The organism is Novosphingobium sp. ERN07 (assembly GCF_012641335.1).
Classification (GTDB): Bacteria; Pseudomonadota; Alphaproteobacteria; order Sphingomonadales; family Sphingomonadaceae; genus Novosphingobium.
The window spans coordinates 1-57,671 of the sequence record NZ_JABAID010000005.1 but is presented as its reverse complement, the minus strand read 5'-3'; the positions used below and the strand labels follow the sequence as shown (position 1 = coordinate 57,671).

At 62.0% G+C, this 57,671-nt stretch carries 45 protein-coding genes and 1 pseudogene (1 of these 46 running past the window's edge); 20 read left to right on the top strand and 26 right to left on the bottom strand.

What is annotated here, in order from left to right:
* Together HGI47_RS09005 and HGI47_RS09000 are read right to left on the bottom strand one after the other, a co-directional pair.
* Positions 1–890: the 5' portion of an MFS transporter gene (locus HGI47_RS09005; protein WP_168852414.1), read on the bottom strand. It extends 787 nt beyond the left edge of the window; the window shows 890 of its 1,677 coding nt (coding positions 1–890); it begins with the start codon at positions 888–890; its stop codon lies beyond the left edge, outside the window.
* Positions 891–908: 18 nt separating this feature from the next.
* Positions 909–2,294 carry a DcaP family trimeric outer membrane transporter gene (locus HGI47_RS09000; RefSeq protein ID WP_240950102.1) on the bottom strand — a complete coding sequence of 462 codons (1,386 nt, stop codon included), beginning with the start codon at positions 2,292–2,294 and terminating at the stop codon, positions 909–911.
* A 288-nt stretch (positions 2,295–2,582) separates the two neighbouring features.
* On the opposite strand from HGI47_RS09000, the gene HGI47_RS08995 reads away from it, so the two are divergent.
* Positions 2,583–3,206, top strand: coding sequence for a response regulator transcription factor (locus HGI47_RS08995; protein ID WP_168852412.1), 624 nt, complete (start codon positions 2,583–2,585; stop codon positions 3,204–3,206).
* Here the strand turns inward: HGI47_RS08995 and HGI47_RS08990 are convergent.
* On the bottom strand, positions 3,183–6,602 hold the full coding sequence (locus HGI47_RS08990) for a PAS domain-containing hybrid sensor histidine kinase/response regulator (protein ID WP_240950101.1): 3,420 nt from the start codon (positions 6,600–6,602) through the stop codon (positions 3,183–3,185). The two genes, HGI47_RS08995 and HGI47_RS08990, sit on opposite strands and share 24 nt — an antisense overlap.
* Positions 6,603–6,691: 89 nt before the next feature.
* Here HGI47_RS08990 and HGI47_RS08985 point away from each other — a divergent pair, with 89 nt between their 5' ends.
* Positions 6,692–7,207, top strand: coding sequence for a hypothetical protein (locus HGI47_RS08985; protein ID WP_168852411.1), 516 nt, complete (start codon positions 6,692–6,694; stop codon positions 7,205–7,207).
* A gap of 6 nt (positions 7,208–7,213) precedes the next feature.
* On the opposite strand, the gene HGI47_RS08980 is transcribed toward HGI47_RS08985, so the two are convergent.
* The 3 genes from HGI47_RS08980 to HGI47_RS08970 are packed head-to-tail and all read right to left on the bottom strand — an operon-like array spanning position 7,214 to position 11,463.
* The gene (locus tag HGI47_RS08980) at positions 7,214–9,388 is read right to left on the bottom strand and encodes a CHASE2 domain-containing protein (protein ID WP_168852410.1); all 2,175 of its coding nucleotides are present in this window, start codon (positions 9,386–9,388) and stop codon (positions 7,214–7,216) included.
* A gap of 3 nt (positions 9,389–9,391) precedes the next feature.
* Positions 9,392–10,780, bottom strand: coding sequence for a FecR domain-containing protein (locus tag HGI47_RS08975; RefSeq protein ID WP_168852409.1), 1,389 nt, complete (start codon positions 10,778–10,780; stop codon positions 9,392–9,394).
* Complete coding sequence (locus HGI47_RS08970) at positions 10,780–11,463, bottom strand: response regulator transcription factor (RefSeq protein WP_168852408.1); 684 nt, start codon at positions 11,461–11,463, stop codon at positions 10,780–10,782. The genes HGI47_RS08975 and HGI47_RS08970 overlap by 1 nt, the downstream gene beginning before the upstream one ends.
* Positions 11,464–11,610: 147 nt before the next feature.
* Here HGI47_RS08970 and HGI47_RS08965 point away from each other — a divergent pair, with 147 nt between their 5' ends.
* Positions 11,611–11,760 carry a hypothetical protein gene (locus HGI47_RS08965; protein WP_168852407.1) on the top strand — a complete coding sequence of 50 codons (150 nt, stop codon included), beginning with the start codon at positions 11,611–11,613 and terminating at the stop codon, positions 11,758–11,760.
* Between the two features lie 195 nt (positions 11,761–11,955).
* Positions 11,956–12,366 (top strand): hypothetical protein, encoded by a 411-nt coding sequence (locus tag HGI47_RS08960; RefSeq protein WP_168852406.1) that lies wholly within the window; start codon positions 11,956–11,958, stop codon positions 12,364–12,366.
* Here HGI47_RS08960 and HGI47_RS08955 read toward each other — a convergent pair.
* The 9 genes from HGI47_RS08955 to HGI47_RS08915 are packed head-to-tail and all read right to left on the bottom strand — an operon-like array spanning position 12,268 to position 23,318.
* Complete coding sequence (locus HGI47_RS08955) at positions 12,268–13,299, bottom strand: YncE family protein (protein WP_240950100.1); 1,032 nt, start codon at positions 13,297–13,299, stop codon at positions 12,268–12,270. The two genes, HGI47_RS08960 and HGI47_RS08955, sit on opposite strands and share 99 nt — an antisense overlap.
* 24 nt (positions 13,300–13,323) lie before the next feature.
* Entirely contained in the window at positions 13,324–15,093 is a 1,770-nt protein-coding gene (gene atzF, locus HGI47_RS08950) for an allophanate hydrolase (RefSeq protein ID WP_168852405.1), read from the bottom strand.
* Positions 15,090–18,686, bottom strand: a complete 3,597-nt coding sequence (gene uca / locus HGI47_RS08945; protein WP_168852404.1) for an urea carboxylase — start codon at positions 18,684–18,686, stop codon at positions 15,090–15,092. Before uca ends, atzF begins: the two co-directional genes overlap by 4 nt.
* Positions 18,683–19,315, bottom strand: coding sequence for an urea amidolyase associated protein UAAP2 (locus tag HGI47_RS08940; protein ID WP_168852403.1), 633 nt, complete (start codon positions 19,313–19,315; stop codon positions 18,683–18,685). The genes uca and HGI47_RS08940 overlap by 4 nt, the downstream gene beginning before the upstream one ends.
* Positions 19,316–19,330: 15 nt before the next feature.
* A complete protein-coding gene (locus HGI47_RS08935; protein ID WP_168852402.1) occupies positions 19,331–20,155 on the bottom strand; it encodes an urea amidolyase associated protein UAAP1 in 825 nt (274 codons plus the stop codon).
* Positions 20,152–20,631 (bottom strand): CopG family ribbon-helix-helix protein, encoded by a 480-nt coding sequence (locus tag HGI47_RS08930; protein WP_240950099.1) that lies wholly within the window; start codon positions 20,629–20,631, stop codon positions 20,152–20,154. The genes HGI47_RS08935 and HGI47_RS08930 overlap by 4 nt, the downstream gene beginning before the upstream one ends.
* Complete coding sequence (locus HGI47_RS08925; protein WP_168852401.1) at positions 20,628–21,383, bottom strand: ATP-binding cassette domain-containing protein; 756 nt, start codon at positions 21,381–21,383, stop codon at positions 20,628–20,630. The genes HGI47_RS08930 and HGI47_RS08925 overlap by 4 nt, the downstream gene beginning before the upstream one ends.
* Positions 21,380–22,195, bottom strand: coding sequence for an ABC transporter permease (locus HGI47_RS08920; protein WP_168852400.1), 816 nt, complete (start codon positions 22,193–22,195; stop codon positions 21,380–21,382). The genes HGI47_RS08925 and HGI47_RS08920 overlap by 4 nt, the downstream gene beginning before the upstream one ends.
* A 40-nt stretch (positions 22,196–22,235) precedes the next feature.
* Positions 22,236–23,318 (bottom strand): putative urea ABC transporter substrate-binding protein, encoded by a 1,083-nt coding sequence (locus HGI47_RS08915; RefSeq protein WP_168852399.1) that lies wholly within the window; start codon positions 23,316–23,318, stop codon positions 22,236–22,238.
* A 233-nt stretch (positions 23,319–23,551) separates the two neighbouring features.
* Between HGI47_RS08915 and HGI47_RS08910 the strand changes: the two genes are divergently transcribed.
* Complete coding sequence (locus HGI47_RS08910) at positions 23,552–24,433, top strand: sterol desaturase family protein (protein ID WP_168852398.1); 882 nt, start codon at positions 23,552–23,554, stop codon at positions 24,431–24,433.
* Between the two features lie 10 nt (positions 24,434–24,443).
* Here HGI47_RS08910 and HGI47_RS08905 read toward each other — a convergent pair whose 3' ends face one another.
* Positions 24,444–25,709 (bottom strand): DUF3422 family protein, encoded by a 1,266-nt coding sequence (locus HGI47_RS08905; protein ID WP_168852397.1) that lies wholly within the window; start codon positions 25,707–25,709, stop codon positions 24,444–24,446.
* 235 nt (positions 25,710–25,944) lie between these two features.
* Between HGI47_RS08905 and HGI47_RS08900 the strand changes: the two genes are divergently transcribed.
* Both HGI47_RS08900 and HGI47_RS08895 read left to right on the top strand, forming a co-directional pair.
* A complete protein-coding gene (locus HGI47_RS08900; protein ID WP_206066088.1) occupies positions 25,945–27,141 on the top strand; it encodes a molybdopterin-dependent oxidoreductase in 1,197 nt (398 codons plus the stop codon).
* Entirely contained in the window at positions 27,141–27,443 is a 303-nt protein-coding gene (locus HGI47_RS08895) for a cytochrome C (RefSeq protein WP_168852395.1), read from the top strand. The genes HGI47_RS08900 and HGI47_RS08895 overlap by 1 nt, the downstream gene beginning before the upstream one ends.
* On the opposite strand, the gene HGI47_RS08890 is transcribed toward HGI47_RS08895, so the two are convergent.
* On the bottom strand, positions 27,440–28,519 hold the full coding sequence (locus HGI47_RS08890; RefSeq protein ID WP_370521670.1) for a YeiH family protein: 1,080 nt from the start codon (positions 28,517–28,519) through the stop codon (positions 27,440–27,442). The two genes, HGI47_RS08895 and HGI47_RS08890, sit on opposite strands and share 4 nt — an antisense overlap.
* A 128-nt stretch (positions 28,520–28,647) precedes the next feature.
* On the opposite strand from HGI47_RS08890, the gene HGI47_RS08885 reads away from it, so the two are divergent.
* From HGI47_RS08885 to HGI47_RS08875, 3 genes are all read left to right on the top strand, one after another.
* Positions 28,648–29,886 (top strand): MFS transporter, encoded by a 1,239-nt coding sequence (locus tag HGI47_RS08885; RefSeq protein ID WP_168852394.1) that lies wholly within the window; start codon positions 28,648–28,650, stop codon positions 29,884–29,886.
* A gap of 108 nt (positions 29,887–29,994) precedes the next feature.
* Positions 29,995–30,513, top strand: coding sequence for a hypothetical protein (locus tag HGI47_RS08880; protein WP_168852393.1), 519 nt, complete (start codon positions 29,995–29,997; stop codon positions 30,511–30,513).
* Between the two features lie 10 nt (positions 30,514–30,523).
* Positions 30,524–30,757 carry a hypothetical protein gene (locus tag HGI47_RS08875; protein ID WP_168852392.1) on the top strand — a complete coding sequence of 78 codons (234 nt, stop codon included), beginning with the start codon at positions 30,524–30,526 and terminating at the stop codon, positions 30,755–30,757.
* A gap of 102 nt (positions 30,758–30,859) precedes the next feature.
* Here HGI47_RS08875 and HGI47_RS08870 read toward each other — a convergent pair whose 3' ends face one another.
* Positions 30,860–33,193: a TonB-dependent receptor gene (locus HGI47_RS08870; protein ID WP_370521669.1), complete on the bottom strand. Its 2,334-nt coding sequence runs from the start codon at positions 33,191–33,193 to the stop codon at positions 30,860–30,862.
* 161 nt (positions 33,194–33,354) lie between these two features.
* On the opposite strand from HGI47_RS08870, the gene HGI47_RS08865 reads away from it, so the two are divergent.
* The 6 genes from HGI47_RS08865 to HGI47_RS08840 all read left to right on the top strand — a co-directional run bounded on the left by HGI47_RS08865 (position 33,355) and on the right by HGI47_RS08840 (position 41,471).
* Positions 33,355–35,379, top strand: coding sequence for an alpha-glucosidase (locus tag HGI47_RS08865; protein ID WP_168852390.1), 2,025 nt, complete (start codon positions 33,355–33,357; stop codon positions 35,377–35,379).
* Complete coding sequence (locus tag HGI47_RS08860) at positions 35,376–36,389, top strand: LacI family DNA-binding transcriptional regulator (RefSeq protein ID WP_168852389.1); 1,014 nt, start codon at positions 35,376–35,378, stop codon at positions 36,387–36,389. The genes HGI47_RS08865 and HGI47_RS08860 overlap by 4 nt, the downstream gene beginning before the upstream one ends.
* Entirely contained in the window at positions 36,386–37,300 is a 915-nt protein-coding gene (locus HGI47_RS08855; RefSeq protein ID WP_168852388.1) for an aldo/keto reductase family oxidoreductase, read from the top strand. The genes HGI47_RS08860 and HGI47_RS08855 overlap by 4 nt, the downstream gene beginning before the upstream one ends.
* A gap of 106 nt (positions 37,301–37,406) precedes the next feature.
* On the top strand, positions 37,407–38,495 hold the full coding sequence (locus HGI47_RS08850) for an LLM class flavin-dependent oxidoreductase (protein WP_168852387.1): 1,089 nt from the start codon (positions 37,407–37,409) through the stop codon (positions 38,493–38,495).
* A gap of 13 nt (positions 38,496–38,508) precedes the next feature.
* Positions 38,509–40,005, top strand: a complete 1,497-nt coding sequence (gene glpD / locus HGI47_RS08845; protein WP_206066087.1) for a glycerol-3-phosphate dehydrogenase — start codon at positions 38,509–38,511, stop codon at positions 40,003–40,005.
* Positions 40,002–41,471 (top strand): glycerol kinase, encoded by a 1,470-nt coding sequence (locus tag HGI47_RS08840; RefSeq protein WP_168852386.1) that lies wholly within the window; start codon positions 40,002–40,004, stop codon positions 41,469–41,471. Before glpD ends, HGI47_RS08840 begins: the two co-directional genes overlap by 4 nt.
* Positions 41,472–41,519: 48 nt before the next feature.
* Here HGI47_RS08840 and HGI47_RS08835 read toward each other — a convergent pair whose 3' ends face one another.
* From HGI47_RS08835 to HGI47_RS08810, 6 genes are all read right to left on the bottom strand, one after another.
* Positions 41,520–44,330 carry a TonB-dependent siderophore receptor gene (locus tag HGI47_RS08835; RefSeq protein WP_168852385.1) on the bottom strand — a complete coding sequence of 937 codons (2,811 nt, stop codon included), beginning with the start codon at positions 44,328–44,330 and terminating at the stop codon, positions 41,520–41,522.
* A 196-nt stretch (positions 44,331–44,526) separates the two neighbouring features.
* On the bottom strand, positions 44,527–46,515 hold the full coding sequence (locus HGI47_RS08830; RefSeq protein ID WP_168852384.1) for an alpha/beta hydrolase domain-containing protein: 1,989 nt from the start codon (positions 46,513–46,515) through the stop codon (positions 44,527–44,529).
* Positions 46,512–46,826: a hypothetical protein gene (locus tag HGI47_RS08825; protein ID WP_168852383.1), complete on the bottom strand. Its 315-nt coding sequence runs from the start codon at positions 46,824–46,826 to the stop codon at positions 46,512–46,514. Before HGI47_RS08825 ends, HGI47_RS08830 begins: the two co-directional genes overlap by 4 nt.
* A 1-nt stretch (position 46,827) precedes the next feature.
* Complete coding sequence (locus tag HGI47_RS08820; RefSeq protein ID WP_168852382.1) at positions 46,828–48,171, bottom strand: acyclic terpene utilization AtuA family protein; 1,344 nt, start codon at positions 48,169–48,171, stop codon at positions 46,828–46,830.
* Positions 48,168–49,478, bottom strand: a complete 1,311-nt coding sequence (locus HGI47_RS08815; protein WP_206066086.1) for a CitMHS family transporter — start codon at positions 49,476–49,478, stop codon at positions 48,168–48,170. Before HGI47_RS08815 ends, HGI47_RS08820 begins: the two co-directional genes overlap by 4 nt.
* An 89-nt stretch (positions 49,479–49,567) precedes the next feature.
* Complete coding sequence (locus HGI47_RS08810) at positions 49,568–50,476, bottom strand: LysR family transcriptional regulator (RefSeq protein WP_168852381.1); 909 nt, start codon at positions 50,474–50,476, stop codon at positions 49,568–49,570.
* 456 nt (positions 50,477–50,932) lie between these two features.
* Between HGI47_RS08810 and HGI47_RS08805 the strand changes: the two genes are divergently transcribed.
* Complete coding sequence (locus tag HGI47_RS08805; RefSeq protein WP_370521667.1) at positions 50,933–51,133, top strand: ATP-binding protein; 201 nt, start codon at positions 50,933–50,935, stop codon at positions 51,131–51,133.
* 187 nt (positions 51,134–51,320) lie between these two features.
* Here the strand turns inward: HGI47_RS08805 and HGI47_RS08800 are convergent, their stop codons facing one another.
* Positions 51,321–54,065: a TonB-dependent siderophore receptor gene (locus HGI47_RS08800; RefSeq protein ID WP_168852379.1), complete on the bottom strand. Its 2,745-nt coding sequence runs from the start codon at positions 54,063–54,065 to the stop codon at positions 51,321–51,323.
* A 188-nt stretch (positions 54,066–54,253) separates the two neighbouring features.
* Here HGI47_RS08800 and HGI47_RS08795 point away from each other — a divergent pair, with 188 nt between their 5' ends.
* The 3 genes and pseudogenes from HGI47_RS08795 to HGI47_RS22660 form a co-directional block, all read left to right on the top strand.
* Complete coding sequence (locus HGI47_RS08795; protein WP_168852378.1) at positions 54,254–56,188, top strand: isoaspartyl peptidase/L-asparaginase; 1,935 nt, start codon at positions 54,254–54,256, stop codon at positions 56,186–56,188.
* A 20-nt stretch (positions 56,189–56,208) separates the two neighbouring features.
* Positions 56,209–56,652 (top strand): Lrp/AsnC family transcriptional regulator, encoded by a 444-nt coding sequence (locus HGI47_RS08790; protein ID WP_168852377.1) that lies wholly within the window; start codon positions 56,209–56,211, stop codon positions 56,650–56,652.
* A 319-nt stretch (positions 56,653–56,971) separates the two neighbouring features.
* Positions 56,972–57,235: pseudogene (locus HGI47_RS22660) on the top strand (transposase); the annotation flags it as partial.
* Positions 57,236–57,378: 143 nt separating this feature from the next.
* Here HGI47_RS22660 and HGI47_RS22655 read toward each other — a convergent pair.
* On the bottom strand, positions 57,379–57,671 hold a 293-nt coding region (locus HGI47_RS22655), incomplete at its 5' end, for a hypothetical protein (RefSeq protein WP_240950121.1).

Here is a 57,671-nt window from a genome sequence, read left to right as displayed (position 1 = left end):
AGCGCGATGATGATCAAGGTGTTGGCGGTAAGGCCATCGACCTTGAGCATCTTTTCAAGAAAATACATCGCGTAGAGCTGGCCGGTGTACCAGACGACGGCCTGACCCGCGATGGCGCCGAAGAAGGCTATCAGCACGATCTTGAGGTTCTTCCATTCGCCAAAGGCTTCGGCCAGCGGGCGCTTGGACGACGTGCCTTCGTCTTTCATCTTCTGGAAGACGGGCGATTCATGCAGCTTCAGGCGCAGCCACAGGCCGATGCACAGGAACACACCCGAAAGCAGATAGGGAATGCGCCAGCCCCACTGCTTGAACGCTTCTTCGCCAACGCCGGTAACGGGCGAGCGCACGAGGATCACGATCAGCAGTGCCATCGCAAGGCCCGCCGTGGCGGTGATCTGGATCCAGCTCGTGTAAAGTCCGCGCTTGTCGTTGGGTGCGTGTTCGGCAACGTAGGTTGCCGCGCCGCCATATTCGCCGCCAAGGGCAAGGCCCTGGAACATCCGCAGCACCACCAGCATGATCGGCGCGGCCACGCCAACGCTTTCATAGGTGGGCAGGCAGCCGACGAGGAACGTGGACAGGCCCATCACCAGCAGGGTGACGATGAACGAGTAACGCCGCCCGACGATATCACCGATGGCCCCAAACACCAGCGCACCGAACGGGCGCACGATGAAGCCTGCCGCAAAGACCAGCAGCGCCATGATGAACGACGTGGTGGGGTTCAGCCCGGTGAGGAACTGCGCCGCGATAATCGCGGTGAGCAGGCCATAGAGGTAGAAATCGTACCACTCGAACACCGTACCAAGTGACGATGCGGTGATGATCAGCTTTTCGTTGTGCGTTGCCTTGTGGTGTTTGGGCACGGCATCATCCAGAGTTGCCATCGGTCCTCTCCCTTGTTCTTAGAACGTATATTTCGCCGCCATTTCGACGCGATCCATCTTGCCGACCAGTCCGCTTGCAACTTCGCGCACGGCATGGCGGTACTCTATCCCGAAATCGAGATTGCGGACCGGAGACCAGAACAGGTTTCCGGCAACGCTCCACGCTTCGACATTCGCCAGACCGGGCGTGGGCAGCGTATCGGGATAATCGGCGTGCTGATAGCCTGCCATGAAAGTGGAGCGCAGCTTGTCCGTCCAGCCCAGCTTGACCGAGGCCCAGCCTGCGATGTTGTCCACCAGATTGAGTCGATCGGCCACCGCGCGGTCATAGATGGCATCGGGCGCATAGCCCACCGTGAGGTAGCGACCGATGCCGCGACCGGCGGAGGCGACGAAGCGGAAATCGTGGCGCAGGTTTGGCCCGAACAGGATCTTGCCGCCCACCGTGCCGCCAAAGCCCAGCGCACTGTCGCCCGCACCGCCGCTATGGACCGATACGCTGCGCACGAGGCCTGCGACGTGCAGCTCCTTCGTCTTGTCCTTGAACGCCAACTTGGCGATCAGGTCGGGCATCCGGTCCTGATCGTTGTCGACCATCGCGGCGGAGGTGGAGGTGAGCGTTTCAGTCTGCGGGTTTTCGGCGGCGAGATAGAGGTCCAGGCCGCCGCCCAGGGGCTGGCGATATTGCACCATCATCTGGCGCACGAAGATAGACCCGTCCATCGGGCCGACGAAATCGGTGGTTTCCGGCAGGTGCGCGGCGTTCTGGAAGGTGGTCCATTCCTGCCCGATCAGCAGGTTGCCATAGCTGATGAAGCCGCGCCGGAAGGTGGGGGTATAGGCATTGGTAGCGCGCTGTGCGCCAAGCGGTGCGGCGGCAAGCGCGAAGTCGAACTCGACATGGCCTTTCAGTTCCTTGCCAGCAACCGGCGTGCTGGTGGAGAAGAATAGGCGCGTCTGCCGGGCGTGGCCGATCACATCGGTGCTGGCTGCGCCGCCGACCGGGATTTGCTGCGGCAGGAAGAATTCCTTGCCCAGCGAACCGCCCGCCACTTCGCCATTGCCGAAGCGGGTGACGCTGCCGACGACCTTGACGAAGCCGCCCATCTTGTAGGTCGTGCCGCCGACCTTGAAACCATCGGGCTGGGGCTTTGCCTCGATCGCTGCGAGTTTGGCCGTGGCGGCATCGGCCTTTGCTTCGGCTGCGCGGGCGACTTCGATGGCCTGCGCGGTGTCAGCCGTGCTGGCGGCAGTGCGCTTGGCCCGTGCCTGTTGCAGATCGGCCTTCATCGCGGCCATTTCCGCTTCAAGCCGTAGCAGGCGTGCTTCCAGGTCGGTTTCCCGGCTGGTTGGCGCGGCCTGCGCCAGCGTGGGCAGGCTCAGACTGCTGGCTGCAAGAAGCAAGGATACATTCCTTGCGATCGATCCCGACATGTTTCCCTCTCCCGGCGTGCGCTCTTTGCACTGTCCGGGTTGCAGGCTGTCGCAGACCGCGCCGCGCAGCCAGCGCGCGATTGGTGTTAGATATTCGACCAAAGTCGTGGACTACGACCACACTCCCACAGGGCATGGTGCGACGAAGCACTGATAATGCAGGACTTGCCGAAGCTGTCCTGATCGATAAGCTGCAAATGCGCGGGCCGCATTCGACGAACGTGCGGTGGCCGAGACAGGGTGCTTGGGGGAGATAGGTTGAGCGACACGATCCTGATCGCAGACGATCATCCGCTGTTCCGGCAGGCCTTGGCACTGGCGGTGGCCAGTGCTGCGCCCGGCGCGCGCGTGGTCGAGGCAGGCACGCTGGCGGCGGCGGCCAAAGCCGCCAGCGATGCGCCCGATCTCAAACTGATTACGCTCGACCTGAAAATGCCCGGTGCGATTGGATATTCCGGCATTGCACTGCTTCATGCAGAGCGGCCTGATGTGCCAATATTGGTGGTTTCGAGCGCTGAAGGAGCGAAAGTGGCCGAAGAGGCGCGCGCGTTCGGCGCGGTGGGTTTTCTGCGCAAGGATGCCGACCTTGCCCGGATCGAGGATGCCATCCGCGTGGCGCTTGGGGGGCGTTCTGCCACCGTTGCCAGCGACGAACCGGTCGAGCAGGTGCGGCGCGAGGTGGCGGGGTTGACGCCGACGCAGTTGAAGGTTCTGCTCGAAGTGCTGGACGGCAAGCTCAATAAGCAGATCGCCTTCGATCTGGGGATGAGCGAGGCGACCGTGAAAGCGCACATGACCGCCATCATGCGCAAGCTGGACGTGCAGAACCGCACGCAGGCAGCACTGATCGCGCGTTCGTTAGGGCTGGACCTCATCGCCTGATTGCGCCGCAGAACCTGCCAGAAATGCAGCGAGCGCAGCGGGATCGGCAGGCTTCACGAACAGCGGCACCCTGCGCATCCGCAACCGGTTACGCAGGCTGGGGCCGTTCTCCGCGCTGATCATCGCGATGGCGAGCGCCGGATTGCGCAGCCGGGCCTGATCGATCAGGCGCAGCCCGTCCTCGCTGCCATCCAAATGGTAATCAGCCAGCATCACGTCGATCTGGCCGACATGGACCAAGGCTTCGTCTATGCTGCGCGCCCCGATTGCGTGGTGGCCCAGGCTTGCGATCATAGCCACCGACGCATCCACGATGTCCGGTTCGTTATCGACTACAAGCACGCGCAAGGGCTGGAATGGCATCGCAGTTATGGCGGGAGCCATCGTTGCGGCCGAAGGTTGGGGCAAGGCGAGGGCAGGGAGCGTGACGCTGAACCGGCTACCCCGTCCTTCACGCGATGCCACTTCGACCCGCGCATTCAGCAGGCGGGTTATGCGATCCACGATGGCAAGGCCAAGGCCAAGACCTTCGGCCTCTACCGCGCCGATCCGCGTGAATTCACCGAATATCTCGTGCTGGCGATGTTCGGGAATGCCGACTCCACTGTCGATCACGTCGATCCGCAGATCGTCTCCGCGCTGTCGCACGCCGACAATGACTCCGCCTTCTGGCGTGTAGCGAACGGCGTTGGTGATAAGGTTTTGCAGCACCGAACGCAGCAGGCCGGGGTCTGTCATCACCGCACCGGGCAATGGGCCGATGCGCAGGGCCAGCCCCTTTTCTTCGGCCAGCGGGCGCAGGGTTTCCACCACTTCCCCGATCAATGGGGCGAGCGCGACCGGCTCCGGGCTGGGCTGTATGCCGCCTGCATCCAGCTTCGAGATATCGAGCAATGCGCGCAGCAGCGTTTCGGCGGACACGATGGATCGGTCGATCCGCCCCGCCAGCATTCGCGCCGATCCTTCGAGATTGCGATCGAGCGCCGATGTGAACAATCGCGCCGCGTGCAGCGGTTGCAGCAGATCGTGACTGGCTGCGGCCAGAAAGCGCGTCTTTTCGCGCGTGGCCGCAGCAAGGCGCTGGTTCACCGCGCTCAGTTCGTGCGTGCGGTCGGCCACGCGCTGTTCCAATTGTTCGAGCGTGCGGGTCAACTCGTCGCGGACCTGCGCTTCTTCGGTTATGTCGGTGAACGACGTCAGATAACCGCCGCCGGGCATCGGTCCACCGACCGACTTGATCACCCGTCCATCCGTGCGCACCCGTTCGGAAGCATAGGCACGCCGTGCGCGCAGGTGGGCAAGGCGCTTGTCCACTTCGACCTCTGCAGGCCCGGCGAAGGCACCGCGCATCACGTTGTAGCGGATCAGATCGGCAATCGGCACGCCTACGCGCACCAGTCCCGGCGGATAGCCGAACAGATCGACATAGCGGGTGTTCCACGCCACCAGATTGAGATCGGCATCGATAACGCTGACGCCCGATTGCAGGTTCTCAAATGTGGCGGCGAGCAACTGGCGCGAGAAGCTGAGCGATTGCCCGCCTTCGTCGAGCAGACGGGCAACGTCTTCAACGCTCATCCGCCCGCCCGCGAGCGCCGAAGCGACAAGCGCGCGGGCCGAGGCATTGCCGACCACGCCGGAAATCAAATCTTGTGCCAGCCGCGCTGCCTGACGATCCACAGGTTGCGCATGGCGGGCCGGCGGGAATGCGGCGCAAGCACGTTCTTCGCCTACAAAGCGCGCGGTCAGGGCGGTGAGATCACCGATGTTGCCTGCGCTACGGCCGCCTGAGAGCAATTTTGGCAAGCGTGGAGCCTGCCTTTTGCCCGCGCGGACGAATGCCAAAACCGAAAGGTTGGCAGCAAGGCTCCACACGACGCCATGCACCAGCGGGGTGGCGCGTCCGATTCCGAACAGCCGAACCGGATCGAGTAGCGATCCTTCCAGCTCGGCCAGAACATCGCGTGGCAGGATCGGCGGCAGGGCAAGTGTATAGAGCCACAGGCCAAGGCCCGTCAGCAGGCTGGCACGTGCGGCCACCGGATCATGTCCCGGCGAGGATACCGCGAGCAGCAGATGCGGAACGAACTGGACCATCGCGGCAAAGGCGACCAGCCCGATGGATGCCAGTGAACGTTCCGGATCGACCAGCAATGCCCAGAGCAGCGCCAGCGTGACGATGCCGATAATCGCACCGCGCCGCACTATCAGCATCTGCCGTCCCAGATCGGCATCCTGCGGACCGCTTTCGCTGCGTAGGACGGCGGGGAAGATCAGGTCGTTGGACACCATGATGGCCAGCGCCGTGGCATCAACGATCACCATTGCGGCGCCTGCGCTGAGGCCGCCGAGCAGCGCTGCCACGCCAACCGCCCCATATCCTGCGGTTGATGGCAGCAGCAGAACATAGCGATCTGGCGAGGCACCGGGCGGCAGGGCCAGCAATCCCGCCAGGGCGATAGGCACCACCAGTCCGGCCATTGCCAGAATATAGACCGCCAAACCCAGCCGCGCCCGTGGCAGGTCACGCGCTGAATGCGCTTCGGCAAGGCCCATATAGAACTGGCGGGGCAACACGATGATCGCAAAGGCTGAAACCAGCGCGATGATCCCGGTTTCCAGCGTGATGTGATCAGGCGCGAACTGGCGCGCGATGGCGCTGGTCGCCTCGGTCAGGCGGTCGGCATCGGCATCAACCAGCACCGCTATCGCGACGATTCCGACCAGCGCCAGCGCGATCAGTTTAATCAGCGATTCCAGCGCAATGGAAAACACCAGTCCTTCGCTGCGGCCTGCAATTTCATAGCGACGTGCGCCGAATAAGATGGCGAAGACAGCAAGTACCACCGCGCCGGTGATCATCGCCGGAACTGCCACGTTCTGCCCCGATGAAGCCGCTATGACCGTGCCGATGGAACGCAATTGCAGCGCGATATAGGGCACCGTCCCGCACAGGGCGATGACCGTGATAATCCGCGCCACGCCCGGATCGTGGCCAAAGCGCGCGGCAATGAAATCCGATATCGTGGAGGTGCGTTCGCGGTGAACCTCTTCGGCCAATCGGCCCAGAAAGCCGGGCGCTGCGATCAGGAACAGCGCGGGCGCAAGGTAGATCGGCAGGTAATTCCAGCCTTCGCTGACTGCGGTGCCGACCGCGCCGTAAAAGGTCCAGCTTGAACAATAGACGCCCAGCGCCAGCGTATAGGCTCCGTGGCGGAAGCGCGGCTGCGCCCGCCATTTCAGCTCGCCACGTTCGATCGTGGCGGCAACGCCGAATAGCAGCGCGAACAACGCCAGCGCCATCAATGCCGCGATATTCGCACTCATTGCATGAGAGTGGCGCGTGCCATCGCCATCGGCAAGTGCAATCACCGCTTCGTGCCGATGGCGTTGCATTTGCCAGATCGCGCAGGAGCGGCTAGGTCGGCGCAACTTCCATCGCAGCAGGGCGGCGTGTGATGATCGGTGCAAAGCAATTTATGATTATGCCTGGCGTTCTTGCCGTGCTGGGCGCTTGCGCCGGTCCTATTGAAACCCGCGCCGGTTACGATGGGATGGGCCTTGGTGGCGTGGGCATTGGTGGGTTGGCGGCAGTTGCGGTAGTATCATCCGATGCGGCTGGCGGCGTTTCGGATGCAGCGCGATCCGCCGTGGCTGAGGCATTGGGCCGTAGGAATGTGGCGTCGGTGGTTGCCCAGTCTGGCGAACCGAGAGTTACGGTTTCAATCGCGGAACGGCCATCGTCTCTTGCCGTGCTGACTGATGATGGTCGGGTCGTGTCCGGAGCGAAGCGCCGGCGCTTGTTGCAGAACTGCGAAGATCGCACCCAGCGGCTGCTGCTTGTGTTCGAAACCGCCGGAGCGCCACCTGTGCGGGCATGGGCGGAAGAGGATCATTGCAAGGGCGATTTCAGCACCAGCCTGATGCCGTTGGCCGAACGCGCAGTGGCGGCGCTTGCGGATCGTAGCACTGGGGTTACCCTTCGTTCAGGGCGGGATTGAGGCGCATCAGGCCTCGCCCAGTTCATCTTCCAACTGTGCCAATGGCAGTTCGACCGTGAACTGCGCGCCATAGCCCGCGTGGTGGCGGTAGGTCACTTTGCCATCGTGGCGCTGGGCAATCGTCTGCACGAATGCCAGACCAAGGCCCAGACTGCCGGTTTCATCAGCAGCGCGGCCTTCTGCATAGAGCGCAAAGGGGTTGGCCATGCGGCCCTGCGGCATTTCAGGGCCGGGCCCGGTGACGGTGAGCACCGCGCGGGCATCAACGGCTTCCACCCCGAAACGGACGGTCGTGGCGTCCGGCGCAAACTTCACTGCGTTTTCCAGCAGATTGACCACTGCGCGCAGGATCAGGCTGCGGTCACCCAACACCCAGATTTCGCCATCGACGCATTCGTCCTGCACCACGACCTGCTTTTGCCGGGCGCGGGGCCATGCAAGGTCGGCAGCTTCGCGGGCGACGTCGCACAGATCGACCGGCTCTGGCTCCATCGGCCTGCGCCGCGCGCGGGCAAGTTGCACGAAATCGTCGGCCAATTTCAGCGCGTGGCGGGCATGGAGACGAATGGCACCGAGCGTTTCGGTAGCAGCCTTGGGAGAGCCGGAATTTCCGCCCAACTTTTCCGTCTCCAGCAGAGTGACGATGGCGGCGTTTGGGGATCGGATATCGTGCGAAAGAAACTGGAGAATATCGTCGCGCTCTTCGGCAATACGCTGCAGATCAGTTACGTCGGCATAGCTGAAGATGCGGTAGTCGCCGGAAAAATCGGCGGTTTCGGGCAGGAAGAAGCGCCCTTGCGCATCCCGTAACAGGCCGTGATCCTTGTCTGGCACCAGCGACAGGCCTGCAGTGACGCTCGTGATCGGCCTGCCCACCAGCCCATCGCCGAAAAGGGTTGTGGCGGCGCGGTTGCTCAGCACGATCTGCCCGTTGCCATCCACCACGCAGATCGCGGCGGGCAACCACTCCACGGCCTCGCTCACGAAGCTGCGCAATTGGCGAAGCTGTTCGATCAGGTCGGAAAGGCGGTTGGCATCGCGCGATACGATATCTGCGCCCCGCCGCGTCGGCTGGGTTGCAAGGACCAGTCCAGGCTCTTTTTCCAAGGTGGCGATGCGTGAGATGACGAACCGTCCGATCACGTTCAACCGTCGCCAGCCCCACAGGATATGCGCTGCCAGAAGGCCGGCTATAGCCCCTGCAGGGGGTAGCCAGATGTGCGCCAGCACCAGCACACCAAGACTGATGACCAGCACGCCTGCGGCCAGCGCGATCGCCAGCCAGAAACTGCCGGATGGGGAGAGCCTGAGAAAGCCGATCATCAGCACAAGCAGCGGGATCAGCGCCAGTGAAGCGCGCTTGGCCGGGGCGAGCGTGTGGATTGCGGCATTCTGTAGCTGGGTGTTGAGCAGATTGCCCTCGATCTCTACGCCCGAAAGCAGCCCCCCGGCAAAGCGCGGCACGGGCTGCTGGTTGGCAAGGCCCGGCGCGGTTGCGCCGACGAGCAGCAACTTGTCGCGGATCAGGGCATGAGGCACTTCGCCTGCGGCAAGGCTGGCAAAGGATATGCGGCGATAGCCTTCGCGCGGGGCATAAGCGATCAGGGCCTCATCTTTGCTATCACTCTTTTCAGGGGGGGCAAGGTGCGAAAAGAGCGGAGCTATCCCGCCCGGTGCCGCCTTTGCGGGCATAGCGCGGATAACGCCATCCTCGTCTGGCAGAAGCTCGACAGTGCCCAGCCCGGCGGCGGCAGCTTCCAGCATGGGCGGCGGCAATTGCGTGGCCAGCGCGTGCCCCGTGCCATCGGATTCGATCAGCGCGGGAAGATAGACCGGCGCGGCGCGCGCCAGTGCACTTGCCAGTTCGGAGTCCTGCGGCGTTTCATCCAGAAACAGGACGTTGTATGCGATGGCCTTTGGGCGATAGTGAGCCACCGTATCAAGCAGCTTCGCATGTTCGCTGCGCGGCCACGGCCAGCGGCCCAGCGCTTTCAGGCTCGGCTCATCAATCTCGACGATCAGTATGCGATCGTCTACCTGCGGTGCCGCAAGACGCAGAGCCAGATCGTAGATGCGGTTGTCCACCATCGAAAGCCGCTGGTTGGCAGTCGCCAACCACGCGAGAGCGCCGGTCACCAGCGCGACGACAAACCATTCGCCATAGAGCCGCCTGTGAAGCACGCGCTATTCCGGTGCCGCCACGGTAAGCTGCTCGAAGGGAAGCCAGTTCTCTATCACATCGGTGCCGTCATCCTGCCGCACCCCGACGCGCCAGCGGTAGATGCCGGGCGGAAGATTGCGCAGACGGACACCGCCGGTCTGCAAACCTGTCTCGTTCACCAACCATGTGGTTTCGGCATCGGGCTGGCCGGGGTTGGGCCTGGGGCCAAGCTGAAAGCTGTAGCTGCGCTGTCCAGCACCTTCGCCACCCCACGTGAAGCGCATCGTATCGGCATCCGATTGTGCCGAAGCGGTGACGCCTGCAAGAACACGGCGCATTGCAAATGTCTGAGGCAAGCCTTCAAGGCCCGAAGCGGCGATGCCACTGACCCGCACGAACAGGCTGCCGTTGGGAATGTCGGCAAAGGCAAAGTCCTGCACGGTGCCTGTCTGTTCGGCCAGCACTTTGGCAAAGCTTGCATCTTCGGATATCTGCACGTGATAGGCACGCGCGCCGGGAAGGGATGCCAGCGCCAGTTTGACGAGCGGGTCAGTCTGGATCCGGCCCGGTTGCAGCAGGTCCGGCGCGGTCAACAGGCGTTCGGTGGCAAGATCGCCACTGGCCGACACCACTGCGCCCAGCCCCTCGGTCAGACTCGCTTCACTTCGCGTTGCGTCGCTGCTGGCCGAGACGGTCCCTTCCAGCACCTCGGCCAACGATGCATCCTCGGCAAAGCCCACGCGAAAACGGGTGCCACGCACAGCCGCGATGGCACGCGGAGTACGGATGCGGAAGCGGTTGTTGCGGTCCTTGCCCAGCGGGCTGGCAGAGGTTTCGACCTTGCCGTCTTCGACTGCAAGATCGTAGTCGATGCTGCCCGTCAGCGTGATGCGATGAAGCCGGGTGATCCGCATCCGGGTGCGGGTGGGCATCGATGTGCGCGATCCGTTGGGCAGTTGCAGCGTAACGAAACCGTCTGCGCCGGTTTCAATCGCGGCTCCCGGTGCGATCTCGCTGCCTACGCTTGGTACGAGTTGCTGTCCGGCCTGATTGATCACCACATTGCCGCGAACCGCAATGATCCGGGCAACAAGCGGTTCGGCTTTCAGCAGGCTTACGGGGATGCGCAGGACCGTGCCCACCGGGATGCGATGCGGATCGACAATCTGGTTGAGCCTTTGCACCGCGCGGTAGCTTTCGGGTCGCACCAGCGATTGCTGGGCGAGCGTGAAGAGGTTGTCGCCCTTGCGCACGCCATATTCGATGATGTTCTGCAACGCAGTGGCATCGACAATCGGGATACGGCTCGTCTTGGCGGCGGAAGGATCAGCAGCCCCGATGGTCAGGGCAACCGCCACGCCCAGCGGCAGCATCCGCAAGCCTGCGATCCGTGCGAGAGTTGAACGCTTCATCAGCAGGACTCCAGACGATAGCCATAGTTGAACACTGTCTGCAGCCTGTATCCGTTTTCTGACCGGAGCCGAAGCTTGGCGCGTATGCGCGAGACGTGCATGTCAAGTGTGCGGGTCGTGAGATCGGCCACCGATTTCCACACTGATTCCATCAGGTATCCCCGCGACAGCGGCTTATGCTGATTGGCGAAGAACAGATAGGCCAGCGCAAATTCCTTGCCCGTTAGAACGATAGGGTCGCCGCCCAGCGTTACGGTCTCGGCTGTCCGGTCAAACTCATAGGCACCGAACCGTTCGAACCGTTCCGTCGTGGCTTTAGGCTGCACGCGGCGCAGCACGGCGTGAACGCGGGCGGTGATTACGATCGCGGATTCGGGCTTTACGATATAATCGTCTGCCCCGGCGTGAAGCGCGGCGGCCACGTCGTCCTTGTCTGACCGGCTGGTCAGCATGATCACTTGCGGACAGGGCGCGATCTGCGCCTGCACCCAGTTAAGGATATCCATACCCGACATATCGGGCATGTTCCAGTCGAGGATCAGCAGATCGAAAGTTTCGCGGGCCAGCGCACTGACAAGATCGCGACCGCGCCGGAACGATACGCAGCGGAATCCTTCGGCGTCGAACAATCGCGACACGAATTGTAGCATCGTGTCGTCATCGTCAACGATTCCGATTTTCATGATCTGCCCCGGCCAGCCTTTCAGAATGCCGCCATACCGTGCGGTTGCGCGCTGGTAACGCCAAAGTCTGCAAGTTTACATCTCTTTACAACCGTCTTGCTGAATTGTCGGTTACTTGTCCCGCGTCGGGTCAAGGGAGCGGCGCAATTGGAACGGGCAGAAAGCAGTCAAGCTGGCTGGGGGGCGGATTCGGAATATGGGCGAGAACGTTTTGCCGTGCCGAAACTTTTGGCGGCCCCCGGTCTTGCGCTGGCGCTTTGGGCGCTGATCGGCATTGCGATGCTGGCATTGGGCTGAAGGTTCCGTTCTGGATCGCGGAACGTTTGGCAATCCATCCTGCCGATCACGCGCCAGAGATCCGGCAATCCGCTGCCATCCGGGGTAGGCAGCGGGCATCTCAAAGTCCTCGGGTCGCACTCTGATCGGACCGCATGTGCCCAGCACATGCGGTCCGGCCTTCAACTGCTTCAACAATATGCAGGGTCAGATCACATGTCGGCTGTCCACTTTCTCCAGAAGCCCCGTGAGGAGCATGGTCTCGCGATGAACCTCTACCGCGTTGCCAAGAACTATCGTCGGCATCTGCAGGAGTGCGAGGATCTGCTCCCCGGCCTGCAACCCGCCGGATCGGGCTGGCTCATGCTGACCGAACTTTACCTTGCCAAGATAGAGAAGCGGAAGATGTCGGTATCGGGCGTGTGCGTTTCGGCAGGCGTCCCGTCGACCACAGGCCTGCGGTATCTCGACATGCTGATGGGCGTCGGCATGGCAGTGCGCATCCCTGACGAGAATGACCGTCGCAGATCATGGGTCCGCCTGACGGACGCAGGTGTACAGACGGTCGAACAGATGCTGACGGGATTTGTCACCTGCATCGACGCTTCGCAAACCGGCACACGCTGAGTTTAAAGGCTGCGGCGCGGCCAGCAGGCTTTTCATAGGCCAGAACGACAGCGTGTGTTCGTCATGCGCGCTGGTCCAGACACCTTTTGGTGTGTAGCGGATTGCGCCGCTGCCTGCGGGTTTGCCGTGACGGCCGGTGACTGTCATCGAAGCGGGATCGATCACCGCAAAGACCTGATCGTCGGTTGTGCGTAGCCACACCTTGCCGCCGCCGGTGTCGATATCGCCCCACTTCAGGTTCGCGCCGACCTTTACTCGGCCCACCACCTGTCCGGTGGCAGGGTCTGCGCGGACCAGTGTGCCATCGCCCTGTTCCTGCACCCAGACGCCACCTTCGCCTGCGGCCAGAAAGCCGGGCATGGTGCCAAGTGGCGCGCGCGCGATGACCGTGTTGGTCTTGGGGTCGATCTTCTGCAACGTCTGCTTGGTCGCGCTCACCGCCCACACAGCGTCATAGCCGTAGGTTACGTACCATGTGTCTGCATCCACCGGGATGTTGGCTATGATCGTGTTGGTTGCAGGATCGACGCGCGCCACAGCGCCTTCGGGCTTGCTGGCAATCCACACTGACCCTGCGCCGGTGGCCACGATCAGTTCGCCTTGCTTCTGGTTGGCGATGCCTGTGGGGATAGTGGCGACGATCTTTGCGCTTTCCAGATCGATCCGCACCAGCGTGCGTTCGGCACAATCGGCCACCCATAGCGAGCCGAACTCGATGGCCATCGCCCCGCAAGGCCGCGCCACCGGCACTTCAGCCACTTTGCCGGTGCGCGACCATTTCTCAACCTTGCCGCGATTGGTGGCCCACACCGCATCGCCATCCACGGCGAGAAAATCGGCAAAGCCCGGCACGGTCTGCGCCTGCTCCACCTGAGCGTGCGCGGCGGTAGAGGCCGCAAAAGCGGCGGCGAGAACGAGCGTCTTGCGGAGCATCGGGGAAGGCCTTTGGCTGATGGATCAGGATTTGCTGGCGATATAGGCGCGCCACCCGCCAAGGTGCGTGATGTCTTCCGCCCCGGCAAGCGCGCGCGGCTCTGAAACAAAGCCTTTCACGCTGCTGCCATCGGCCAGCGTGACGGTGCCGATGGCAAGCGGCGGCGGTACGTCCACCACGAAGCTGCCAAATTCGGCTACGCCCATTTCATAAACCTCCAGCTTGATCGCCGCGCCATCTTCGCTGAACACCAGTGCTGGCTTGGGCGGCACGCTATCGGCAATGGCGTAGAGGCGATAGGTGGGCGCAGTCTCGAACGCGCCCACGAAGGTGGCGTTGCGTGATGTAAGCTGCCAGTGCAGCGGCATTCCTTCCAGATGTGCGCCAACGACGGCCAATTTCACGGTCTGCATCTTGCCCTCCAGATCGAGCGGGGGTGGGGGTGGTAATTGCGCGGCGGCGAGCCATGCTTCGGCGGCGGTCATCAGCGCGCGGTCGCTGTCTGCCGGGCCGATCAGCGTGATGCCAAAGCCTGTGCCATTGGCGCGCTGGCCCGCAGGGACGGCAACGGCGGCCATATCCAACAGGTTCACGAAATTGGTGTAGGCACCAAGATTGCTGTTGAGCGCCACCGGAGCTGCCAGCAGTTCGTCCACGCGATAGGTCGTGCCCGTGGTGGGGAACACCAGCATGTCCACCAGTTGCAGTAGTTCATCAGCGTGCCGTTTCAATTCGGCCATGCGGTAGATGCCGTTCCACAGCTCGACCGCGCTCTTGTCCCAACCTGCTTCCACCACGCTGCGAACGGTGGGATCGACGGCTTCGGGGTTTTCGGTCAGCAGCTTGGCGATGGCCGCAGTGCGCTCTGCCACCCACGGCCCGTTATACAGCAGCAGCGCGGCTTCCTGCAGCGGGGCCATGTCGATTTCGACGACTGTCGCCAGTTCGCCCAGCTTTTCCAGCGCCATGTCATAGAGATATTCGGATTCCAGATCACCAAACCAAAGCCGCTGTTCGCGCCGGGGCACGCCGATGACTTTGGCGGCAAGGTTGCGGTCGGCCAGCGGCTTCGACCACGGATCTATGGGATCGAAACCGGCTATCACCTCATCCACCAGCCGCGCATCGGCCACATCATCGGCAAACACGCTGATGCAATCGATGCTGCGGCAAGCAGGAACCAGCCCGGCGGTGGACCAGCGGCCCTTGGTGGGCTTGAAACCGATCAGGTGGTTGAATGCGGCGGGCACGCGGCCAGAGCCTGCGGTATCGGTGCCCAGTGCAATCGGTACCAGCCCTGCCGCCACAGCCACCGCAGATCCGGAACTCGAACCACCGCTGACATAGGCAAGGTTCGAGGCGTTGCGTGGAATGCCATAGGGGCTGCGTGTGCCGACAAGCCCGGTGGCGAACTGATCGAGATTGGTCTTGCCCACGCAGATCGCGCCTGCTCCAGCCAGTCTGGTGGCCACCGTGGCATCGGCTTGCGGGTTGTAGGCAAAGGCGGGGCAGGCTGCGGTCGTTTCGAACCCGGCAACGTCGATGTTGTCCTTGGCCGCAAAGGGCACGCCCGCCAGCGGCAGCCGCTCACCCGCTGCCACCCGGGCATCCACCGCGCGGGCCTGTTCGAGCAGGCTTTCCGCCGATGCGCGGCTGATCCACACCTGCGGCTGCACCGCGTCATAGGCAGCGATGCGCGCCAGCGTCTGTTCCATCACCGTAACCGCACTTGTCGCGCTTGAACGCACCGCTTCGGCAATCACGGTGGCACTCTGCCGGAAGGGCGCGCTCATGCTGCTTTCTCCAGCGCAAAGATCGGCGCACCCGGCTGCAACGATTGCTTCTCGCTGACATAGAGCGCCACGACCTTGCCCGAATTGGGGCTGAGCACCGGGCATTCCATCTTCATCGATTCCAGCACGGCAATCGTATCGCCCGCCTGAACTTCGTCTCCGGGGGCCACAAGCAGCTTCCACACGCTGCCTCCGAACGGCGCTTCCACCACGTCTGCGCCATCAGGCACGGCGATGACGGTTTCGGTGGGTGTATCGGCATCGGCCAGCGCGGAAACGCGGTCGAACTCGCCCTTGGCTTCCCAGTCGGCACGCTCTGCATCGAACGCAGCCTTGCGGCTGGCTTCGAACGCGCTGATCGCATCGGCATTATCGGCAAGGTATTTGCGGTAATCGGACAGGCGGAACTCGGAAGGTTCGATCCTGATCGACCGCCGCCCGCTGGGAAAATCGCGCCGCCATTCGGCCAGTTCCTCGGCGCTTACCGGGTAGAAGCGGATCTGGTCGAAGAAGCGGAGCAGCCACGGCTTGCCTTCGGTGAAGTCGGCAGTCTGGCGGTGGGTGTTCCACACCTGAATGGTGCGTCCGAACAACTGGTAACCGCCGGGGCCTTCCATGCCATAGATGCACATGTAAGCCCCACCGATGCCCACCACGTTGGGCGGTGTCCAGGTGCGGGCGGGGTTGTATTTGGTGGTGACAAGGCGGTGCCGGGGATCGACCGGTGTGGCCACCGGCGCGCCCAAATAGACATCGCCCAGACCCATGACGAGGTAGCTCGCCTCGAAGATCAGGTTCTCCACCGCCGCCACATCGGGCAAGCCATTGATACGGCGAATGAATTCGATGTTGTCCGGGCACCACGGCGCATCATCGCGGACCGCGCCCATGTACTTCTCGATAGTCTCCAGCGTGGCGGGATCGCGCCAGCTTAGCGGCAGGTGGACAATGCGCGAAGGGATCGCAAAATCCTCCAGATCGCCCAGCCGCTCTTCCGCGGCGATGAGTGCGGCCAGCGCCGCGGCCTGATCCAGCGCTGCGCCATCGAAGTGCAATTGCAGCGAGCGGATGCCCGGAACGATGTCGATCACGCCGGGCAGGGCCATGCGTTCCAGTTCAATCATCAGCGCGTGAACACGGATGCGCAGTTCGATGTCGAGCACGATTGGGCCGTATTCGACAAGGATGTTGCGGTCGCCCTGCTGACGATAAACCGTGCGCGGGTGTGCTGGTCCTTCAGGCAGTTCTGCAAGCACCGGAGTCTGCGTAGCGACAGCGCAGGTGCGGCTAGGTGGCGTCTTGGTGCCGTTCAGAAGCAGGTCGGTTTGTGCGGCAGTCGCAGCGGTCGCTTCGGCCATGTTCACAGGCACGAAGCGCACTTTGTCCCCTGCCGAAAGCTGGCCGACCTTCCACAAATCCGCGGCGATCACCACGAAGGGGCAGACGAAACCGCCCAGCGAAGGGCCATCAGGGCCGAGGATGATCGGCATGTCGCCGGTGAAATCGACCGCGCCGATGGCGTAGGGATTGTCGTGAATATTCGATGGGTGCAATCCCGCTTCACCTCCATCGCGCCGCGCCCATTCGGGCTTGGGGCCGACGAGGCGCACGCCCGTGCGGTTAGAGTTGTAGTGCACCTGCCAGTCAGCGGCGACGATCATGTCGATATCGTCATCGGTGAAGAAATCCGGCGCACCGTGTGGGCCGTAAAGCACGCGAAGGGTCCAGTCGGTGGGCAGTTCGGGCAGGGGAATGCCTAGTGGTGCCTCGCCCGTCGCCTTGCCAGCAAGGTGCAGCACATCGCCTGCCACCAGCCGCCGCGCAGCGTGGCCGCCGAACTGGCCGAGTTCGAAAGTGCTGCAACTGCCGAGATAGGGTGCAATGTCCAATCCGCCCGCGATCAGCAGATAGCCGCGCATCCCACCGCCGGAAGCGCGCCCCATGCTGAGCGTCTGACCTGCCGCTATGGCGATAGGTTGGCCCAGCGGTACGGATATGCCATCAAGCGTTGCGCCAAAATCAGCGCCTGTCAGGCAGATGCGCGCGGGGGCCGAGAAGGTGAGTGTGGGACCGGTCACGGTCATTTCCAGCCCGGCCATGCCTTCGGGATTGCCCAGCAGGCGGTTGCCGATGCGGAACGATTGGTCGTCCATCGGGCCTGACGGAGGCACGCCTACGGCCCAGAGCTTCTGCCGCCCCGGCCAGTCCTGCACGGTGGTGGCGGTGCCGCCGCTGACCACGCGGATGCTTTGCGGGGCGTAGTGCACACTCTCCAGCGCGCGGGTGGAAACCTCTCCAGTGGTGAAAGCGGCAGAGGCAACCACGTCGCCCAGCCAGCGCAGGTTCGTTTCGATCCCGTCGATCCGGCTCTCCTCCAAGGCCTGCTGCATTGCGGCCACAGCGGCTTCTCGGCTTTCTGCATGGACGATCAGCTTGGCCAGCATCGGATCGTAGAACGCGCTGACTTCACTGCCCGCCATGATCCACGTTTCGGTCCGCACGCCTTCGGGGAACTGGACGCACGTCAATTTGCCGGAGGTTGGGCGATAATCGAGTGCGGGGTCTTCGGCGTAGAGCCGGACCTGCACGGAATGGCCCTTTGGCGTGGTCGGTGCGGTATTGAGGAAGGCGTAGTCGCCCGCTGCGCCCCGGATCATCCACTCTACCAGATCCACGCCGAAGACCATTTCGGTCACGCCGTGCTCCACCTGAAGGCGGGTGTTCATTTCAAGGAAGAAGAACTCTTCGCGGTCGGCATCGTAGAGGAATTCGACCGTGCCTGCGCTGCGGTATTTTGCCGCTTCACCCAGCCGGATTGCGGCGGCGAACAGTGCCTGCCGAATGGTTTCGGGGAGGAGCGGGGCAGGGGCTTCTTCCACCACTTTCTGGTTGCGCCGCTGGAGCGAGCAATCGCGTTCGCCCAGTGCCACCACGCAGCCCGCGCCATCGCCAAAGATCTGCACTTCCACGTGCCGCGCGCGCCGCACGAAGCGTTCGAGGAACACGCCTGCATCGCCAAAGTTGCTTTGCCCCAGTCGCGCGACGGCGGCAAAGCCATCGCGCACGTCGGCTTCGGTTTCACACACACGCATCCCGATGCCGCCGCCGCCCGCCGTGGCCTTGAGCATGACGGGAAAGCCGATGGCGTGCGCTGCTGCGATGGCTTCAACTTCACCGGTCAGAAGATCGCTGCCGGGGGCGAGCGGCAGGTTGTGCGCGGCTGCCAGTTCGCGTGCGCTGTGCTTCAGCCCGAAGGTGCGGATATTGTCCGCTGTGGGGCCGATGAACACGATGCCTGCCTCGGCACAGGCGGCGGCAAATTCGGTGTTTTCCGAAAGGAAGCCATAGCCCGGATGGATTGCGCCCGCACCGGTGCGTTTTGCCGCGTCGATGATCTTGGCAATGTCAAGATAGCTCTCGCTCGGTCGCGCGCCGCCGATGCAGACGGCCTCGTCAGCTTCCGCCACGTGAAGCGAGCCTTCATCCGCGTCTGAATAGACGGCGACCGAGCGCAGCCCCATGCGCCGCAACGTGCGGATGATCCGGGTGGCAATCGCACCGCGGTTGGCGATCAGAACGGTATCAAAAGTCATGCGGCCACGATCATGCGAACAGGGGTGGGGTTGAAGGCGTTGCAGGGGTTGTTGATCTGCGGGCAGTTTGAGACGACGACGATCACGTCCATTTCTGCCCGCAAGTCCACGGTCAGGCCGGGGGCCGAAATACCATCAACGATGCCCAGCGTCCCGTCAGCCTCGACCGGCACGTTCATGAAGAAGTTGATGTTCGAAACGATATCGCGCTTGCCGCGCCCTTCCAGCAGGTTGGCTTCGAGGAAGTTTTCGACGCAGGCATGTTGCGACTTTGTGTGATGACCATAGCGCAAGGTGTTGGATTCACAAGAACATGCGCCGCCGATGGTATCGTGATAATCCACCGCCGAAGCCGCGATGGTCATCATCGGGCGGCCTTCGTTCGACATGAGTTGCGTGCCCGTGCGCAGGAACAGGTTGCCCTGCGCCGCCACGGTATCCTGCGCGCTGTAGCGCTCGGCGTCGTCGGCTGCCCTGTAGAGCAGGAAGTCTACTGCCTGATTGCCTTCAAGATCGACGATGCGCAGCGTCTGGCCTTTCAGCACGTGGTAGAGCCAGGGCGCGCGGGCGGGCACGATTTCGTCGTGGACGATGGTGGCGGAGAGGCCGGCGAGATGGGGATCGCTCATCGCTTCAATCCTTGTTCAGCGGCGGTAGTAGTCTTCGACGTTGAGGAAGGCGCGCAGGCCCTCCGGCGTCGCGTTGCGGATGGGGTCGGTTTCGGTGGTCACCGGCCCGCGCCACGCGGTTGCCCGCAGCGGGGTGGCGCTGTATTCCGGCCTTGGATCAAGCACATGCGGGCAATTGGCGATCACCACGATCACGTCCATTTCCGCCTGCAGCACCACTTGCCGACCCGGTGCGAAGGGGCCGACTTGCGGCGTGATCGTGCCGTCCAGTTCGATCCGCGTTCCCTTGAACAGGTTCACGCAAGGATGCACATCGCGCCGCCCCAGCCCATGCTTCGCAGCGCCCAGCAAAAAACGGTCGCGCCCGTTGGGATAGGCCCCGCTGTTGCGGCCTTCGCCATATTTCGCAGCGTTCGTGGCAGCGTTCGACGTGCCGGAAAAGCAGTCATGCGTTTCGGCATCGTCTGCCTCGATGCTCATCAGCACGCGGCCCATGTCCGACAGCAGCAGCTTGCCCGCAGCGAGATAGGCGTTCCATTGCACCTTAACCGTATCGGCCACGTTCAGCCGCTCGGTCGGCATTTCGGCGTTGAACACCTGAAGTCCGGCGCAGGCATCGCCCTCCACATCGATCAGTCGCAGACGGCTGCCGCGCGCCAAACGTCGCGTAGCATAGCCGCCCGGCGCAATCGTTTCTTCCCACACGACGCCATCGGCAGAGACACCTGCCGGAAGGTCTGACGCAACAGGCGGCAGCACCGGCATGGCTTCCACCACGGTGCCGCCCATGCTGCGCGCATGATCGCGCGCGGCCATCGGGTTGGCGAGGGTCTGCGTCATTCCACCGCTCCATCGGTTTCGCCTTCGCTTCCGTCCTGCTCGTAGAGCGGCGGGAGAAGGGCGGTTGTCGTTACGAGTTCAAGCTGCTGCACGCCGCGCACCCGGCGCAGCGCATCGGAAAGATCTTTGAGCCTTACCGCCGGTCCTTGGACCAGCAGCACTTCCAGTGATTGGTCATCCTGCAGGAAGACGTGCTGCGAGGAGATCACCTCTTTGAGGTAGTGCGCCTGCGTCTGCGCCAACTGGTGCCGCACCCGGCCACGGTCGCCGCGATAGACGACGGTGATCGTGCCCGCGAGCATCTCTTCGGGTCGGGTATAGGCCTCGTGCGCGGCAAGCGCGTGGCGGATCAGTTCGGCAATCAGTTGCGAGCGCGAGGGCAGGCGGCGCTCTTCCACCATCATGTCCAGCTTGCGGAACAGGCTGGCAGGCAGGCTCATGCTCATCCGCGCGAGCGGTTCGGGGGAGGGCGTCATGCCGCTTCGTCCTCTTCCTCTACCGGCGCAGGCTTGGTCAGCGGCAGGTCATAGACTGCCGTTGCGCCAAAGCGGTGCGGCGCATGGGGGTCATGGCGGCGCTTGTCGAGCGCCAGCACGCGGGTGCCCAGAGTGAAGGCCTCGCGGATGTCGTGCGTCACCATGATCACGGTCAGATCGTATTGCCGCCACAGCTTCGTGATCAGCGCGTGCATGTCGGCTCGGATGCCGGGATCGAGCGCGCCAAAGGGTTCATCCAGCAGCAGGATGCGCGGGCGCTTGATCAGAGCTTGGGCGATGGCAAGGCGCTGCTGCATCCCGCCGGACATCTGTGCCGGGTAAAGGTGCATACTGTCCGCAAGGCCCACCGCTGCCAGCATTTCCGCCGCTTCGGCCTCTGCCGCCTTGCGCTTTGCGCCGCACAGGCGGCCCAGCAGCGGGGATGCGGTGCATTCCAGCCCGAACACCACGTTGCCCAGCACGGTCAGGTGCGGGAACACCGAATACTTCTGGAACACCACGCCCCGGTCAGGGCCGCATTCGGGCGGCAGCGGTACGCCATCCAGCGTGATCGTGCCGCGTGTGGCCTGTTCCTGGCCCAGTACCACCCGCAGGAAGGTGCTCTTGCCCGCGCCCGATGGCCCGACGACCGAGACGAAGGAGCCTGCCTCGACATCGAGATCGACTTTTTCAAGGACGATGCGGTCGCCATATTCGACCCACACGTCGCGCAACGAGAGAAGCGCGCTCATCGTGCCACCCCGTGTGCCCAAGGGAAGGCTTTGTGGCTCAGCTTGGTCAGGGCCACGTCCATGAGGATCGCCAGCAGGGCAATCCACGCCACGTAGGGGATGATCACGTCCATCGTGAGATAGCGGCGGACGAGGAAGATGCGGTAGCCAAGGCCGACGTCGGACGCGATGGCTTCTGCCGAGATCAGAAATACCCACGCCGGCCCCAGCGCCAGCTTGAGCGCCACGATCAGCCGGGGCAGGGCTTGCGGCAGCGCTACGCGCAGCAGGATCTGCCAGCTTCCTGCACCCAGGGTCTGCGCCTTGACAATCTGTTCGCGAGGCAAAGCGCCCACGTGCCCGGCCACGTCGCGCACCATCACTGGGGCGATGCCGATCACGATCAGCGCCACTTTGGCTGTCTCACCCAGGCCCAGCGCGATGAACAGGATCGGTAGCAGCGCAATGGGTGGGATCACCGCGATGCCGGTCACCAGCGGGCCGAACATGGCGCGCACCGGGGGCAGCGCGCCCAGCACCAGACCCACCAGTAGGGCCATCAGCGTCGCAATGCCAAGGCCGAGGCCGAGGCGCTGCAGGCTAGCCAGCGTATCGGCCCAGAACACCAGATTGCCAGTAAGCGCATCGGGCTGCTGCATCATCTTCCACAGCGCCGATGCCATCCCCGTCGGCAGTGGCAGGATCTTGTCGGCGGGGTTCAGCGCGTGGCGCTGTGCCGATGCAACGAGGTAGGCGATTGCCAGAAGGACGATCGGGATCGCGCCAAGGCCGATCGCCTGTCGGCGTCCGATCTGTCGGTTTACCCAGCGCATTCTTGCGCCTCCATCAGGGGGGATTTGAACGCGGGGCGGATCAAAGCTTGCCGTCGGCGGCCAGCTTCATGAAGCTTTCGTCAAAGCGCAGGGTGACGCGGGCAGGATCGCCCAGCGTAACGCCGCCGGGAAAACCCATGCCCACCGCATCGGCAGAGGGCGCGCCTTGGAACAGCCCTTTGGAAAAGCTGAAATCGCGCACTTTGGTCATCGTCGATATCAGTTGCGGCGCTGTGGTGGCGGCCACGGCTTCCTTTGCATCGACATAGAGCCGGGTGGTCTTGAGCTGCGCGTCGAACACGTCTGGTGTGGTTCCGGCCAGCTTGGCCATCGCCGCGCGGGCTTCCTTGCCCTGCGCATCGTCGCGCACCATCAGGCTGACGGTTTCGTACCAGATGCCTGCCAGTGCCTTGCCCAGATCGGGATTGGCCTTGAGCGTGGCGGTATCGACCACCAGCAGATCAAGGATTTCGCCGGGTATGTCGGCGGAACTGAACACCTGGTTGACGCCCGCCTGTCCGCGCATCACCGAAAGCTGCGGGTTCCATGCGACGGCGGCCTTGGCATCGGGGCTGGCAAACGCGCCCACGATGTCGGCGTCGGATGTGTTGATCGTCTTCACATCGGTCAGCGACATGTCGTTGGAATTGAGCGCGCGGGCGAGCAGATAGTGCGAAACCGAAAGCTCGACCAAGTAGACCGACTGGCCCTTCAGCGCGGCCACACTGTTGCCGCCTTTCAGCAGCACGCCATCGTTGCCGTTGGAATAATCGCCCACGATGATCGCGCTGGTGTCCTTGCCGCCCGCAGCGGGGATGGTCAGCGCGTCCATGTTGGCCACGGTTACACCATCGAATTTGCCGGCGGTGTACTGGTTCACCGACTCAACATAGTCATTCACCTGCACTACGTTGATCTTGATGCCGTACTTGTCGGCCCACTTCTTCACGATCCCGGCCTGCTGAGCATAGGGCCAAGGCATCCAGCCGGCATAGATGGACCAGCCGATGCTGAATTCGGTCCGCTTTGCCGCAGGGGCATCGGCAGAGGGCGAGCATGAGGCCACTGCCAGCGTCGCCGCGATCAGTAGCGTCTTTCCGGTCCTGCTGATCAGTCTGAGCACTGGTGATTCCCCTTTTGCACTGCAACATCATCTTGATGGGGGAATTTGCCGAGGCTGCGTATTACGCTTTTTGCGTATGGTAATATTGGCTGCACGCCATGATACCGCCCTGCCAAGGACTTTGGCCCGCGCTCTTCGCCCCGTCAACGCGGGGTTCTTACGTCATACGACGTATGCTATGATCGTTTCTGGGCCGCATACCTTTCTTACGATTTCAGGAAAGCTGTTCGGGCATGACCAAGGGCATCGGAAAACTCGGTATCGACCTGCTGCCGCCGGTAATGGTGGCCATCGTGGTCGCGTTTTGGGCCTTTGCGCCCGAAGCGTGGATCAAGAACACCTGGGTCGTGATTGGAGTCAGTTCGGCCATCACGCTCACGGTCTTGCTGCTGGAAATCCCGTTTGAACGGCACGCAGGCTGGCGCATGAACCGGCGCGAGTTCTTTACCGATCTTTTCTACGTCGTGCTCAGCGCTACCGTCATTTCCAAGGCTACCAATTTCCTGGCCGAACAGCCGCTGGAAACGCTCAAGAAATCATGGGGCATCGCCACGCCCTGGGCTGAACATATGCCGTGGCTCCTGCAAGTGGCGCTGGTCGTGTTCCTTGTGGAGTTCGGGCAATACTGGATGCACAGGCTGATGCACAATTCCACGCCGTTCTGGCTGACGCACGCACCGCATCACCATATCACGCAACTCAACGCCATGAAGGGTGCCGTCGGCAATCCCGTCGAACTCTGGCTGATCAGCCTGAGCGTGGTGGCGCTGTTCGATCTGCAGCAGTCCGCTGCGCTGGCGGGGTATGGCGTGATGGGGGTTGTTTCCACATTTGCCCACGCCAATGTGCGGTCCAATCCGCCGCTGTTCTATTCTTTCTTTTTTACAACCATCCGCCATCACAGCCTGCACCATTCGGTGCCCTATGAGGACACGCGCTGCAACTACGGCAATTCGCTGATCGTGCTGGACCGGATTTTCGGAACCTACAAGGAAGGGGAGGCCTCGGTCGTCGGGCAGGATGATCGTCGTCGACTGTCGATCAAGGAACAGTGGCTGTTCCCGTTCACCCCGCTGATCGAAAGATACAGGGCGGGCAGGGCGAAAGCAGCCTGACGCACCTGTATCAGGTGTGCGCCAGCACCCGGCTTTTGACCGTGTGCATGGCCAGCCACACGCCCAGCACCACGGGTACGACCAGCAGGCCGATAACCAGTTCGTCTGATATGCCCAGAACCCCGTCGGGCACCGCGTAAAGCGCGTACTTCAGCAATCCCAGCGCATAATAGCTGAGCGCTACGGCAGACAGACCTTCAACCAGTTGCTGTAACCGCGCCTGCATCGTGATCGACTGTTCCATCGAGCGGAGCATATCGGCATTCTGGTTTTCTATCCGCGTATCGATCCGGGCGCGTAGCAGCGAGGTCAACTGTTCGGTCCGCGCCCCCAGTCGTTCGATACGCTCACTCGTGGCGAAGCAGGTGTTCATCGCGGGGCGGAAACGGCGCTGGGTGAAATCCACCAACGAGGCGAAGCCTTGCACCGGCTGCACGTCAAGTTGATCAAGCCGCTCCTCAACGATCTGCCCATAGGCGCGGGTCGCATCCATGCGAAACGATATTGCGGTCGAAACCGAGGCGAGATCGAGCGCAAGCCCGGACAGTTCGGCCAGCAGGCTGTCGTCACGTGCGTCGCTATCGGCAATGCGGTTTGCCAGATCGCGCAGGCGGGCTTCGGCTGCATCCAGCTTGGGCCAGCATTCGCGCGCCACCGGCAGGCCGAGCAGAGCCTTGTTCCGGTAATTGCCAAGTTCCTGCATCCGCTGCATCTGTCGTGTCAGATCGCGCGGATCAGCCCCGTTTGCCGCCACCAGCAAGCGCCCGAAGCCATCCACCATGACGCGGAAGTCCGACCATATGCGGATATCCCCGCCCAGCGTGCTGGATACAAGTTCATCGCGATTGAGAGAGTGGCCCGCCATCACGCGCGCGATATCGGCATCGCTTTCGCCAATCCACACGCGCGTGCTACGGATGATCTGGCCGGGCAGGGTTTGCGCCCATGTGATGGCTTGCGCAATCAGCGGATCGGCTTGGGCATCGACAAAGCCTGCCTCGTCGCACGGGCTGGCGAACAAGGTCAGGCTGCTGCCTTCGCTTTGCCGTTCCCACGTAAAGGTGACAGCTGCATTGATCCGGCCTTCGCGATGGGCAGGATTGCCCACCGCATCGCGCACATCGCAGCGTGCTTGAATCGCGGCCAGTTCGTCTGCTCGCTCTGCATCGGTTATGGCCAGCACCCATTGCACGATGTGGCATGGCACCGGCAGCACGGGCCAGCGGCGCAAATGCATTTCCCCTACCGCACGACGTCTCAGTTCGTGGTCACGCACCGGTGCATCTCCCTACATTGGCGGAATCTCGCCGCTTTGGCCGAGCGCTATTGCACGATGATGATCCCGCCAAACGGATTGCCGATAAAGTCAGGCTTTCCGGCCAAAAGGATGAGACGGGCAGGAGATGGCTGGTCTACCCCATCTGGCATAATAGCAATTTCTGGCCAACGGTGGACATACTGTTCTGGTTGGGCGAAAAGGATGAAAGAATCCTAGCGCAGCCGGAGAGGAAATGGCCGTGTTTGATCGCAGAATGTTTCTTGCCGGAGCAGGCGCAGCCGCTGTTGGCGGCCCGGCGCTGGCTGAGACGGCCGTGACGCTGCCCTTCGGTAATGGCGCAAGGCCATTGGTGCGAATGCCGCAGAAGCGGGAGATGATCCTGCTGACCACGCGCCCGCCACAGTTGGAAACGCCGTTTGCGGTGTTCAACGATGGGTTGTTGACGCCCAATGATGCGTTTTTCGTGCGCTATCACTTGTCGGGCCTGCCCACGGTGATCGATCCCGGCACGTTTCGGCTAAAAGTGGGCGGGCATGTGGGCAAGCCGCTGGAATTGTCGCTGGCCAGCCTCCGTCGCGATTTTCCGGTGCGCGAGATCGTGGCGGTGAACCAGTGTTCGGGCAATAGCCGGGGCTTTGTGCAACCGCGCGTGGGCGGTGGCCAGCTTGGCAACGGGGCGATGGGCAATGCCCGGTGGCGCGGTGTGGCCGTGAAGCATTTGCTTGAAAGGGCTGGCCTTCGTGAAGGCGCGCGGCAGGTGACGTTTAATGGGATGGACAATCCACCGCTCGACGGCATCCCCGATTTCGTCAAGGCGCTCGATGTGGATCATGCGCTGGATGGCGAGGTGATGGTGGCGTTTCAGATGAATGGCGCAGACCTGCCTTTCCTGAATGGCTATCCGTTGCGGCTGATCGTGCCGGGGCATTATGGCACCTATTGGGTCAAGCATCTGGACGAGATCAATGTGGTGGACGCCCAGTTCGATGGCTACTGGATGAAGACCGCCTATCGCATCCCCGACAACGACTGCAATTGCGTGGAGCCGGGGCAGAAGCGCGACAAGACCAAGCCCATCGGGCGGTTCAACGTGCGCTCTTTCATCACCAGCCATGTCGATGGCGCGCAAGTGAAAGCAGGAAGCGTGGCCGAGCTGCGCGGCATTGCCTTTGCCGGGGGCGATCCGGTGGGGCGGGTGATGGTTTCCGCTGATAACGGGGGCACATGGCAGGAGGCGCGGATGGGTGAGGATCTGGGGCGCTATTCCTTCCGTGAATGGCGGCTTGGGGTGACGTTTGCCGCTGGAAAGCACACGGTGAAAGTGCGGGCGGAGACGGCGGGCGGGGAGGTTCAGCCGTTGTCCGCGCGCTGGCAACCTGCGGGCTATATGCACAATCCAGTGGAGACGATCAGGATGGAGGCGGTTTGATGCGGGCGCTGGTGCTCTCTGCCACACTGGCCATGTCAGCTGTTGCCGTTTCTGCGAAGCCTGTGACGTTCGACATGCCGGAGGAGGTTGTGCCTGCCGAATTGGCCGACGAGGCGGGCGAGCCGGTGGTTGCGGCTTGTTCGACCTGCCATTCGCTGGAATACATCACCACCCAGCCACGCGGCAAAGGCGCACAGTTCTGGCGCGATGCGGTTGCGAAGATGATCAACGTTTACAAGGCTCCGATAGAGCCTGCGGATGCCGATGCCGTGGCGGAGGTGCTGGCAATGCGGTTTGGCTAAGCAATTAGCAGCGCGGCAGCGAGGGAGGCCGCAAAGCTGACCACGGTGGCGCTGGCCACCGGGATGGCGGGCTTGAGGCCGGTTTCCATCAACAGGTCCAGACGGCTGCGCATGGCGGTAGCGATTACCGCTATCAAGAGCAGGCCTTTCGAGCCGTCCAGCGCAGCGTCTCTTGCAGCGGCGGGAATGCTGGTCAGCGAATTGAGCAAGACTACGCCGAAGAACGCAACAATGAACCACGGCAGCGCGAGGCGTTTCCAGATCGGCCCGTCTTTGCTCTGCTCGACATTTCCAATGGCAAGGCCGGTGATGATGACCACCGGTGCGAGCAGGGCGACGCGCGAAAGCTTGACGATGGTGGCATAGCTGCCCGCGTTTTCCGAAAAGGCATAGCCGCCGCCGATAGCCTGCGCGACATCGTGGATCGACGCGCCGATCAGAAAGCCCGCCTGGCTGTCGGTCAGTTGCAGATATTCGGCAAGAATAGGGTAGAGTGACATGGCGAGCGCGCTGGCGAGCGAGACGACGACCAGCGTTATCGCGAACTGCGCCTGGCTCAACCGTTCACGCCCGATCACGCCATAGAGCGCCATTGCTGCGCTGGCCCCGCAGATCGCGGTCGCGCCGCCCGCCAGAATGCCGGTGTAGCGCGATTGGCCGACCAGCTTTGCGCCCGCGATCCCGGCGATGAACGTGACAGACATGATTGCCACCAGCGCGGCGAAGGGGGCCGGCCCCAGTGAGCCGATTTGGGAAAAGGTGACTTGCAAGCCGAGCAGCACCACGCCGAAGCGCAGGCAGGTGCGCGATGCGAAATCAAGCCCCATGTGGCTGCGCGGATCACGCGCTACGAAGCTGAGTGACAGGCCGATCAGCAGGCCGAGCAGGATGATGGGGAAATGGTAATGTTCTGAAAGCCACGCGGCGGCAGCAGCGGCAATCGCACAGATGGCGAGGCCGTGAAACACGGTCTCACGCGGCTCTGCGGTGGCAGGAACCACTTCGGCAAGGTGCATTTCCCCGAACAGGTCAGCCGCAGAGGGGAGGGACTCCCAATCGATCTCCTGCCGTACCACGTGCTATTCTCCCGCGATTGACCCGCTTTATGTCCTACGGTGTCACATAGTGCTTCCCTTACGCGCGGAAGCGGCTATCGTGCAAGCAGGAAGCGCCAGCAGAGCGACTGGAGTTGGGAGAGTTTCGCATGACGCAGGGTAAGGCGATGGGCCAAGGCGGCATGGGACGTGGCGCGGCCATTGCACTGGTGGCGCTGCTGTTTCTTGGAAATGCGCTAAATTATGTTGACCGGCAGGTGCTGGCGCTGCTCAAGCCTACGCTGGAGGCGGAGTTCGGCTGGTCAGACGCGGACTATGCGCACCTTGGTTCGTCGTTCCAGATCGCGGCGGCAGGAACGTTGCTGTTCGTTGGCTGGTTCGTTGACAGGCTGGGCGTGCGCGTGGCCTATGCCATTGCCGTCACCGTGTGGAGCGCCGCGGGCATGGCGCACGCGCTGGCGCAGACCGTGCAGCAATTCGTGGCCGCGCGGATCGTGCTGGCAGCGGGTGAATCGGTTTCGACGCCTGCGGGGCTGAAGGCGGCAGCGACCTATCTCCCCGTCGCCCAACGCAATTTCGCCATCGGGTTGATCAACACTGCGCCCAATATCGGCGCGATCCTTACGCCGCTTTTGATCCCACCTTTCGCGCTGGCGTTTGGTTGGAAGGCGGCTTTCGTGGTGACGGGCGCGCTCGGATTCCTGTGGCTGGCAGGCTGGTGGTTCGGCACGCGCAACCTGCAGCCTCTTGGCAACGTGCCTGAACGCGCCCGCGTGCAGTGGGGCGTGCTGCTGCGTGACCGGCGGACATGGACGGTGATCGGGGTGAAGTTCTGCACCGATGCGGTGTGGTGGTTTGTGCTGTTCTGGATGCCCGATTTCTTCAACCGCCAGTTCGGACTGGGTCAAGGCGCGCTGGGTTGGCCCATTGCCATCATCTTCACGCTGGCGGCGCTGGGGGCGCTGACTTCGGGCGGGCTATACCCGATCCTGCTGAGCCGGGGCTTCACCGTGAACAGCGCGCGCAAAACGTCGATGCTGTTCTATGCGCTGGTCGTGCTGGCCATGCCGCTGGCACTGCTGACGGACAGCCCGTGGATCGCCGCCCTGCTGATTGGCCTCGGCCTGTTTGCGCATCAGGGCTTTTCCACCAACGTCTTCGGCATGACCGCCGACGTGATCCCCGCCACCCGCGTCGCCAGCGTGATCGCGCTGGGGGCGATTGCGGGGAACCTCTCGGGCACAGGGATCATCGAGTTTGCGGGTTGGTCACTGACCAATGGGCTGGGCTATGTGCCGCTGTTTGCGATCTGTGGGAGCGCCTACCTCGTCGCGCTGGCTTTCATCCACCTGATGCTACCCAAGCTGGAACTGGCGGCGGGGGAGTAAGGGCAAGTAAGGTTCATTGCTATGGTCACTGCCAATTCTATCAATATGGCGCATTTGGACGAAGCTCCTTGATTGACAGGAAGATCGCAAAGCACCAGCCTGCCTAAGATGACACCGGCAAAGATCGCAGGCTTGGCAATCAGCATAAGTTCATGCCTGCTCAGTGGAAGTAGTTCACCACCCGAAATCTATGAGACGGATGTTGTGAACGTACTCACTTTGGCTGTCCGTGCGGCGGCGATCAGTGGCAAGATTTCTGGCGATACTTGCTTCCGCAAGGATATCGAGCCGACGCCAATAATGTTGGAAGAGCGCGGCGGGCGCTGGGTGCAGGAATTCGGAGTTGATTATCGAATTCTGAAATCACCCAACCTTGGGCAGCTTCCAGAAGCAGCATTTGCAGCATTGCCGGTGGCGAAGCGCAGATCACAATGCACCCATCCCATCGTGTTTAATCCCGTTCAGTTTGTTCAATTGAACAAACGCGGAGCCATCACAACACACGCCTTCATAGACTTCGGGGACAGGTGCCCCCTGTGCGGTCAAGGCTATCAAATGATGGCTAAAAAGGAGGCAGGACGCTGGATCATTGAAAAGCCCGGCATAACTTCAACTTGGGTAAGCTGAGAAAGCCGACATGGACACCATCAAACGCCTTGGCGGAAGTACAAACTCAGTCCTTCTGCAGTTGCCCGAACGCCATAACCCGAGCGTGGCGCTGCAACAGGATTCGTTGCAGAATTTGAGATCTCTGGTGTCAGCTTTGGACGAAGCCCACGATTCAGCAGACGAAGAGGAATTCAAAGGGCTCGTTGAGGAACTTTTCGAGTTGCTCGACGGATATCTGGCGCCCTTCAACGCGAACGACTGACAGTTATCAAGTCAAACTGCCAACTATCTGACCGCGCTTAAAAAAAGAGGCCCCGGACCATCGCCCGGAGCCTCTCCTTCCGCCCGAGGGAGGGATGGGCGGTTACTGGAACTTGGCGCGCAGGCTCACGCCAAAGTAGCGGTCGGCGTCGCGCGGGATTTGCAGGCGCTGGCCGGCGCTGACGTTGAGCAGGGCGTAGGACTTGTCGGTGATGTTCCGGGCGTTGAACGTCAGGCGATAGAGGTCTTCCGCGTCCGAGAAGCCGATCCCGGCATTCCAGATGCCATAGGCGTCAATCGGGCCGCTCTCGCCAAGGTCGGAGAACTGCTTGCCGACGTGGCGGAAATCGGTGTCGAGATAGAGCTTGATGCCACCCAGATCCCGTTCGTAGCTGCCGCCCAGCGTATAGGTGAACTTGGGCGCGAGCGGCAGACGGGTGCCGTTGCGGGCGTCGGGCGCGTTGGTTGAGGGGTTCGGATTGAACTTCAGCACTTTGGCATCGGCATAGGCGGCGCTGGCGCGCAGAGTCAGCCCTTCGACCGGCACGGTGAGCAGATCGGCTTCGAAGCCCTTGCTGCGCACCGAACCCGCGTTGGTCAGGTTCGAAACGACCGCGCCGTTGAGCAGCACGAAGTTGTTGGCCTGAAAGCCGTTGTAGGTGACGGTGAAGGCCGAAACGTTGAACTGCACGCGGTTGTCGAGGAACTGCGACTTGAGGCCCACTTCGAAAGCGTCGGAGGTTTCCTCATCAATTGGCACGGCGTTGGTCGGTGCGGTGTGGTTGAAGAACACGTTGAACGCCGGGCCTTTGTAGCCACGGGTGTAGCTGCCGTAGAGCATCACATCGTCGCTCGGCGTGATCTGCAGGACGGCGCGGCCCGAAAGGTTGCCGTTGCTGCTCGATCCGGCAGACGTGTTGGTGCCGTTTCCGCCCGAAGCCAGCGTGCCCCCAGCGGGGTTGCCGTTGGTGCCGGGGCCGGTGGCGGGAAGGCCGGTGGTGGCGTTCACCGCCGGTGCGCGGGTGTGGGTGAAATCAAGATCATCCCACGTGTAGCGCAGGCCGCCGGTGAGCGAGATCATGTCGCTGAAACGATAGGTGGCCTGACCGAACACGGCATAGTTGCGCGATTGCACATCGCTGAACGAGGTGGCGGTGGGGAACAGGGTGTTGACCGTATCGGCCACGTTGCAAGGCCGCGCGCCGGAAGCTGCGACTGGCAGCGTTGACGTGGCACACGTGATGTTGCGGCGAGTGAAGTCTTGCTGGTTGTTCGATCCCCACGCGAACGCGCCGACCTGATAGAAGAACGGCTGCGTCTGGTCCGAGGCAAGGCGCACTTCGAGGCTGAGCTGCTGTGTGCGCACTTCGCCGCTATCGTGCAGTTCGCCGGTGCCAACGATGGCGCGCGGCAGGAAATCGCCTTCGCGCACTTCTTCGTTCTGCCAGTTACGATAGCCTGCAATGACGCTGAGCGTATGGCTTTCGAACACGTCGAAATCGCCCGAAGCGGTGAGGCTCCACTGGCGGTCCTTCGTCTGGGTGACAAGGTTGTGGTTGACGTAGCGCTGGTTCAGCCCCTGCGCGACGCCGCCCGGCAGGCCGAGTTCTGCATCCAGCACTGCGCCACGGCTGACGGTGGTGACATCGGCGCAGCAATCGTCATTGGCCTTGAAGTAATCCGCGATCAGGCGGAAGCGCGATCCGTCGCCTTCGTAATCGAGGATGCCGCGCGCGCCGTAGTGCTCGTAGCCGTTGATCTTGTCGTTCTTGCCGCCGAAGATATTGGTGATGTTGCCATCGTAGCTGCCGTAGAAGCCGGTGACGCGGGCCGAGAGGCCTTCGCCCAGCGGGCCGGAAAGCGAGGCGCGCAGGCGATATTCCTCGCCTTCGTAGTATTCGGCGCGGGCTTCGCCCTGGAGCGTGTCGGTGCCGCCCTTCGATACGATGTTGACGAGGCCTGCCGAAGCGTTCTTGCCGAAAAGCGTGCCCTGCGGGCCGCGCAGCACTTCGAGGCGTTGTGCGTCGACCAGATCCATGAAGGCCTGACCCGAACGGCTGAGGACCACGCCATCGACCACGGTGGAAACGCTGGGTTCCGCGGCGACCGAGAAGGTGATCGTGCCCACGCCGCGCATCACGATGGCGCTGTTGGCGCTGGTCGTGCCCTTGCGGAAGGTGACCGAGGGGACGAGCTGGGTCAGCCCTTCGAGGCTCGTGGTGCCTGCGGATTCGAGCCGGTCTGATGTGATCGCGGTGATCGCGATGGGAACGTCCTGCACGTTCTCCGCCACCTTCTGCGCGGTGACGACGATTTCGCTGATCACGCCAGTTTCTTCGGCGGCTTCCTGCGCGTGGACCTGACCGGCGAAGGCCAGCGAAAGCGCAGTGGCGGACAGCGCCAATGCGCGCACGGATGGATTCTGGGTGAACTTCACGATGTCTCTCCCTGCAAAAAGCGGTCTTCCAAGGGTAGTCATGCTCCCTCGTCGATCGGCCGCGATTGGTGCTTGATCTGCTATGGCTGGACGGATATGTCAAGCGGTGTCAGAAAAACGGACAGAGCCTGCGGCCAAAGCGCCACAGCATAGCTGCCGGGATGAGGAAAACGCTGTTGGAACTGCGGATCGAAGCCGGAAATGGTGGGTTCGATCTCCGATTTGGGGATCGAGTGGTGCTGCGCCACAACCCGAATTGTCCTGCGCTGGTCATGGCGTGCGGGCAGGCCGACGTGCTGATGTATCGCGGTAATTTCAACATTTCCGATTCTCCGTTTGATGCCATTGCGCCCGCGGGGTGGCGGGAACTGGATGATGGGGGTGAATTCCTCGCTGGCGATCGTGCGGTGGCCCGGCTGACCATCTGTGGAAGCGCGTTTGAAATTCGCAGCCTGCTGGTTGATCACGACCGTCTGCAGCTGCGCTTTCATGCCGAGCCGGGTGAATGCGTTTGGGGCGGGGGCGAGCAGATGAGCTACCTTGCGCTGAATGGCCGCAGATTTCCGATCTGGACGAGCGAGCCAGGGGTGGGGCGCGACAAGTCTACTGAGCTGACGAAGCGGATGGACGCCGAAGGCATGGCGGGCGGTGATTACTGGAACACCAATTATCCGCAGCCGACCTTCGTCACTTCGCGCTGGCTGGCGGTGCATCTCGACGCAAGTTGCTACAGCGTGCTCGATTTCACCGATCCTGCGGCGCACCGGGTTGATGTGTGGAGCGGGGCTGCGCGGTTCGAGGTGTTTGCCGACGATGGTCCGGAAGGCTTGGTGAGCCAGCTTTCCACGCGCTTCGGCCGCCAGCCCGAACTGCCCGATTGGGCGATTGGCGGGGCAATTGTCGGGCTGAAATCGGGTGCCAGCAGCTTTGATCGGCTCGAAAAGTTCATCGAAGCGGGCGCTGCCGTATCGGGTTTGTGGTGCGAAGACTGGGCGGGCATTCGCGAAACCAGCTTTGGCCGTCGCTTGTTCTGGGACTGGCACAGCGGGGCGCGCAGCGCTGAGCGCTATCCCGATCTGCGCGGGTGCATTGCCGATCTTGCCGCACGGGGCATCCGCTTCCTCGCTTATGCCAATCCCTATATCGCCGTGGATGCGGACCTTTACGAAGAGGCGCGCGCAGGCGGGCACTTCTGCCTGAGGCAGGATTCCTCCGAAGTCCATCTCGTCGATTTTGGCGAGTTCGATTGCGGCGTGGTCGATTTCACCCGCGCGGAAACCCGCGAATGGTTCGCCACGCGCATTCTGGGCGAAGAGATGCTCGATATCGGCATTTCCGGCTGGATGGCTGATTTTGGCGAATACCTGCCGACAGATCTTGCGCTGGCCGATGGGTCTGATCCGATGGAAGCCCACAATCGCTGGCCAGTGCTGTGGGCGCAAGTGAATGCGCGTGCGCTGGAAAGCCGGGGCAAGACCGGCGATGCGCTGTTCTTCATGCGTGCCGGATTTTCGGGCGTGCAAGGCTATTGCCCGTTGCTGTGGGCGGGAGACCAGTCGGTCGATTTCACCCGCCACGATGGTATCGGCACCGTGATAACGGGTGCGCTTTCGGCGGGGCTGGTCGGCAATGTCTATAGCCATTCGGATTGCGGTGGATACACATCGCTGCACGGCAATGTGCGGACCGCAGAACTGATGGCGCGCTGGTGCGAACTGGCGGCGTTTGCTCCGGTTATGCGTAGCCACGAGGGTAATCGGCCGGACGACAATCTTCAGTACGACAGCACACCCGAACTGATGGCCTGCTTTGCAGGCTGGAGCCGGGTTCATGCACACCTTGCGCCTTATGTCCGCTATCTGTGTGGCGAAGCGCGTGAGCGTGGCTTGCCTGCGCAGCGCCCATTGTTCCTCCACTATCCGCAGGACACCGCGCTCTTTACGGTGCAGGACCAGTTCCTCTACGGTGCAGACCTGCTGGTGGCACCGGCGATCGAGGAAGGGGCCGAGGCTCGTCGGGTCGTCCTTCCGGGGACCGAGGCTTGGCGGCATTGCTGGACGGGTGCGGATTTCGCCCCCGGCACGCACGATGTTCCTGCGCCGATTGGTCAGCCACCAGTATTCTACCGTCCGAACAGCGCGTTCGCGCCACTGTTCGAAGGTTTGAAAGGGGCACTGGAAGGATGAACGAGCGGGCCAACATCAGGGACGTGGCGGCTAAGGCGGGCGTTGCGGTGAAGACTGTCAGCCGCGTGCTGAACGGGCATCCCTATGTCAGCGGCGATACCAAGGCTCGTGTTGAGGAAGCAATGCGCGCGCTCGATTTCCGACCGAGCGTGGCCGCGCGCATTCTTTCCGGCGCAAAATCGAACCAGATTGCGCTGATCTATGACAATCACAGCCCCTATTACATGTTTCAGATCCAGACCGGTTGCTGGGATTTCTGCCGCGCCAACGGCATCCGCCTGCTGGCGCAACCGGTAGACGTGGCCGACCCGCAAGTGGGTGAACAGGTGCGGGGCCTTGTCAGCGAAACGCATGTCGATGGCATCATCCTGTCATCGCCGGTTACGGATTGCGATCCGGTGCTGCGGGCACTGGAAGCGATGGACATTCCTTTCGTGCGCATTTCGCCCGGCACCAACCATGCGCTGACCAGTTCTGTGTTCATGGACGATGCGCAGGCGGCGGATGACATGACCACGCACCTGATCAACGCAGGGCACCGCCGCATTGGCTTCATCAAGGGTCATCAGAACCACATGGCTTCGGATGACCGTCTGTTCGGCTATCGCCGCGCATTGGATCGGGCGGGGATTTCCTACGACCCGATTCTGGTGTGCGAAGGTGAGTTCGATTTCGATTCCGGCGCGCGGGGCGCGGCAGCTTTGTTGGGCCTGCCCAATTGCCCCACCGCGATTTTTGCTTCGAATGACGATATGGCAGCGGGCGTGCTTGCCGTGGCGCACGACCGGGGCATCAATGTGCCGGCGCAGCTTTCAGTGGCGGGTTTTGACGATACCACGCTGGCGCGCACTGTCTGGCCGCCGTTGACCACGATTCACCAACCGATGGCCGAGCTTGCGCGCACGGCCACCGAAATCCTCATCGCGGGCGGGGATATCACCCACCGCCGTTTGCCTCATACCTTGATAGAGCGCGCATCTGTCGCGCCGCCACACAGGACTGTTTCATGAGCCTTTTGCCCCAGCCACCTGAGTTCCGCCCCCTTGGCAAGAGCGGCATTGCCGTATCGCCCATCGCGTGGGGCATGTGGCGGCTTGCCGAAGATGGACGCACAGTGGCGGAAGCCGCAAAGCTGGTTCACGCCGCGCTCGATGCCGGAATCAACTTTCTGGATACGGCAGATATCTATGGCTTCAATGGCTCTGGCGGCTTTGGCGATGCCGAAGCGCTGCTGGGTGAAGTGCTGATCGCAGAGCCTGCGCTGCGCGAACGCATGGTGCTGGCCACCAAGGGCGGCATTCTGCCCCCGCTGCCTTATGATCAGAGCGCGGATTATCTGCGCAAGGCCATCGAAGATTCACTGGTTCGCCTGAAAACCGATGTGATCGATCTGTGGCAGGTCCATCGGCCTGATATTCTGGCCCACCCCCACGAAACGGCGCGGGTGCTGGATGATGCGGTGGCTTCGGGGAAAGTGCGGACGCTGGGCGTTTCGAACTTTACCACGCACCAGATCGCGGCGCTCAACCACTTTCTGGGCGAGAAACTGGTGACGACGCAGCCGGAAATCAGCGCGCTGCGCATCGACTGTTTCGAGAACGGCGAACTGGATCAGGCAATGATGCTGGGCCTGACGCCGATGGCGTGGTCACCGCTGGGCGGGGGGTGTCTGGCTGCGCCGGAAAGCGCGCGTGACATCGCTGTGGCCGAGGCGCTCGACGTTGTGGCGCAGGCGCAGGGTGTTTCGCGCACGGTGGCGGCCTACTCGTGGCTGATGGCGCATCCAGCGGGAGTTATCCCGATCATCGGATCGCAAAAGGCAGAACGGATTGCCGAGGGTGCGCAGGCGCTCAAGGTGCAGTGGACACGTCAGGATTGGTACGCCGTGCTCGTCGCGGCGCGGGGTGAGCGGCTCCCGTAACAGCCGTAACGTATTGAAGTTTACGATTGCAAATTGAGGGCGGACGGCACCGGTTGACGGTTTTGCCGGTAATAGCTTGCGTCCGCCGCGCAGAAGGAGAGGCAAGATGGCTGAACAGAATTGCGAGATCGCCTGGTTCTCGGCACTGTGCGACGATGATTACGAGTTCTTGGGCGTGCCGGACAAATACCTGCAGTCAAGCTGGGAGCATTGCCGCAACATCGTGCTGCGTGCCGAAGAGGGCGGGTTCGACAATATCCTGCTGCCTTCTGGCTACCAGTTGGGTCTTGATACCACGGCCTTCGCTGCGGCGGTTGCCACGCAGGTGCGCCGGATCAAGCTGCTTTGGGCCACGCGCATGGGCGAGGATTGGCCACCGCAGCTTGCACGCCGCATCGCCACGCTGGACCGCATCCTTGGCCCGAATGCTGCGGGCACCGGCGGGCGGCTGAACGTCAACATCATCTCGTCCGACATGCCGGGCGAGACGATAGCGAGCGGTCCCCGCTATGCCCGCGCGACCGAGATCATGAAGATCGTGCGCACGCTGCTGAACGGCGAGCATCTGGATTTTCAGGGTGAGTTTTACAAGCTGAAGCTCGATCCGCCGCGCATCGGCACGCTTTCGGGCAAGTGTCCTGCATTCTACTTCGGCGGCCTCAGCCATGATGCGCGCGAATGTGCTGCCGAAGCATCGGACGTCTACCTGATGTGGCCCGACACGATGGACAAAGTGCGCGAAACGATCGCCGACATGAAGGCCCGCGCCGCCAACTATGGGCGCACGCTGAAGTTCGGCTATCGTGTCCATGTGATCGTGCGAGAAACCGAGGACGAGGCGCGAGCCTATGCCGACCGTCTGCTGTCCAAGCTGGATGATGATACGGGCAAGGCAATCCGCGAAAAGTCTCTCGATGCCAAGAACTTCGGCGTGCAGCGGCAGCAGGAGCTGCGCGGTGCGGCGGATGGCGATGGCTTTGTCGAAGAGAACCTGTGGACCGGGATTGGTCGCGCGCGGTCTGGTTGCGGAGCGGCCATTGTCGGCACGCCAGATCAGGTGCTGGCCAAGCTGCGCGCCTATCAGGCCGAAGGGGTCGAGGCGTTCATCCTCTCTGGCTATCCGCACGCGCAGGAAGCAGACATGTTTGCCCGCTACGTCCTGCCGCATATCCAGCATGGGCCGCTGAATATCTGAGAGAATAGATCTGATGTTTGAAGCCGTGGACCAGAACGTGTTTGACGTTGCCGTGATCGGCGGCGGCGTCAACGGCACTGGAATAGCCCGCGATGCTGCGGGTCGCGGGGCTTCGGTACTGCTGCTGGAAGCGCACGATCTTGCCAGCGGCACATCGTCCAATTCCAGCAAGTTGATCCACGGCGGCCTGCGCTATCTCGAACATTACGAGTTCGGGCTAGTGCGCGAGGCTTTGGGGGAGCGCGAGAAGCTTTGGGTTATCGCGCCGCATATCATCTGGCCGATGCGTTTCGTGCTGCCGTGGGTGCAGGGGCTGCGTCCGCGTTGGTTGCTGCGATTGGGCCTTTTTCTTTACGACCATCTTGGCAAGCGAAAGCTGCTGCAAGCGACGGAGACAATCAGGCTGGATCGTCATCCGGCAGGCAGACCGCTGAAGCGTGAGTTTGTCCACGGCTTCGTCTATTCAGATGGCTGGGTGGACGACGCGCGACTGGTGATTCTGAACGCGCGCGATGCTGCGGATAAAGGCGCGGAAGTGCGCACGCGTTGTGCGGTCGAAAAGCTGGAGCGCGAGGGTGATGTGTGGCGGATCGAAACCGCACAGGGCACGTTCCGTGCGCGTTCGGTGATCAATGCGGCGGGGCCTTCAGTGCTTTCCATCTTGGATCGCAGCAGGGAGGATCACACACAGTCGATCCGCCTTGTGCGAGGATCGCACATCGTGGTGCGCAAGCTGTTCGACCATCCGCATCCCTATATCTTCCAGCTTCCCGATGGGCGCATCTTCTTCGCCATCCCCTATGAGCACGATTTCACGCTGATCGGTACGACCGACCGGGACCACGAGGCAGGCCAGCCCATCGTGGCCAGCGTTGAGGAAATCGAATATCTTTGCGAAGGCGCCAGCCGGTTCTTTGCCAAACCGGTGACGCCCGCCGATGTCGTCTGGACCTATTCCGGTGTGCGGCCACTGGTTGATGACGGATCGGGCAAGCCGGAGACGGCAACGCGCGGCTATCGCTTCGAGGTGAGCGACCGATCCGAAGGCGCGCCGATCCTTTCGGTGTTTGGCGGCAAGATCACCACGTTCCGCACGTTATCGGAAGAGGCGGTGGACCGCATGGGCGAGCGTATTCCTGCGCTGTCGGGTGCACACTGGACAGATACACAGCCTCTCCCCGGCGGTGATTTTGGCGTGGGGGAGGTGGAGCAGCGCCTTGCCGATCTGCAAGCACGCTACCCCTTCCTCAAACCCGCGTGGGCCAAGCGTCTGCTTCATGCTTATGGCACGCTAGCGGCCACGGTGCTGGACGATGCGCAAAACCTTGCCGATTGTGGCGCGCATTTCGGCCACGGTCTGACAGAGCGTGAAGTTCGCTATCTGATTTCGCGCGAATGGGCGCATGAGGCAGACGATATTCTATGGCGGCGCACCAAGTTGGGCCTGCGCCTGTCAGAGCAACAGCAGGAACGCCTGCGTTGCTTTTTGGGAGAGATGACCGCGCAATGACCGATGACCGATGCATCCTCGTCCTTGATGAAGGCACCACGTCCACCCGCGCCATCCTCTATACGTTGGGCGGTGAGGTTCTGGCGTCTTCGCAGGAGGAATTGACTCAGCACTATCCCGCGCCCGGCCTTGTCGAACATGACGCCACCGAAATCTGGGAGCGCACGCTGCGCTGCGCCCGCGCGATGGTGGAGCGGGCAGGCGGAGCAGACCGTGTGGCCGCTATCGGCGTCACAAACCAGCGCGAAACGGTGGTGGCTTGGGATCGCGAAACGGGCCAGCCCGTCACTCGCGCGCTTGTGTGGCAGGATCGCCGCACCGAGGAGCGCTGCCGTTTCTTGCGTAAAGCGGGGCATGAGGCGGTGGTGCAGGAAGCCACCGGGCTGCTGCTTGATCCCTATTTTTCGGCCAGCAAGATGGCTTGGGTGCTGGAGAACGTGCCTGAAGCCGCCGCGCTTGGTCCGCGCCTGGCCTTTGGCACAGTGGAATCGTGGCTTGTGTGGAACCTTACCGGCGGCCTGCACGTGTCAGACGTGACGAACGCCAGCCGCACGATGTTGATGGCCTTGACGGGGCAGGGCTGGGATGCGGGGTTGTGCGATCTGTTTGGCGTCTCTCTATCTGCTCTGCCCGAAATCGTGCCCAGTGCCGGAGCGTTTGGCGAAACCCGCGCCGATCTGTTTGGTGCAGCCATCCCGATTACTGGCCTTGCCGGAGATCAGCAGGCGGCAACCATCGGGCAGGGTTGCTTTGCCGTAGGCGAGGCCAAGGCGACGCTGGGCACAGGGGCCTTTATCCTTTCAAACATGGGCACGCGCCCGCCGCGCTCCACCCATCGTTTGCTCGGCACGGTGCTGAGCGAGGTCAATGGCGAACGCCTCTTCGCGCTCGAAGGCTCGGTCTTCGTTGCCGGCAGCCTTGTCAAATGGATGCGTGACAGCGTGGGGCTGCTTGATAACGCGGCAGATAGCGAAGCGATGGCTGCTTCGGTGGCAGATAGCGCAGGCGTGGTCGTCGTGCCCGCGCTATCGGGCCTTGGCGCGCCTTATTGGCTGGCGGACGCGCGCGGCAGCATCACAGGGTTGAGCTTTGCCGCCACACGGGCGCACATCGTCCGCGCTGGGCTGGAATCCATCGGCCATGTCTTCCACGATCTTGCCAGCGCCTTTGCCGCCGATGGTGCGGGCTGGTCATTGCTGCGGCTTGATGGCGGGATGAGTGCGAACAACTGGCTGGCACAGGACATTGCCAACATGCTGAACCTGCGCTGCGAACGCCCGGCTGATGTGGAAACCACGGCGCGCGGCGCGGCAATTCTCGCGGCGATTGGGGCTGGCCTCTACCCCGATCTTGAAGCGGCGCGCGACATGATTTCGCCACGCACGGTATTCGAACCGGCGATGGATGAGCGGGCGCGCTCCGCAAGGGTTGAGACGTGGCGCGCCGCGCTGGGGCGGCATCTTTGATAAAGCTAGTGGGCCAGCGCATTATCGCTGGCCCACCGTAAAGTGCGTTCAGAACCGCGCGCCCACCCGCGCATAGACCTGCCTGCCGAACGGATCGGCAATGGTCGGCAGGTAGCCGTTGAAGCGGGCAAAGCCCGGCGCGGTGTTGAAGGCATTGATCATGCCAAGAGTCAGGTCGAAGCGATCATCGCTGCCGAACCGCAGTGCATATTGTAGATCGAACACCGAGAACGATTTGATCTTTGTGGTGGCGGTTGCCGGAATAACCGAACCCGTGCCACTGGTGTTGAGCGCAATGCCCTGATCATCGATCACACCTGAGGTATAGCGCCACGTGCCTGAAAGGGTGTGCTTGCCGTATTCCAGATCGATCCCGGCCACACTGCGCCAGCGCGGTGCCGCAGCCGAAGACAGCGGCGACTGGACGAACTGGTTGCGGAAGCCCACCCCGTTATAGACGATCGACTTCGCGCCCGGCGTGGTAGAGCCGATATCGATATCGTATTTGAGCAGATAGGTCAGGTTATCGCGCACCGTGACGCCCACTTCACCAATATCGAAACCGATTGATGCCGCAAAATCAAGACCTGAGGTGGCCGTGCCGCTTGGCGCGTTGAACGAGGTGACCTGCACGGCCTGAATATTGCCGCTGGAATCGCGGATCACCGCAGGACCACGCGGTGCTGCATTCACCACTGCCTGCGCGCTCTGCAACTGGATCTGGTTGTTATACTTGTAATGCCAGTAATCCAGCGAGATGCGCGCGCGCGACATCGGCAGAAGGGTGCCCCCGATGTTGAACACGTCTGCTGTCTGGGGCTTCAGGTTCGGGTTGCCGAAGGTCTGGATCGTGCGGAACGTGGTGTCGGGTGGCGTGGTTGTCGGATCGGTCACGTTGCCCACGCCGGTGGAAATCAGGCTGGCCGCGCCATTGGCGATGGTGGGAGCCTGAAAAGCGCGGCTGATCGATCCACGCAGGCTGACTTCGGGAATGATGCGCCAGTTGACTGCAGCCTTGGGCGTGGTGGTGTTGAATCCGCCGTAGTCTTCGTAACGCGCGGCGGCGTTCACGTTCAGCCCGTCGATCACTTCATAGTTGGCTTCTACAAATGCGCTTTTCACCGTGCGGGTGAACTGTGTGTTCAGACGCTTGCCAAGAAAGCCGCCGAAGCCGCTGAGCAGCAGGTCGGAATATTGCGATGACGATTTTTCGCGGCGATACTGGCCGCCGATGGCCACTGCCAGCTCATGTTCGTTGATATTCGCCAGTGTGCCGTTCACCACGGCTTCTGCCAGATAATATTCGCGCTTGAAGTTGAAATAAACGTCGGTCTGAAGGTTATGGATCAGCGACGGGTCCATCTTCGAAAGATCGGTCTGCAAGGGGCTGTAATAAAGGCAGCTTCCCCGTCCGGCCACAGCGCCACCGCCAGCGCCATTGAACAGGTAGTTGCAGTTCGGTCCGCCAAAGCCGTTCAGCGCGGCCTGGAACAGGTTCATGTCCGTGTCCTTGTCGCGCGCAATGGTGTGCGATGCGGAGTAGGACACGTTGGCGGTGTATTTCCAGTCGGACACCAGCTTGCCACGCGCACCGACGACATAGTGGTGCTGGTTTACGGTATCGCGCATGACGCGGTGGTCATAACCGCCGGGAAAGCCCTCTGCGCCGATGGCGCGGCCGAAGAATACGATGGGCACACCGAACGGGTTGTAGGGGTTGCTGGCGGGCATCGTCGCATTGCCGGCGTTCTGCGCATAGGACGGCACGCCAAAGCGTTGCGAATCCTGATGGTAGTAGCTGAACTCAGCGAACAGCGTGTGATCGGGTGCGATTTCGATGGTCGTGTCGTTGTGGATGTTCACGCTTTTCGAACGCGGACGGATCGGGTTCTGCGGCTGGAAGTTGAACGCGCAGTTGCCAAGGCCGAACGTAGCCCCTGTTGAGGGGATATAGGTGCTTTCTGTACCTGCCTTGCCGCAGTTCGGATCGACCACGGTCAACCGTCCGCCCACGGCCTTGGCGTCGAACAGCGCGGTGTAGTCGTTGCCGTTTATCACCACATTCCCGCCGCTTGCGGTCGTGGGGCGCCCGGTTAGGGTGTAGCGACCGGGGAAGCCTGCGCCCGATGGATTGAAGAAATTGGTGATATCGCGATCAGCGTTCTGCAGATTGTCAGTAAAGCGATAGGAGGCTGAGGTTACCGAATGGAACGTGTCGTTGCCGATGCCGACCATCGCCTGCACGTTCCACGAATTTGACTTGTCGATCCCGGTATATTGGGCGGAAATGCGCGCGCCTTCGAACGTGGTATTGGTGATCACGTTGAACACGCCTGCTACGGCATCGGCACCGTAGGTTGATGATGCGCCATCCAGAACCGTTTCCACGCGGCTGATTGCGATGTCCGGCGTCAGGCTGTTGAGGTTGACGAAATCGTCGCCACCTTGCGGGGTAACGCGGCGATTGTTCAGCAGGACCAGCGTGGAGCCGCTGCCAAGGCCGCGCAGGTTGACCGAACGGGTATCGCGCGTGTCGGCACCGCCCTTGGCTAGATCCTGCATCCCGCCGACGCTGCCCACGTTCTGAGGGATGAAGCGGGTAAGATCCCCCAGCGACGTAACACCGGTGCGCTGCAGGGCCTTTGCATCGACCGACAGGACCGGCGATGCGCGGTCTTCCTGCCGCACATTGCCAAGATAGGTGCCGGTAACGATGATTTCCTCGGCCTTGGGCGGTGCGTCGGTGCTTGCATCGTCGGCGCTTTGGGCAAATGCTGGCGTAGCCGTGGCGGCAACCAGTGCCAGTGCGGAAATGCCAGACAGCCCCAGGCGATGGCTGGCGTTCGGTGTTACGGACATGACGTTCCCTCCCGTTAAACGATGCACGAAGGGAGCGTCCGCGAGCGCCCCTGCGCCCGGTCCGCGATCGGCGCCACGCGGCGTCGACGGTATGAAAACCCTTCCTGCAATCCTCGAAGATGACCTTGCCTCAGCTTGTTCAAGCAAGGAAATACAAGTTTCTGATCGATTGATCAGGAATTGCTATTGATCGTTCTCAGCGCAACACATCGCTCTGTTCGGCCTGCCGCAGCAGCCGTTCGGCATCGCGGGGCAGGAGCCACCCTGCCGCCTGCTGCCGTTCCACAGCCTTGCGCACTTGCGCCATGAAACCTGCGTGATCGCCATAGCGTTCTTCAAGCGAAAGGCGTAGGTCGCCACTGGCCTGACGCTCGGCGCGAGTGCGTGCAAACGGGACGAAGCCGCCGATAAAGCTGCATCCGCCACCTGCATCGAAGCCCGACGTGGCCTCGTTCCAGCCGAGATAGGTGCCTAGCGGAACCTGCAACTGCACCGAAGCGATGCCCGATGTCTCGTTGCCATCGGCGTTTACGCGCGGCACGAGTTGCGGGATCGTGCCGCGCTGTTCCGGGGGCACCGTCGTCAACACTCCGCTGACATCGCGGTGGCGCAAACCCTTGCCGAAATTGTAGTTCGGCATCACGTTCAGCATCCGTGAGGGATCGGGCGTTCCGGGCACATCGGGCCAGCCCATCGCCTGCGCATCTGCTCGTACCAGATCGCCGTCTGCAATCGTGGGATAGGCGCTGGGCTTAGGTTCTGCACCGCTGCGCACCCAATCCACCAGCATGGCCTGGCTCGCGCGCAGGCTTTCCAGCGAAGGGTTGGGGTTGCCCGGCAATCGGCACCCCGGCACCGGACCATCGCCCGCAGGCTTGAAGCCTCCAGTCCATGATCCGCCGTGCGTCACGCTGGGAAAGTAATAGCGGCGCACATTGGCGGGCAGGGGCACGTCAGCCGCCGCATCGGTGCCGACAAGGCCCGGTGCCATGCGCAGGCCCCAGAATTCGGCCGACCCGAATGTCTCGATCACTTTGGGGCAGGTGTTGGTCAGCGTGCAGCGATCAAGCAGGCTGGTTGTGCCAAGTCCGCGCACCTTGTCGTTATAGGGGGACCACCACAATGTGCCTTCGCTGCCCGGCTCGAACGCGCGGGCCGCCCCGCCTGGCACGCCGAAGCGAAGGTTGAGCGGAACCTGACGCGCGGCGATGTTGGGATTGATCCCGTCGAAAACGATGCGCCCGGTTTCATCGGCGTTGAAGCCTAGGTTGACGAAACTCTTGAGAAAATTGCCCGATTGCGATGTGCCGCTGGCAACCGTCCAGCGCACTGCCCGCGCCACGTCATCCGGCGCATGGCGCAAATGGGCAACCAGATCACGCGTGGCGGCAAAGCCAATGCCAAGCACCAGCGGGTCTTTGCCGGTATAGACCAGCGTATAGGCACGCGTCGGATCAAACCCTTCGCGCAGGCACAGCTTGTGTGGATCGGGCGTGCCGGGAAAGGGCTTGTCCATGCAGTCGGCAAAGGCCCAGTCGCGTGACGAGATGGCATGACGCGCGGCGCTGCCGGGCGTCTGGTAGAACAATCTGGCCTTGCGTGTGTCTAGCGAGACGGGTTCTGGTCGAGGTGTAGGGCGACCAATGCTGCCGGTGATGGCTGCACTGCGCGTTCCTGCGGCAATGTTTTGAAAGCGCACAAGCACCGGCCCGGTCAGGGATTTGCCATTCTTGCCCTTCGCCACCGGCACGGTCGCGGTTTGCAATCCTGCATCGGTGGGCAGATCGCCTTGCCATCCGCTAACCAATCGAACGTGGCCGTCAGGGTCTGCACTGATCATGAAGTTGCCGCGATTGGGCACGTCATAGAACAGCACGCCGCTTGCCTTTGCCGGATCGACCGGACGTGCAAGGCGAAATGTCGCGCTGTAATGCACCAGCCCTGCGGCATCGCGCGGCGCGTGGGCGATGTCGGTTATCACTGCGTTGGCAGGCAGGCGCGGATCGAGCGTTCCTTCGAAATGGCCGGAAACGATTTCATAGTTCGGCGCATCGGCCACCTTTTCGGCAGGCGTGACCGTATCGACGACGATACGATTCACCTTTGCCGAAGCATGACCTGCGTACGCCAGCGCCATTGCTGAAAGCCCGGCAACCGCCATAAAGCGCCCACGGTTCACGGTCACAGGCATTCTCCATCGATTGGCATGTCGAGAAGTTGCGCACCCAGCGTCTTGCCGTGCGGGTCCAGCGCCAACGAACGGGTCACGCCCCCCGCAAGTGCGCCTTCGAGCACGAAGTTGAGCGCGTTTAGTCCCGGCAGTTCGAACCGTTCGATCCGGCGGCAGACAAGGTGCGGCAGATGCTGGCTGATGCGCGCTGCGGTAACCGTGCGCATCAGCAGCGGATAGTCCTCTGCCCGCCATGCAAAGACCGCGATTTGCGATGTGTCACCCTTATCGCCCGTGCGCACATGCGCGATGTCGCGAAGGATCATGTCAGGCCACCTCTATTTCAACGCGAGGGCAGGCCAGATCGCGATTGATCAGCGTCGATGCCACGGCTAGAACTTTGCGCGCTGAACGGCTGACCCCACCGCCGCCCATCGGACCGTTGGTGTAAAGTGCATCGACTTCGGCCCCAATGCTTTCGGCAAGGTGTAGCGTATCGGCCCGGCCCGCCACACGGGCGCGTACCTCTCGTGGGGCGCAGGAGCCAGTGGATGCACGGCGGTCCACTGCATCGATTCCGATCAGGTCGAACTGCATCGCGCCGGTATCCATACCGCGCATCCGTAGCCGTTCGCGCACGATATCCAGTGCCAACCTGCCGCGCTCCACCGCGCCCGGCCCGGCATAGGAAATCTGCCCTTCGCCAATGAACCCGTCTTCATAGCAGATGGAAACCTTGAGCGTATCGGGACGCGGGCTGCCCATAGCGCCAGCAGCTTCCACACGATCAGGGCCTTGCGCAGCAATGCGCACGCCGGTGAAATCGGCAATAACATCGGCTTGCAGGTAGGCGGCAGGGTCGAGGATTTCGTAGAGCAGTTGTTCCTTGCAGGTCGCTTCGGTCAACGCGCCGCCAGAACTTGCCAGCTTGCCGAACGTGGCAAGCCCCTGTTCGTCCACATCGGCAAACGGGAAGCCCAGCCGGGCCAGATCTGCCACATCCTTTACGCCGGGATCGGCAAAATAGCCTCCGCACAGTTGGCCTGCGCATTCCAGCAGATGGCCGATCATCGTGCCCTGTCCCAGCCGGTTCCAATCTTCCATCGACCAGCCGAACGCATGAACCAGCGGGGCCAGGAAGAGCGCCGGATCGCAGACGCGACCGGTAAGTACGGTGTCTGCGCCCATGCCCAGCGCGGCGACGATGCCTTCAACGCCAAGATAGGCATTGGCGGAAACCACCGCATTGCCCAGATCGCGGCTCGTCCCTTCGCGGTCGATCAGCGGAAAATCGTGCGCCATGATCAGATCGAGCACGTCATCGCCCAGCACGGCTGCGGTGCGGTAGCCCGTCAGCCTCAGTTCGCGCGCGATCTGTGTGGTGGCGCGGGCTGCCGCCAGCGGGTTGGCCGCGCCCATGTTGCTGATCATGCGCACGCCGTTTTGCCGGGCGATTGGCATGGCCGCGCGCATCCGTGCTTCCAGCAGCGGGTCAAAGCCGCCACCGGGATTAATCTGCCGCGCGGCCTGCGCAAGCCCGATGGTCCTTTCGGCAAGGCATTCGAAGGCCAGATAATCGAGCTGCCCATGTTCCAGAAGTTCGATTGCGGGTTCGATCCTGTCGCCCGAAAAGCCTGCCCCCGAACCGATGCGGATGCGCCGCCCGTTCATGCCGCAAAAACTCCGAAAAGCGTGGCTGCGCCGGTCATCACCAGCGATGCGCCAAAAAGCCACGGGATCGAAAAGCGCTGATGTGCGCCAAGTTCGATGCCGCTGAGACCTGCGACGAGGAAGGTCGCCGGGGTGAGGGGGCTGACCGGGAAGCCAGTGGTCATCTGCCCCAGCAGTGCGGCCTGTGCGACCTTTACCGGCGCTACGCCATAGTGCCCGGCCACTTCAGCAATCACCGGTAGAACCCCGAAATAGAAGCTGTCGGGATCAAACACTAGGCTGAGCGGCATGGCCACGCTGGCAAGGATCACAGGGATATGTGGTCCAAAGCTTTCGGGAACCAGCGCCACACTGGCATCAGCCAGTGCCTTGATCATGCCGGTGCCGTTGAAGATTCCCGTAAAGGCACCCGCCGCCAGCAGCACGCCCACCATCAGCATTGCCGCAGGGGCGTGAGCCTCTACCCGCGCGCGCTGCTGTGCAGGCGCGGGGTAGTTCAGCGCCAGCGCAATTGCAGTGCCAAGCATGAACACCACCACCGGTTCTGCTACGCCGCTGACCATCAGCGCCACAACCGCCAGCGTCAGCAACAGATTGGCCGGGAACAGGCGCGGACGAAGGTTGGCGGGGTCACCGGCGTGGCGGGCCGCAATGGCTGGCGGTTCTCCCGCATCGTCAGCGGCAGCGTGAGCAAGTCCCAGCCTGCGTTCTTCACGAAATCCCAGATACCATGAAGCGGCAAAGACGAACACCAGCCCCACCAGTTGCACCCATATCAGCGGTGTGAAAATCTCGCTGACGGAGAGTTTGAGCGATGCTGCCGCGCGCACTGTTGGCCCCGTCCACGGCAGAAAATTCACGCCAGCCGCCATTGACGCAGTGCAGGCCAGTACGCGGCGGTCCATGCCGAGTTCGTCATACAACGGGCGCAGCGCTGGTATGGTAACAAGGAAACAGACCGCGCCTGAGCCATCCAGATGAATCAGCAGGGCCAGTGCTGCCGTGCCAACGGTAATCCGTGAAGGCCGCCGACCCACCAGTTTCAGGATGCCGCCTACCAGCGGCGCGAGCAGCCCAACGTCGGTCATGATGCCAAAGAACAGGATCGCGAAAACGAACATGCCGGCGATCGGTGCAATCTGGCCGATGCCCTTTATCACGTAATCGGGCACCATATTGCCTTGGCCCAGCGCCAGCGCGGCAAGGCTGGGAATGAGAATTAGCGCGACAAGCGGCGACACCCGGTTCGAAAGGATCGCTGCAAGCAGCAGCAACAGCGTTGCCAGCGCAATCACCACCAGCAGCATTCGATCACTCTCCCGTGGCTGAAACGCCGTTCACACGGTTCATGCCGCAAGTGCATCAATCCAACAATTAGAGTTACCTGATCGATTGATCAGAATTTTGCATCGACCGCCATTTCCAGCAGCAAACGCCGGAATGCCTCGGTTGCCGGAGCCAAGGTTCGGTCGGCCAGCGTGCATATCCCGATGGTGCGCGAGGCGATTGGTGCTTGCGTGGTTCGCCAGGAAATCTGTTTGCCCACCGCCATCAAGGGTAAAGTGGATCGGGGAAGCAGTGAAATCCCAAGCCCTTCACCGATCAACCCGCCAACGGTTGCGAGTTGTGCGCATTCAAAACGAGCCGGTGCATCGATGCCCGCCGCTGCAAACACACTGTCGGTCATCATCCGAACGCTGCTGCGCGGCTCCATCGCGATAAAGGGGTGCTGGGTGAAAATATGCCACGGTGCAGGATCGGGAATGGTGGCAAGATCGTCCGGCCGACAAACCAGCACATATTCGTCCTCGAACATCGGCTCGAAGCGGATTGCCGATGTGCCAGCAGGCGGGATCGTGATGGAGATGTCTATCGAGCGATCCTGCAGGTTCTGCAGCAAGCCGCCCGTCAGGTTTTCCCGCACGATCACTTCCACCCGCGAACGGGTTTGCAGGAAGCGCGCAATCGCCTTGGGCAGGAAGTCTGCCGCCACCGATGGCAAAGCGCCGACCACCACGCGCCCGCGTTCCCCGCTGAACGTCTGGTCCAATTCCCGAAATGCCATATCGAAGTCTGCCGTCAGGCGCTCGACGATGGGCACGAGTGCAGCGCCCGCATCGGTCAGCATCACGTTGCGCGAATTGCGATCGAACAGACGAACGCCAAGGTCTTCTTCGAGCAACTTGATCGTGCGGCTCAGCGCGGGTTGCGAAAGGTTGGCGATGCGCGCAGTTTCACTGAAGCTGCATGTCCGTGCGACCAGCAGGAACAGGCGAAGGCTCGACATGCTGGGTGACCGGGCCACTGTGCTCTCTCCCTGATCGCGTTTTTCGTAACACGAGCCGTGGGTATAGGGCAAAATGCCTCAGCGATGCCACTGAACGTGCTCTGACTTCAGAAATAGCGCGACTTTCCCAGCGGCCAAAGGCGTTCGTCATTTTGCATCACCGGCAGTGCCCGCCGTCAGCACCAATGGCACAGATTTGACGTTGTGATTAACGAGGGTTGGGGTATCGTCGTTGTGACGCAGGAACGAAGATGAAGCTCCAACCTTCATTAAAAAGGTCGCCGACCAAGGCGCCTGCCGAGCGGATTGTGAAGGCTATCCGGCGGCAGACGCGTAGCCATTTCTCGGTCGAAGACAATATCCGGATCGTGCTCGTTGGACGGCGCGACTTTCGATTTCGGAGCCTGCGTCAATCATATCACAGCAGAAATATTGACGTTTGCTTCGGCCAAGTCGATCAGTTTGAATGCGAAAATGGTAGACGGTGCAACGATGCGGGGAGCCGAAACGGCCGCTGCCATTGCAATGCGCACCCTTCTTGAAAATGCTGTGAAGATTACGTCGCAAGGCAGCCGGATTGAAATCTGCCTAACCGCTGATGCACAAAACATTGCATTGCGGATCAGAGACAACGGCCCCAGTCTCAACCGTGGCGACGAGCAGTGCTTTTTCTAATGGTTCGATCGCGGCTCCAGCGCCATACCCCGTTCCGGTCTGGCCTTGCTCGTGTCAGCGCTGGGGCACAGTAGCATCACGGCCGAGACGGCCGAAGCTGGCGGCTTCGCATTCACACTGGTGCAGGCTCGCATTTAGCCTACTGGTCGGGACCGGTAGCAACGATCGTCGCTACCGGTCCGGCAATTCAGAGCGGCGATCCGCCGATCTTGTAGGTCAGTTGCATGAAGACCGAGCGGCCCGTGCTGTCGAACCAGCTTGCGTTGTAGTAGGGATAGCCCGACCAGGTGGGATCTTTCACCGGCATCGTATCCAACAAGTTGCGGATAGTCAGCGAAGCGCGCAGGCGATCGGTCATATCGGCCTGCAGCGTTGCGTTGAACAGGTAGCTGGCCTTGATGAAGGCATCCTCATCATAGTTCGGCAGCTTGCCAAGCCGCGTGCCCGAAACGGTGAACTGCAACGCATCGGTTTCCCATGTAATGCTGCCATTCGACTTGTCGCGCGGCAGGTAGTAGCCGCTGTCCACCGCCATCTTGTCGATTGCCGGATCGCCGGGATACTGAATGAAGGTGTGGTCCAGCACGTGGCTATGCGACAGGTTCAGCGTGAACCGGCCAACCGGGGTGGGCAGCGAACCGCGGAACGAGAAGTCCACGCCGCTGGTGCGTTCGCGCGCGATGTTGATGGGATTCACGCGGATCGACGAAATCTGCCCTGCTAGCGATCCGCTGGTAAAGCGGGTAATGCGCGAGAACGCATCAATGCAGGTGGGCGATGTGGGCGTGAGCGATGACGAGGTGCCAAGGCGGCAATCAGCTTCGGTGCGAGCCAGCGTATCGATGCTGAGATCATCGACCTGATTATCCAGCGTGACGCGGAAGTAATCGACGGTGAACTGGAAATTGGCCGATGGCGCAAACACGAAGCCTGCCGTCAGCGATTTGCCCGTTTCAGCGTTCAGGTTGCGGTTGCCGGTGCGGTTTACCACCACCCCGGTACCGGAATAGGTGCAATCGCCCACGTCTACGTCGGGCTCTTCCACGCCGCACAGATAGTAGTCGTCAACGCTGCTTTGCAGGTTTCCGGGGCCGGTGAACACATAGTGCAGGTCGGGCGCGCGGAAGGCGGTGCCATAGGCTGCGCGGAACAACATGCTTCCCACCGGGCGCAGTTCCGCGCCAAGGTTGTAGGTGAACTTGCCCACGTTGCGGTCCGCAAAGCCGAAAGTATCGTAGCGGCCTGCGCCATTGACCGAAACGATCGACGCCAGCGGAACGCGCACTTCGCCACCGATCGCCGCGTGCGTGCGCGATCCCTTACCGTCGCTGTCCTTCCAGCTATAGTAATAGTCGGTTAGCGCCAGCGGATCGGGGCGCAGGTTGTAGCCCTGCTTGCCGTATTCCGCGACGGCGGCAAAACCCACCGGCCCAGCAGGAAGCTGGAACAGTTCGCCGTTGGTCAGCGTGGCCTGCGCATTGCTGGTCCAGCTATAGGGACGATAGACGGTATCGGCTGAAATGCTGACATACTCGGCACGGGTCAGCGCGGTGTAGAGGCGTGCGGGATTGGCATTGAAGATGGCATAGCCGTCCTCGTTCACACCCTGCTGCGCACCAAGGAAGAGCGTGTTGGCCTTGCTTGCCACGATTTGCGGCCAGCGCACGGTCGATCCGTAGCGGCTGTAGTTGAGCGACACTTCATAGTTCCACGCCGTGCCTAGCTTGCCGCGAATGCCCGGCGTGATGCTGAACGTGGTTTGCCGCGTGCGCTGCATTTCGAAGCCGCCGGTTTCCTCCGGGGTGAACTGGCGTCCCCAGTCTTCATACTGATCGGTGAAGCTGTTGTAGAAATAGTTGTCCGCGCTGCTCGACGAACTTTCATAGGCCCAACTTGTCACGTCATACATCAGCTTGACGTTGCTGATGCCGAACTGAAAATCGGTGAACAGCTTGGTATCGTCGCCTACATCATAGGTCAGCGTTCCAAAGCTGTTGAAGCCCTTACGCGCGGAAATGATGGTGCCATAGCCGATTGAGGCCTTGCTGCCGCAGAAGTCGCCATAGCGAGGGCGGTTGAACAGGCCGACCGAACCGAGATTGAGGCCCGACAGTGCCGTGCAGGCTCCTGTCGGCGGATCGATGTAGTCGACATTTTCGTCCGCCCGATAGAATGTGCGGCGGGCGGTGGTGTTGACCGGATTGTCGTCAGTGCTGTTCTGGATGCTGCGCTGATAGCCCCAGAGCGGGCTTTGATCGAGATATTCGATCCCGCCGACGAAGCTGAGACGGCCGAGCGAAAAACCGCCCGTTGCAGTGAAGCGCTGCGAATTGCCACCACCGTGCTCTGTCCGTCCGTGCCGGTAATCCAGCGTCACGCCGTCTAGCTTTTCCTTCATCTTGAAGTTCACAACGCCGGCAATGGCATCCGACCCGTAGATGGCTGATCCCGCGCCACTCAGGATTTCCACCCGTTCGATCAGGCTGACGGGGATGTTCGAAATGTCGGTAAAGTTGCTGCGACCGATATAGGGCAGTGGAAAATCGGCAATCCGGCGGCCGTTGATCAGCACCAGTGTGTGGTTCGGGCCAAGCCCGCGCAGATCGACCTGCTGCGCGCCGGGCGTGAAATCTGCGCTGCTGCCAGACTGCGGGCTTTGCGTTTCACCGCTGTTCTGCGTCATCGCGGCCAGTAGTTCGGGCACACTGGTATAGCCGTTGGCGCGGATCGTGTCCGCCGTGATCGTCGTAACGGGCGAGGGGCCTTGATCGCGGATCGTGGGAATGCGTGAACCTGTGACGACAATGGCGCTGGCCTCCGTTTCCGATGGCGCTGCGCCTTCATCCTGTGCCAGTGCCGGGCAGGCAAGGATCGTTCCGCAGATGCTCAATCCCCGGATGATACGCCGCGCACGACCTGCAAATCCCGTCATCTAGACCCCCTGTTGCCGAAGTGCGCACAGCGCACGCACGAATCCCGCTGTTGCTGGTGCATGACCAGAACTTGCATGATCTTTCAATCATTATGCCTCTCTTGCAAAACATATTGTCCTTTATCGTGTTCAAAATGTAACATTCGCCATCAAGGCGCCGGATTCGTCCGTCGCGCAAGGAGAAGCCAATGCTCGTTTACGTCGCCCGATTGTTCGCTTTGGCACTGGCAGCGTTTGCTTTCGCCTGCGCTCCCGCAAATGCGAAATCCGCAAGCGAACAGCGCTATGAACACTATGTTTTCGGCAAGACTGGCACACCCACGCCGAGGCCGGTTTCAGGCGGATTGCTGCTGATGGGCGGCGGTGATCGTAACGTGGATGCTCTCAAATGGTTTTTCGCCAAGGCGGGTGGCGGGCATATCGTGGTCCTCAGCGCGTCCTACGGGCGCGAGATCGGTGAGGAGTTCTTCAACGAAGTGGGCGGCGTCCAGTCCGTAGAGATCTTCGTTTTCCACGCGCGTTCGCAGGCGTTTACCCCGCGCATCCTTGCCAGTCTGCGCAAGGCGGACGGCATTTTCATCGCGGGTGGCGATCAATCGCGCTATGTCCGCTTCTGGCGTGGCACGCCGGTAAACGAGATTATCGACGCACACGTTGCCGCAGGAAGGCCGCTTGGCGGGACCAGTGCTGGCCTCGCCATGCTGGGCGAAAAGCTTTATGGCGCGATGGATGATGGCAGCCTGAAAAGCCCCGAAGCCTTGGTCGCGCCATTGGGGGCGGCAAACACCATCGAAGCCGATTTCCTGCATCTTGCCACGCTGAAGGGTGTGATTACCGATTCCCATTTCAAGGAGCGGGATCGCCTCGGCCGCCTGTTTGCCTTTCTTGCCAAAGGGCAGCAGGATCGGAAGGGTCAGCCTGCGATGATCGGGCTTGGCATAGATGAAAGTGCTGCGCTGGCGGTGGAGCCGGACGGCACGGGCCGGGTTCATGCCACAGCCCCCGATGGCTATGCCTGGGTGGTAGACGGTGCCGGGCTGATGCAGGTAGACGGCAAGGGGCCGCTCGATGCGCCGCGTGTCAAAGTGACGGTAGCCGACAAGAATTCTCGCGTGCATCTGCCTTCTGGCAAGGTCGATGGTCCGGTGTTTGAGCGCATCTATGCCGCACGCGCCGGAGAGATCGCCGTCGTGCCTGCATGGTCGCTCGCCATCCACGGTGGTGCGGGCGTGATCGAACGGCAAACGCTCTCACCGGAAAAGGAGAAGGCCTATCGCGCCGGGCTGAACGCAGCGCTCAATGCAGGCTCGGCGGTACTGTCGGCAAATGGTACTGCGCTGGATGCCGTTGCGGCGGCAGTGCGCGTGCTTGAAGACAATCCGTTATTTAACGCCGGGCGCGGCGCTGTGTTTACCGCAGAAGGCCGTAACGAACTTGACGCCGCCATCATGGATGGGCGGACGCTGAAGGCCGGAGCCGTCGCAGGCGTCACGCGCACGCGCCATCCCGTCGATCTGGCCCGTGCCGTCATGGAAAAATCGCCGCATGTCATGCTGACCGGTGCGGGAGCGGACAGCTTTTCTGTGCTTCAGGGGCTGGAGCAAGTCCCGCCTTCGTGGTTCCGCACCGAAGAGCGCTGGCAGCAATTGCTGAAATGGCGTGAATCGCATCAGGCCGTACTCGATCCCACACATCTTTTCGGCACAGTGGGGGCGGTCGCGCTAGATGGCGAAGGCAACCTTGCCGCAGCGACCTCAACCGGGGGGATGACCGGCAAGCGGTGGAACCGCGTAGGTGATTCCCCCATCATCGGCGCGGGCACTTATGCTAGCAACGGGCGCTGCGCCGTCTCTGCCACCGGATCGGGTGAATACTTTATCCGTGAAAGCGCGGCCCGTCAGGTCTGCGATCGCGTGGCATGGAAAAGCGAAAGCCTCGGCACCGCAGCGCAGGCGACGATTGCCGCTGTGGGGGCAATTGGCGGGGACGGCGGTTTGATCGCTATGGGGCCGGACGGCAAGCCAGCCTTTGCCATAAACGATCTGGGGATGTATCGTGGCACGGTTGCCGCCGGGATGGTCCCGCAAACAGCGATCTTCGCCGACGAAGCGCTAAGCAGGTGACGTTAAGGGGAGGGCGGACCATGCCTCGCGCTGCCTCGTTAGACGAAACTGATGAGCGCCTGCTAGCTCGATTGCGTGATGATGCGCGGCAGACCATCGCGCAGTTGTCCAAGGAACTCGGCATTTCTCGCGGTCAAATCTATTCGCGGCTGGCTCGGCTCGAGGAAGAAGGCATTGTGGCTGGCTATACGGTGCGGCTTGGCAATGCTTATGTCGCAGGCAAAATCCGCGCCCACACCATGATCAAGACCTTGCCGCGCCATCGCAGCGAAGTTGAAGCCGGGCTAGCGCGCCTTCCGCAGGTTCAGTCGATCCACGCCATCAGCGGTGAATACGACATCATTGCGATGCTTGAGGCGGAAGACAGCGCGCAACTGAACGCTTTGATCGATATCATCGGCCTGCTCGAAGGCATCGAACGCACCACCAGCTCGGTCATACTCGCAACCAAACTTGACCGTTGAGAAGCCATGACCCGCGTCATTTTCGTCCCGAAGTTGCGCGCCATACCAGATGAAGATGAAAACTGGGAAATCAGGGTATCACTGGCGTCCCGGGCATGAAAACTCATTGAAGGCGCGGCTGACCAAGTGTGGAAGATGTACGAACCCGCTGGCGCGGGAGTGACGCTTGCTTTGAAGTACCCCCGCGCAGTTGAGCTCTTCGTTAGAGTTGAGCTTTGGCCCGAGCGCGCCTCACTCCGGCGTCCTTCCCTCTCCAGGCGTGCGAGTGTCGTTCGATGCTGGCAAGCTTGCCTTCTGCAACGTCTTGTCAGGCTTGGCCATGCGCAAAGCGTTCCTGCGGCATATATCGTCCATCTGGAAAAGGCGTTGGCTGTGGTCTGTGCTAAGCCACCCTTGGCTTGCCAAAGGAAGTACTGGCCTATCTCTCGCGCAATATCCCCGCGCCGCTATCTCGAACCGGGGCTTCCTCGGCTTCGATCAGGGCGGCGTGGCGTTCCGTTGCAAGGTATACCGCCGCGCTGCTGCGGAACGCCAGCAAGTCACGACGCTGGTGACGCGCGAGTTCATCTGCCGCTTCCTTATCCACGTTGTGCCGCGTGGCTTTCATCGCATCCGGCATTACGGGCTGCTCGTCAGTTCAACGCGCAAGGACGCTATGGTACTCGCCTCCAGGCTACAGGGCGTCCCTTTGCTCATAGAAGAGCCGGAGCCCGGCAAACCTCCCGACTATCGTCCACCCTTTCGATGCTGCGGCGGGCACATGACCATCATCGAGTCCTCTGCCCGCTGGCGCCATCCTCGTGCTCTGCAACGGCCAGTATCGTCGGCTTCGGAAGATGAATCCTGATCCAGCATGGTCTGCTGATCATCTATCCTGCCAAAGCGGCATCGCAGGAAACCAAAGCGCATGTCCTCGATAGAGATGGACACCCGCAAAAACTCCTCGCGTTGAGGTCTTTGCTGTGATTCATTCGGGGCATTGGACGGAGAGGTTTGATGCACCCACGCAGCCTGTTTTC

Excerpts from the sequence above, each read along its gene's own strand:
- uca (WP_168852404.1), bottom strand. The coding sequence starts at position 18,686 with ATGACTTTTGATACCGTTCTGATCGCCAACCGCGGTGCGATTGCCACC.
- HGI47_RS08955 (WP_240950100.1), bottom strand. The coding sequence starts at position 13,299 with ATGCTCCGCAAGACGCTCGTTCTCGCCGCCGCTTTTGCGGCCTCTACC.
- HGI47_RS08880 (WP_168852393.1), top strand. The coding sequence starts at position 29,995 with ATGACACCGGCAAAGATCGCAGGCTTGGCAATCAGCATAAGTTCATGC.
- HGI47_RS08790 (WP_168852377.1), top strand. The coding sequence starts at position 56,209 with ATGCCTCGCGCTGCCTCGTTAGACGAAACTGATGAGCGCCTGCTAGCT.
- HGI47_RS08860 (WP_168852389.1), top strand. The coding sequence starts at position 35,376 with ATGAACGAGCGGGCCAACATCAGGGACGTGGCGGCTAAGGCGGGCGTT.
- HGI47_RS08970 (WP_168852408.1), bottom strand. The coding sequence starts at position 11,463 with ATGAAAATCGGAATCGTTGACGATGACGACACGATGCTACAATTCGTG.
- HGI47_RS08805 (WP_370521667.1), top strand. The coding sequence starts at position 50,933 with ATGGTAGACGGTGCAACGATGCGGGGAGCCGAAACGGCCGCTGCCATT.
- HGI47_RS08985 (WP_168852411.1), top strand. The coding sequence starts at position 6,692 with ATGCCTGGCGTTCTTGCCGTGCTGGGCGCTTGCGCCGGTCCTATTGAA.
- HGI47_RS08885 (WP_168852394.1), top strand. The coding sequence starts at position 28,648 with ATGACGCAGGGTAAGGCGATGGGCCAAGGCGGCATGGGACGTGGCGCG.
- HGI47_RS08855 (WP_168852388.1), top strand. The coding sequence starts at position 36,386 with ATGAGCCTTTTGCCCCAGCCACCTGAGTTCCGCCCCCTTGGCAAGAGC.
- HGI47_RS08935 (WP_168852402.1), bottom strand. The coding sequence starts at position 20,155 with ATGACGCAGACCCTCGCCAACCCGATGGCCGCGCGCGATCATGCGCGC.
- HGI47_RS08975 (WP_168852409.1), bottom strand. The coding sequence starts at position 10,780 with ATGAAGCGTTCAACTCTCGCACGGATCGCAGGCTTGCGGATGCTGCCG.
- HGI47_RS08850 (WP_168852387.1), top strand. The coding sequence starts at position 37,407 with ATGGCTGAACAGAATTGCGAGATCGCCTGGTTCTCGGCACTGTGCGAC.
- HGI47_RS08910 (WP_168852398.1), top strand. The coding sequence starts at position 23,552 with ATGACCAAGGGCATCGGAAAACTCGGTATCGACCTGCTGCCGCCGGTA.
- HGI47_RS08920 (WP_168852400.1), bottom strand. The coding sequence starts at position 22,195 with ATGCGCTGGGTAAACCGACAGATCGGACGCCGACAGGCGATCGGCCTT.
- HGI47_RS08795 (WP_168852378.1), top strand. The coding sequence starts at position 54,254 with ATGCTCGTTTACGTCGCCCGATTGTTCGCTTTGGCACTGGCAGCGTTT.
- HGI47_RS08835 (WP_168852385.1), bottom strand. The coding sequence starts at position 44,330 with ATGTCCGTAACACCGAACGCCAGCCATCGCCTGGGGCTGTCTGGCATT.
- HGI47_RS08940 (WP_168852403.1), bottom strand. The coding sequence starts at position 19,315 with ATGAGCGATCCCCATCTCGCCGGCCTCTCCGCCACCATCGTCCACGAC.
- atzF (WP_168852405.1), bottom strand. The coding sequence starts at position 15,093 with ATGAGCGCGCCCTTCCGGCAGAGTGCCACCGTGATTGCCGAAGCGGTG.
- HGI47_RS08815 (WP_206066086.1), bottom strand. The coding sequence starts at position 49,478 with ATGCTGCTGGTGGTGATTGCGCTGGCAACGCTGTTGCTGCTGCTTGCA.
- HGI47_RS08960 (WP_168852406.1), top strand. The coding sequence starts at position 11,956 with ATGTCGGCTGTCCACTTTCTCCAGAAGCCCCGTGAGGAGCATGGTCTC.
- HGI47_RS08800 (WP_168852379.1), bottom strand. The coding sequence starts at position 54,065 with ATGACGGGATTTGCAGGTCGTGCGCGGCGTATCATCCGGGGATTGAGC.
- HGI47_RS08865 (WP_168852390.1), top strand. The coding sequence starts at position 33,355 with ATGAGGAAAACGCTGTTGGAACTGCGGATCGAAGCCGGAAATGGTGGG.
- HGI47_RS08825 (WP_168852383.1), bottom strand. The coding sequence starts at position 46,826 with ATGATCCTTCGCGACATCGCGCATGTGCGCACGGGCGATAAGGGTGAC.
- HGI47_RS08840 (WP_168852386.1), top strand. The coding sequence starts at position 40,002 with ATGACCGATGACCGATGCATCCTCGTCCTTGATGAAGGCACCACGTCC.
- HGI47_RS08925 (WP_168852401.1), bottom strand. The coding sequence starts at position 21,383 with ATGAGCGCGCTTCTCTCGTTGCGCGACGTGTGGGTCGAATATGGCGAC.
- HGI47_RS08930 (WP_240950099.1), bottom strand. The coding sequence starts at position 20,631 with ATGACGCCCTCCCCCGAACCGCTCGCGCGGATGAGCATGAGCCTGCCT.
- glpD (WP_206066087.1), top strand. The coding sequence starts at position 38,509 with ATGTTTGAAGCCGTGGACCAGAACGTGTTTGACGTTGCCGTGATCGGC.
- HGI47_RS08900 (WP_206066088.1), top strand. The coding sequence starts at position 25,945 with ATGGCCGTGTTTGATCGCAGAATGTTTCTTGCCGGAGCAGGCGCAGCC.
- HGI47_RS08820 (WP_168852382.1), bottom strand. The coding sequence starts at position 48,171 with ATGAACGGGCGGCGCATCCGCATCGGTTCGGGGGCAGGCTTTTCGGGC.
- HGI47_RS08875 (WP_168852392.1), top strand. The coding sequence starts at position 30,524 with ATGGACACCATCAAACGCCTTGGCGGAAGTACAAACTCAGTCCTTCTG.
- HGI47_RS08895 (WP_168852395.1), top strand. The coding sequence starts at position 27,141 with ATGCGGGCGCTGGTGCTCTCTGCCACACTGGCCATGTCAGCTGTTGCC.
- HGI47_RS08990 (WP_240950101.1), bottom strand. The coding sequence starts at position 6,602 with ATGCAACGCCATCGGCACGAAGCGGTGATTGCACTTGCCGATGGCGAT.